63 protein-coding genes (2 of these 63 running past the window's edge) are annotated in these 54,414 nt (G+C 60.3%); 31 read left to right on the top strand and 32 right to left on the bottom strand.

Annotated elements, in window-relative coordinates:
* Both DSM14862_RS12730 and DSM14862_RS12725 read right to left on the bottom strand, forming a co-directional pair.
* Nucleotides 1-144, bottom strand: the 5' portion of a protein-coding gene (locus DSM14862_RS12730; RefSeq protein WP_007117664.1) for an NAD(P)/FAD-dependent oxidoreductase. 1,167 nt of this gene lie to the left of the window's left edge; only the first 144 of its 1,311 coding nucleotides appear in the window; its start codon is at nt 142-144; the stop codon falls past the left edge of the window.
* A complete protein-coding gene (locus DSM14862_RS12725; RefSeq protein WP_007117663.1) occupies nt 144-1,493 on the bottom strand; it encodes a glutamine synthetase family protein in 1,350 nt (449 codons plus the stop codon). The genes DSM14862_RS12730 and DSM14862_RS12725 overlap by 1 nt, the downstream gene beginning before the upstream one ends.
* 124 nt (nt 1,494-1,617) lie before the next feature.
* Between DSM14862_RS12725 and DSM14862_RS12720 the strand changes: the two genes are divergently transcribed.
* Nucleotides 1,618-2,361, top strand: a complete 744-nt coding sequence (locus tag DSM14862_RS12720) for a GntR family transcriptional regulator (protein ID WP_007117662.1) — start codon at nt 1,618-1,620, stop codon at nt 2,359-2,361.
* A 304-nt stretch (nt 2,362-2,665) separates the two neighbouring features.
* Entirely contained in the window at nt 2,666-3,583 is a 918-nt protein-coding gene (locus DSM14862_RS12715) for an MYG1 family protein (RefSeq protein ID WP_007117661.1), read from the top strand.
* A gap of 32 nt (nt 3,584-3,615) precedes the next feature.
* Here DSM14862_RS12715 and DSM14862_RS12710 read toward each other — a convergent pair whose 3' ends face one another.
* The 5 genes from DSM14862_RS12710 to motA all read right to left on the bottom strand — a co-directional run bounded on the left by DSM14862_RS12710 (nt 3,616) and on the right by motA (nt 5,976).
* A complete protein-coding gene (locus DSM14862_RS12710) occupies nt 3,616-3,951 on the bottom strand; it encodes a peptidoglycan-binding domain-containing protein (RefSeq protein WP_007117660.1) in 336 nt (111 codons plus the stop codon).
* 52 nt (nt 3,952-4,003) lie between these two features.
* Nucleotides 4,004-4,270 (bottom strand): hypothetical protein, encoded by a 267-nt coding sequence (locus DSM14862_RS12705; RefSeq protein WP_007117659.1) that lies wholly within the window; start codon nt 4,268-4,270, stop codon nt 4,004-4,006.
* Between the two features lie 163 nt (nt 4,271-4,433).
* On the bottom strand, nt 4,434-4,859 hold the full coding sequence (locus DSM14862_RS12700; RefSeq protein WP_007117658.1) for a hypothetical protein: 426 nt from the start codon (nt 4,857-4,859) through the stop codon (nt 4,434-4,436).
* Nucleotides 4,856-5,113, bottom strand: a complete 258-nt coding sequence (locus DSM14862_RS12695) for a hypothetical protein (RefSeq protein WP_007117657.1) — start codon at nt 5,111-5,113, stop codon at nt 4,856-4,858. The genes DSM14862_RS12700 and DSM14862_RS12695 overlap by 4 nt, the downstream gene beginning before the upstream one ends.
* The gene (motA, locus tag DSM14862_RS12690) at nt 5,110-5,976 is read right to left on the bottom strand and encodes a flagellar motor stator protein MotA (RefSeq protein WP_007117656.1); all 867 of its coding nucleotides are present in this window, start codon (nt 5,974-5,976) and stop codon (nt 5,110-5,112) included. The genes DSM14862_RS12695 and motA overlap by 4 nt, the downstream gene beginning before the upstream one ends.
* Nucleotides 5,977-6,069: 93 nt before the next feature.
* On the opposite strand from motA, the gene DSM14862_RS12685 reads away from it, so the two are divergent.
* From DSM14862_RS12685 to DSM14862_RS12660, 6 genes are all read left to right on the top strand, one after another.
* Nucleotides 6,070-7,170 carry a hypothetical protein gene (locus DSM14862_RS12685; RefSeq protein ID WP_007117655.1) on the top strand — a complete coding sequence of 367 codons (1,101 nt, stop codon included), beginning with the start codon at nt 6,070-6,072 and terminating at the stop codon, nt 7,168-7,170.
* Nucleotides 7,171-7,356: 186 nt separating this feature from the next.
* Nucleotides 7,357-7,824 (top strand): MucR family transcriptional regulator, encoded by a 468-nt coding sequence (locus DSM14862_RS12680; RefSeq protein ID WP_007117654.1) that lies wholly within the window; start codon nt 7,357-7,359, stop codon nt 7,822-7,824.
* Between the two features lie 42 nt (nt 7,825-7,866).
* Nucleotides 7,867-8,796, top strand: a complete 930-nt coding sequence (locus DSM14862_RS12675; RefSeq protein WP_007117653.1) for a flagellar motor protein MotB — start codon at nt 7,867-7,869, stop codon at nt 8,794-8,796.
* A 227-nt stretch (nt 8,797-9,023) separates the two neighbouring features.
* Complete coding sequence (locus tag DSM14862_RS12670; protein ID WP_243254261.1) at nt 9,024-9,704, top strand: hypothetical protein; 681 nt, start codon at nt 9,024-9,026, stop codon at nt 9,702-9,704.
* A gap of 43 nt (nt 9,705-9,747) precedes the next feature.
* The gene (locus DSM14862_RS12665; protein WP_007117651.1) at nt 9,748-11,073 is read left to right on the top strand and encodes a flagellar hook-length control protein FliK; all 1,326 of its coding nucleotides are present in this window, start codon (nt 9,748-9,750) and stop codon (nt 11,071-11,073) included.
* An 11-nt stretch (nt 11,074-11,084) separates the two neighbouring features.
* The gene (locus DSM14862_RS12660; RefSeq protein WP_007117650.1) at nt 11,085-11,753 is read left to right on the top strand and encodes a flagellar hook assembly protein FlgD; all 669 of its coding nucleotides are present in this window, start codon (nt 11,085-11,087) and stop codon (nt 11,751-11,753) included.
* Between the two features lie 18 nt (nt 11,754-11,771).
* Here DSM14862_RS12660 and DSM14862_RS12655 read toward each other — a convergent pair whose 3' ends face one another.
* From DSM14862_RS12655 to flgF, 5 genes are all read right to left on the bottom strand, one after another.
* On the bottom strand, nt 11,772-12,374 hold the full coding sequence (locus DSM14862_RS12655; protein ID WP_007117649.1) for a hypothetical protein: 603 nt from the start codon (nt 12,372-12,374) through the stop codon (nt 11,772-11,774).
* A gap of 80 nt (nt 12,375-12,454) precedes the next feature.
* On the bottom strand, nt 12,455-13,225 hold the full coding sequence (locus tag DSM14862_RS12650) for a flagellar basal body L-ring protein FlgH (protein ID WP_007117648.1): 771 nt from the start codon (nt 13,223-13,225) through the stop codon (nt 12,455-12,457).
* Nucleotides 13,222-13,881, bottom strand: a complete 660-nt coding sequence (gene flgA / locus DSM14862_RS12645; protein ID WP_007117647.1) for a flagellar basal body P-ring formation chaperone FlgA — start codon at nt 13,879-13,881, stop codon at nt 13,222-13,224. The genes DSM14862_RS12650 and flgA overlap by 4 nt, the downstream gene beginning before the upstream one ends.
* Nucleotides 13,881-14,666, bottom strand: a complete 786-nt coding sequence (flgG, locus tag DSM14862_RS12640; protein WP_007117646.1) for a flagellar basal-body rod protein FlgG — start codon at nt 14,664-14,666, stop codon at nt 13,881-13,883. The genes flgA and flgG overlap by 1 nt, the downstream gene beginning before the upstream one ends.
* Before the next feature lie 33 nt (nt 14,667-14,699).
* Nucleotides 14,700-15,443 carry a flagellar basal-body rod protein FlgF gene (gene flgF / locus DSM14862_RS12635; RefSeq protein WP_007117645.1) on the bottom strand — a complete coding sequence of 248 codons (744 nt, stop codon included), beginning with the start codon at nt 15,441-15,443 and terminating at the stop codon, nt 14,700-14,702.
* Between the two features lie 99 nt (nt 15,444-15,542).
* Here flgF and DSM14862_RS12630 point away from each other — a divergent pair, with 99 nt between their 5' ends.
* The 12 genes from DSM14862_RS12630 (at nt 15,543) to DSM14862_RS12575 (ending at nt 26,856) form a co-directional block, all read left to right on the top strand.
* On the top strand, nt 15,543-17,309 hold the full coding sequence (locus DSM14862_RS12630) for a hypothetical protein (protein WP_007117644.1): 1,767 nt from the start codon (nt 15,543-15,545) through the stop codon (nt 17,307-17,309).
* A gap of 98 nt (nt 17,310-17,407) precedes the next feature.
* Nucleotides 17,408-18,676, top strand: a complete 1,269-nt coding sequence (locus DSM14862_RS12625) for a flagellar hook protein FlgE (RefSeq protein WP_007117643.1) — start codon at nt 17,408-17,410, stop codon at nt 18,674-18,676.
* Between the two features lie 12 nt (nt 18,677-18,688).
* Nucleotides 18,689-20,095: a flagellar hook-associated protein FlgK gene (gene flgK / locus DSM14862_RS12620; protein ID WP_007117642.1), complete on the top strand. Its 1,407-nt coding sequence runs from the start codon at nt 18,689-18,691 to the stop codon at nt 20,093-20,095.
* 7 nt (nt 20,096-20,102) lie between these two features.
* Nucleotides 20,103-21,164: a flagellin gene (locus DSM14862_RS12615; protein ID WP_007117641.1), complete on the top strand. Its 1,062-nt coding sequence runs from the start codon at nt 20,103-20,105 to the stop codon at nt 21,162-21,164.
* A gap of 15 nt (nt 21,165-21,179) precedes the next feature.
* On the top strand, nt 21,180-22,280 hold the full coding sequence (locus DSM14862_RS12610) for a flagellar basal body P-ring protein FlgI (RefSeq protein ID WP_007117640.1): 1,101 nt from the start codon (nt 21,180-21,182) through the stop codon (nt 22,278-22,280).
* Between the two features lie 9 nt (nt 22,281-22,289).
* Entirely contained in the window at nt 22,290-22,592 is a 303-nt protein-coding gene (locus DSM14862_RS12605) for a rod-binding protein (protein WP_007117639.1), read from the top strand.
* Nucleotides 22,589-22,966 carry a hypothetical protein gene (locus DSM14862_RS12600; RefSeq protein WP_007117638.1) on the top strand — a complete coding sequence of 126 codons (378 nt, stop codon included), beginning with the start codon at nt 22,589-22,591 and terminating at the stop codon, nt 22,964-22,966. Before DSM14862_RS12605 ends, DSM14862_RS12600 begins: the two co-directional genes overlap by 4 nt.
* 108 nt (nt 22,967-23,074) lie before the next feature.
* Nucleotides 23,075-24,004: a flagellin N-terminal helical domain-containing protein gene (locus DSM14862_RS12595; protein ID WP_007117637.1), complete on the top strand. Its 930-nt coding sequence runs from the start codon at nt 23,075-23,077 to the stop codon at nt 24,002-24,004.
* Between the two features lie 121 nt (nt 24,005-24,125).
* Nucleotides 24,126-25,094 (top strand): flagellin N-terminal helical domain-containing protein, encoded by a 969-nt coding sequence (locus tag DSM14862_RS12590; RefSeq protein ID WP_007117635.1) that lies wholly within the window; start codon nt 24,126-24,128, stop codon nt 25,092-25,094.
* Between the two features lie 100 nt (nt 25,095-25,194).
* Nucleotides 25,195-25,599, top strand: a complete 405-nt coding sequence (gene flaF, locus DSM14862_RS12585) for a flagellar biosynthesis regulator FlaF (protein WP_007117634.1) — start codon at nt 25,195-25,197, stop codon at nt 25,597-25,599.
* Between the two features lies 1 nt (nt 25,600).
* Nucleotides 25,601-26,026, top strand: coding sequence for a flagellar biosynthesis repressor FlbT (locus DSM14862_RS12580; RefSeq protein WP_007117633.1), 426 nt, complete (start codon nt 25,601-25,603; stop codon nt 26,024-26,026).
* Entirely contained in the window at nt 26,023-26,856 is an 834-nt protein-coding gene (locus tag DSM14862_RS12575) for a DUF1217 domain-containing protein (RefSeq protein WP_007117632.1), read from the top strand. Before DSM14862_RS12580 ends, DSM14862_RS12575 begins: the two co-directional genes overlap by 4 nt.
* A gap of 6 nt (nt 26,857-26,862) precedes the next feature.
* On the opposite strand, the gene DSM14862_RS12570 is transcribed toward DSM14862_RS12575, so the two are convergent.
* From DSM14862_RS12570 to fliF, 5 genes are read right to left on the bottom strand one after another with little or no spacing between them, the layout of a single operon-like run.
* On the bottom strand, nt 26,863-27,912 hold the full coding sequence (locus DSM14862_RS12570) for a flagellar motor switch protein FliG (RefSeq protein ID WP_007117631.1): 1,050 nt from the start codon (nt 27,910-27,912) through the stop codon (nt 26,863-26,865).
* Nucleotides 27,913-27,934: 22 nt separating this feature from the next.
* On the bottom strand, nt 27,935-28,771 hold the full coding sequence (fliP, locus tag DSM14862_RS12565; RefSeq protein ID WP_007117630.1) for a flagellar type III secretion system pore protein FliP: 837 nt from the start codon (nt 28,769-28,771) through the stop codon (nt 27,935-27,937).
* Nucleotides 28,758-29,222, bottom strand: a complete 465-nt coding sequence (locus DSM14862_RS12560) for a FliM/FliN family flagellar motor switch protein (RefSeq protein WP_007117629.1) — start codon at nt 29,220-29,222, stop codon at nt 28,758-28,760. The genes fliP and DSM14862_RS12560 overlap by 14 nt, the downstream gene beginning before the upstream one ends.
* Entirely contained in the window at nt 29,215-29,871 is a 657-nt protein-coding gene (locus tag DSM14862_RS12555; protein WP_007117628.1) for a FliH/SctL family protein, read from the bottom strand. The genes DSM14862_RS12560 and DSM14862_RS12555 overlap by 8 nt, the downstream gene beginning before the upstream one ends.
* Nucleotides 29,868-31,571 carry a flagellar basal-body MS-ring/collar protein FliF gene (fliF, locus tag DSM14862_RS12550; protein ID WP_007117627.1) on the bottom strand — a complete coding sequence of 568 codons (1,704 nt, stop codon included), beginning with the start codon at nt 31,569-31,571 and terminating at the stop codon, nt 29,868-29,870. Before fliF ends, DSM14862_RS12555 begins: the two co-directional genes overlap by 4 nt.
* A gap of 182 nt (nt 31,572-31,753) precedes the next feature.
* Between fliF and DSM14862_RS12545 the strand changes: the two genes are divergently transcribed.
* The 4 genes from DSM14862_RS12545 to DSM14862_RS12530 are packed head-to-tail and all read left to right on the top strand — an operon-like array spanning nt 31,754 to nt 34,242.
* Nucleotides 31,754-32,287: a flagellar basal body-associated FliL family protein gene (locus tag DSM14862_RS12545; protein WP_007117626.1), complete on the top strand. Its 534-nt coding sequence runs from the start codon at nt 31,754-31,756 to the stop codon at nt 32,285-32,287.
* Nucleotides 32,284-33,231 (top strand): flagellar motor switch protein FliM, encoded by a 948-nt coding sequence (locus DSM14862_RS12540; protein ID WP_007117625.1) that lies wholly within the window; start codon nt 32,284-32,286, stop codon nt 33,229-33,231. Before DSM14862_RS12545 ends, DSM14862_RS12540 begins: the two co-directional genes overlap by 4 nt.
* Nucleotides 33,215-33,616 (top strand): hypothetical protein, encoded by a 402-nt coding sequence (locus DSM14862_RS12535; protein ID WP_007117624.1) that lies wholly within the window; start codon nt 33,215-33,217, stop codon nt 33,614-33,616. Before DSM14862_RS12540 ends, DSM14862_RS12535 begins: the two co-directional genes overlap by 17 nt.
* Nucleotides 33,613-34,242 (top strand): MotE family protein, encoded by a 630-nt coding sequence (locus DSM14862_RS12530; protein WP_007117623.1) that lies wholly within the window; start codon nt 33,613-33,615, stop codon nt 34,240-34,242. Before DSM14862_RS12535 ends, DSM14862_RS12530 begins: the two co-directional genes overlap by 4 nt.
* A gap of 12 nt (nt 34,243-34,254) precedes the next feature.
* Here the strand turns inward: DSM14862_RS12530 and flhB are convergent, their stop codons facing one another.
* From flhB to flgB, 8 genes are read right to left on the bottom strand one after another with little or no spacing between them, the layout of a single operon-like run.
* Nucleotides 34,255-35,373 carry a flagellar biosynthesis protein FlhB gene (gene flhB, locus DSM14862_RS12525; RefSeq protein WP_007117622.1) on the bottom strand — a complete coding sequence of 373 codons (1,119 nt, stop codon included), beginning with the start codon at nt 35,371-35,373 and terminating at the stop codon, nt 34,255-34,257.
* A gap of 3 nt (nt 35,374-35,376) precedes the next feature.
* Complete coding sequence (locus tag DSM14862_RS12520; protein WP_007117621.1) at nt 35,377-36,132, bottom strand: flagellar biosynthetic protein FliR; 756 nt, start codon at nt 36,130-36,132, stop codon at nt 35,377-35,379.
* A gap of 2 nt (nt 36,133-36,134) precedes the next feature.
* Complete coding sequence (gene flhA / locus DSM14862_RS12515) at nt 36,135-38,219, bottom strand: flagellar biosynthesis protein FlhA (protein WP_040700206.1); 2,085 nt, start codon at nt 38,217-38,219, stop codon at nt 36,135-36,137.
* A complete protein-coding gene (locus tag DSM14862_RS12510; protein WP_165481264.1) occupies nt 38,216-39,043 on the bottom strand; it encodes a lytic transglycosylase domain-containing protein in 828 nt (275 codons plus the stop codon). Before DSM14862_RS12510 ends, flhA begins: the two co-directional genes overlap by 4 nt.
* 2 nt (nt 39,044-39,045) lie before the next feature.
* Nucleotides 39,046-39,315, bottom strand: coding sequence for a flagellar biosynthesis protein FliQ (gene fliQ / locus DSM14862_RS12505; protein ID WP_007117618.1), 270 nt, complete (start codon nt 39,313-39,315; stop codon nt 39,046-39,048).
* Nucleotides 39,316-39,318: 3 nt separating this feature from the next.
* Nucleotides 39,319-39,651, bottom strand: a complete 333-nt coding sequence (locus DSM14862_RS12500) for a flagellar hook-basal body complex protein FliE (RefSeq protein WP_007117617.1) — start codon at nt 39,649-39,651, stop codon at nt 39,319-39,321.
* Between the two features lie 7 nt (nt 39,652-39,658).
* Nucleotides 39,659-40,069, bottom strand: a complete 411-nt coding sequence (flgC, locus tag DSM14862_RS12495; protein WP_007117616.1) for a flagellar basal body rod protein FlgC — start codon at nt 40,067-40,069, stop codon at nt 39,659-39,661.
* Nucleotides 40,070-40,078: 9 nt separating this feature from the next.
* The gene (gene flgB, locus DSM14862_RS12490) at nt 40,079-40,483 is read right to left on the bottom strand and encodes a flagellar basal body rod protein FlgB (protein ID WP_040700204.1); all 405 of its coding nucleotides are present in this window, start codon (nt 40,481-40,483) and stop codon (nt 40,079-40,081) included.
* 70 nt (nt 40,484-40,553) lie between these two features.
* Here flgB and DSM14862_RS12485 point away from each other — a divergent pair, with 70 nt between their 5' ends.
* The gene (locus tag DSM14862_RS12485) at nt 40,554-41,894 is read left to right on the top strand and encodes a FliI/YscN family ATPase (protein WP_007117614.1); all 1,341 of its coding nucleotides are present in this window, start codon (nt 40,554-40,556) and stop codon (nt 41,892-41,894) included.
* A 6-nt stretch (nt 41,895-41,900) separates the two neighbouring features.
* On the opposite strand, the gene DSM14862_RS12480 is transcribed toward DSM14862_RS12485, so the two are convergent.
* From DSM14862_RS12480 to DSM14862_RS12455, 6 genes are all read right to left on the bottom strand, one after another.
* Complete coding sequence (locus DSM14862_RS12480; protein ID WP_007117613.1) at nt 41,901-43,049, bottom strand: lytic murein transglycosylase; 1,149 nt, start codon at nt 43,047-43,049, stop codon at nt 41,901-41,903.
* Between the two features lie 117 nt (nt 43,050-43,166).
* A complete protein-coding gene (locus DSM14862_RS12475; protein ID WP_007117612.1) occupies nt 43,167-43,631 on the bottom strand; it encodes a CreA family protein in 465 nt (154 codons plus the stop codon).
* A gap of 67 nt (nt 43,632-43,698) precedes the next feature.
* On the bottom strand, nt 43,699-45,420 hold the full coding sequence (locus tag DSM14862_RS12470; protein WP_007117611.1) for a SulP family inorganic anion transporter: 1,722 nt from the start codon (nt 45,418-45,420) through the stop codon (nt 43,699-43,701).
* Nucleotides 45,421-45,476: 56 nt separating this feature from the next.
* Nucleotides 45,477-46,394: an MBL fold metallo-hydrolase gene (locus DSM14862_RS12465; RefSeq protein WP_007117610.1), complete on the bottom strand. Its 918-nt coding sequence runs from the start codon at nt 46,392-46,394 to the stop codon at nt 45,477-45,479.
* Nucleotides 46,394-46,834: a YeeE/YedE family protein gene (locus DSM14862_RS12460; RefSeq protein WP_007117609.1), complete on the bottom strand. Its 441-nt coding sequence runs from the start codon at nt 46,832-46,834 to the stop codon at nt 46,394-46,396. The genes DSM14862_RS12465 and DSM14862_RS12460 overlap by 1 nt, the downstream gene beginning before the upstream one ends.
* A gap of 1 nt (nt 46,835) precedes the next feature.
* A complete protein-coding gene (locus tag DSM14862_RS12455; protein WP_007117608.1) occupies nt 46,836-47,270 on the bottom strand; it encodes a YeeE/YedE family protein in 435 nt (144 codons plus the stop codon).
* A gap of 94 nt (nt 47,271-47,364) precedes the next feature.
* Here DSM14862_RS12455 and DSM14862_RS12450 point away from each other — a divergent pair, with 94 nt between their 5' ends.
* Nucleotides 47,365-47,670: an ArsR/SmtB family transcription factor gene (locus DSM14862_RS12450; protein ID WP_007117607.1), complete on the top strand. Its 306-nt coding sequence runs from the start codon at nt 47,365-47,367 to the stop codon at nt 47,668-47,670.
* A gap of 26 nt (nt 47,671-47,696) precedes the next feature.
* Here the strand turns inward: DSM14862_RS12450 and DSM14862_RS12445 are convergent, their stop codons facing one another.
* Entirely contained in the window at nt 47,697-48,155 is a 459-nt protein-coding gene (locus tag DSM14862_RS12445; RefSeq protein WP_007117606.1) for a beta-lactamase hydrolase domain-containing protein, read from the bottom strand.
* Between the two features lie 740 nt (nt 48,156-48,895).
* On the opposite strand from DSM14862_RS12445, the gene DSM14862_RS12440 reads away from it, so the two are divergent.
* The 5 genes from DSM14862_RS12440 to DSM14862_RS12420 all read left to right on the top strand — a co-directional run.
* Nucleotides 48,896-49,903, top strand: coding sequence for a BMP family protein (locus DSM14862_RS12440; protein ID WP_007117603.1), 1,008 nt, complete (start codon nt 48,896-48,898; stop codon nt 49,901-49,903).
* Nucleotides 49,904-51,451 (top strand): ABC transporter ATP-binding protein, encoded by a 1,548-nt coding sequence (locus DSM14862_RS12435; protein ID WP_007117602.1) that lies wholly within the window; start codon nt 49,904-49,906, stop codon nt 51,449-51,451. It begins immediately after the preceding gene.
* Entirely contained in the window at nt 51,441-52,490 is a 1,050-nt protein-coding gene (locus tag DSM14862_RS12430) for an ABC transporter permease (protein ID WP_007117601.1), read from the top strand. Before DSM14862_RS12435 ends, DSM14862_RS12430 begins: the two co-directional genes overlap by 11 nt.
* A complete protein-coding gene (locus tag DSM14862_RS12425) occupies nt 52,490-53,434 on the top strand; it encodes an ABC transporter permease (protein ID WP_007117600.1) in 945 nt (314 codons plus the stop codon). Before DSM14862_RS12430 ends, DSM14862_RS12425 begins: the two co-directional genes overlap by 1 nt.
* A 170-nt stretch (nt 53,435-53,604) precedes the next feature.
* Nucleotides 53,605-54,414, top strand: partial view of an amidohydrolase family protein gene (locus DSM14862_RS12420; RefSeq protein WP_007117599.1) — the 5' portion only. It continues 471 nt past the right edge of the window; 810 of the gene's 1,281 nt are visible here — the first part of the coding sequence; its start codon is at nt 53,605-53,607; its stop codon lies beyond the right edge, outside the window.

Genomic DNA, 54,414 nt, shown 5'->3' with positions numbered 1-54,414 from the left:
GCTGTAGCCCGCGCCAACAATGCAAACGTCGATCTCGTGATCGCCCTGCAATTCGGGGCGCTCGGGCGAGGGATTGGCGGAGGCCGCGTAGTAGCTTGTCGTATGGCTGCCGTCACCGGCGTAGGGGTGGCTTTGGCGAGACATCAGACGATCTCCAGATAGGTGTCGTATTCGAAATGGGTCACTTGCCGCGCGAATTTGCGCAGCTCTTGGGTCTTGCATTCAACCATCATGGTTTGCAAACGGGCGGAGAAGATGCCGGGCACATCCGGTCCTTTGCGGAAGGCGTCGATGGCCGTGGCCCAGTCGAGCGGTAGGTTGTCGAGCTTCATCGTATAGGCGTCACCGGTGATGGGGGCGACGGGCTGCATGTCTTGTTCGATCCCCAAAAGCGCGCCGCCCAGAATGCTGGTCAGCACCAGATAGGGGTTGGCATCGGCCCCGGCGACGCGGTGCTCGATGCGCCGTGCCTTGCCGTCGCCGCCGGGAATGCGGATCGCTGCAGTGCGGTTCTCATAGCCCCAAGCGACATTAGTCGGCGCATGGGCACCCGGCAGCAGGCGGCGGTAGGAGTTCTCATGTGGCGCGAAGGTCAGCGTGTTTTGCTGCATCGTTGCCAGCAGACCGGCCACGGCGTTGAGCATCAGGGGCGTGCCTTCATCCCCGCCATTGTCAAAGACGTTAACGCCGTTTTCATCCACGAGCGAGAAGTGCACGTGAAAGCCGCTGCCCGCCAGATCGCCATAGGGTTTGGCCATGAAGGTCGCGGCAAACCCATGTTTGCGCGCGATGCCGCGCACCAGCCGTTTGAACAGCACCGCGTCATCTGCCGCACGCAGGGGGTCATCGACATGGCGCATGTTGATCTCAAACTGGCCCGCGCCGTTTTCCGAAATCGCGGCATCAGCGGGGATGCCCTGCAATTCGCAAGCGTCATAGACTTCGTTCAGAAACTCATCGAAGTGCTGCAATTCATCCAGCGACAGCGCGCCATCGGAATCCAGCCGCTTACCGGTGACCGGAGAGCAGGGCGCCTGCGGGTGATCCTCGGTCGGGTCAACGAGATAGAACTCCAGCTCCGTGGCGACCACCGGGGTCAGCCCGCGCGCTTTGAACTTTGCGGCCACTTCGGCCAGCGCCCGGCGCGGATCGCCGGGGAAGGGAGCGCCGTTTTCCTGACGCATCCACAGCATCGCCAGCGCGGTCGGGCGCGAGGTCCATGTGATGGGCATTAGTGGACGGCCTGTGAAATCACACAGACCGTCGGAATCGCCGGTTTCAAAAACCAGCTCACTGTTCTCGACATCTTCGCCCCAGATATCCATGCCGACGATGGACAGGGGCATACGCAGCCCGCCCTCTACGACTTTGGAGACTTGATCGGCAGGCACCCGTTTGCCGCGCATGGTGCCGTTAAGGTCACAGACGCAAGCAAAGATCGATTCAATCTCTGGGTGTTGCGCCAGCCAGGCTTCTGCTTTGCTCTCAGACATGGGGTTCCTTTCGATATCTAAAACAACAATGTGATACCATTATAGAAAACGTCATACCACTATTCGCTTGTCTGTCAATCGCCCATCAGCTTATGGTTGGCCCCGAAAGATCAAAGGCGGCGAGATGATCGGCAAGGACAATGACGCGCTCAATATTCCCGAGATCCCTGAGATTTCGGGCGCGACGACGCAGGAGGTTGTCTATGAGCGGCTGCGCAATGCGATCATGTTGGGGGCCATCACGCCGGGCACCTCGCTCACCATGCGGGGCATCGCGGAGCGGCTCAATCACAGCCCGACACCTGTGCGCGAAGCGGTGCGGCGGCTGAGCTCAGAACACGCGATCCAGATCAAAGACAACCGCCGTTTGACGGTGCCGCTGATGACGCTGAACCGTTTCGAAGAACTTGTCGCCCTGCGCATTGCCGTAGAGACCCACGCCGCCCTGCGCGCCTTGCCCTATATCTCGGATATCGTGATCGCAAAATTGACAGAGATCGACGGCATCATGGACCGATATGTGGCCGAGCGGGACTCGGACCAACTTACGTTGATGAACCAAGCCTTTCACCGGATGCTCTATACGGTCAATCCAGCGCAGTCGTCTTTGCCGATGATCGAAAGCATCTGGCTGCAACTTGGGCCCTTTCAACGGCAGGTGATTACCGAGGTCGCGGAATACTATCAGATCGATCGACATAAAGAGGTGTTGGCTGCACTCACCGCGCGCGATGGCGATGCGCTAAGCGCGGCCATCGCCAATGACATCCGCGACGGCGTTTTGGACATAGGCCGCAAGTTGCTGGCGGCTGGGGAGGGCGGCGACACGGCCCTGCCAGAGGTTTGGGGCGCGCCCGGCCCATCCTGACGCGGTTGATGTCTTTTGCAGTCGGGTGACGCTTGCGCCGCGCAGTTCAGTTGGGCATGTGGGCGCGCGCACAGCATTCTTAGCACCCTTGCAGTGCGCGCTTCGGCGCACGCGACATCTTTCATAGACGGCTCAACGCGCGCGCCCGGTTGATCCCCAAGCGGGCCGGTATAGCCATCATCTTCGGTCGCGCGCATTGCAGCGGCCTTGGGGCGGTCTGCTTGCACTTCGCCCGCGCCCCGACGTATTGGGGCTCAAACAACCATCCCGATCCCGATATCCCCAGCCCGAGCGGAGCCAGCCCATGACCATTACCCATCTCGTCACCCATTCGGGTGGCTTTCACGCGGATGAGCTTTTGTCTTCCGTCATTCTGACCCGGCTTTATCCTGATGCGACATTGCTGCGCAGCCGTGATGCGGATTGGATCACACCCGGCGCGGGGCGGATCATCTATGATGTGGGCCGGGAGTATGATGCAGATGCGTTGATCTTTGATCATCACCAGCGCCCCAACCCCCTGCGCGAAGACGGCCAGCCTTTCAGTTCTTTCGGGCTGATCTGGCAGCACTATGGCCGGGATTATCTGCGCAGCTTTGATGTGCCTGAAGCGGATGTAGAAGATATCCACCGCAGTTTTGATCAGGGCTTTGTCCTGCCCGTTGATCTGATCGACAACGGCGCGTTGGAGCCGTCGGTCGCGGGCCCCTTGGCGGGGATGACCCTGCCGGTGCTGCTAGAGACGCTGAAACCCGTCTTCGATGAGCGTGGCGAGGATGCCGATGACCGCGCCTTTATGGCGGCCCTTCCCGTTGCGCGCGCCTTTGTTGAGGCGGCGATCAAGGGCAAAGCTGCCAAGCGGCGGGCCGAGGCGATGGTCATGCAGGCGATCGAAGCTGCGGGCAGCGGGCGTGTGCTGGAACTGCCCCGCGGCATGCCGTTCCGTTCGGCGGTGGAAAAGGCCGGGGCGGATCATCTGCTGTTTGTCGTGCATCCGCGCGGGGAGGATTGGGCGCTGACTACGATCCGCAAAAGCGGGGACAGTTTCGAGGCGCGCGCGGATCTGCCTGAGGCGTGGGCCGGGTTGACGGATGCCGATCTTGAGGCTGCAAGCGGCGTGCAGGGTGCGAAATTCTGTCACAACGCGCGCTTTATCGCCGTGGCCGCAAACCGAGAGGCTGCTTTGCGCATGGCCGACCTAGCGGTCCAAGACGTGGCGTAGGGCCGGGGCCCATAAGGGGCCCCGGTATTGGGTTACATATATGCGTCGCTGGTTAGGAAGAACATCGTTTCAATGACCTGAACCTCATACGCGAATGTCCAAGTGGAGGCGTGTCGCTGATAGCGCGCAGAGGCCATCAACGCGCGGAAGGCCGCATTGGTTCCCGGCCCCCATGCGCCGTCAATCGCGCCACTATAATAGCCTTCATGCCGAAGACTGTCCTGTACCATCCGCCGCGCGCCTAGGTCGCGGCTTTGAAACAGGTTTCGAACATCCGTAAGGGTGACGTCGGCCGATTGTGCATACAATGGACGGACGCTAAGTGACGCCGCGCCAACCGCAGCAGCGAAAAAACCTCGTCGCTTCATACAAATTCCTTTCACATAAAACCGGGGTCAGAAATACGACCCCGGCGCAGAGTTAGGCGGGGATGGACGGGGTCCGTTTGGACATCATCGCGGCGACCACGCCCCAAATGATAGACACCGGCCAAGTGATCAACGCGCCGAGGCCAAAGGTGACGACGCCGATGAGGATGGCCAAGATAATCAAAACAATACCACCGGCGACGGTGGCATAGAGAAGCCCGAGGGGGCCAAAAAGCAGCGTCAAAAAGAACGCCGCGACGACGCTTTTTTGCGGCTTCGCGTGAATGATAGTTGTGGTGTGGGTGGGGGCATCAGTCATGCAGTATTTCCTGTATAGTCTAAACAATTTGTTTCGGCGCCGGCAGAACGACGACAGATACAATGCGACTTTGATGTAAGAGAAATACGGCCTTTTCTGGACCTATATTCGCCAATAAAGGGAAATTTGAATTAATTTTCCCCTAGGCTTCTAAAGGGCTATTTTACTTCTGATCTTCCAGCCAGATGGATAGAAATCCTTCCGCTTGGGCGGCTGTTTCGGCCTTTTCGAGCGCTTGTCTGCGTGTCTCGGCGCGGCGGGTGCGGATCAGGTCGATGCGCTTGGCCTCAGCAAAGAGACCATTCAGCTTGTCATGGATGCCGGCACTGTCCGCGCGCAGGCGTTCGGCTTCGGCATCTTTGCGGTGAATCGTCTCCGACACGTTGCGGATAAAGGCGGAGACGACGCGCGTCGCCTCCACGGCATCGGGGTCACCTCGATCGTTCAGCTGTTCCATCAAGGTATGGCGCTCGTTCTCGATCAGGCTGAGGGCGCGGTTCACCTCAACCATTTCCAGGGCCACGTTCTCCATCTCAAAGCGTTTTAGGCGTGAAAGCACGGCCAAACCATCGCCGCGTCGGGGCTTCACTGTCGGGCGCCCTGCGACAGAACGATCAGCCGTTCGCGCATCCGTTCCAGTACTTGAGGATCAAGCAGCGGCAGCCCTTCCATCGGGGGAACATGACCGATTACCCCGTGGCGGCGCATAGAATTGGGAAGCTTCGCTTCTGTTTCGGCAGCCTTGTCGACCTTTTCCTCGCCCTCTTCTTTGGCTTTGCTCGCGGCGAGGCCCGGCCCTGCCAACAGCGCCACAAGAGCTATCAGCGGCAGGCGGACGATCATACCGCAGGCAGTTCGCGCTGCGAGGCTTCAACGGCGGAGAAGTTCGGCTGCTTCGTGGTGGGGATGTTACCGCGGCCCAGCTCGATGCAGATGCTGGGCGGATGGCCCGCGACGATGGCCACGATGACATCGCGGATCACCGTATACATGGCGCTGTCTTCTTCCTCGATCTGCTCAAGCCGGCCCGCGATGGGCTGCACCATGCAGTAGGCAAGGAAAACGCCAAGGAACGTGCCGACCAACGCGCCGCCGATCATCGCACCAAGGATCTCTGGCGGTTTGTCGATGGAGGACATTGTTTTGATAACGCCCAGAACCGCCGCAACAATGCCGATCGCGGGCAGGCCGTCGGCCATGCTTTGGATCGCACTGGCCGAAACCAGCGATTCATGGTGGTGCTTTTTAATCTTGCGGTTCATCACGTCTTCCATCTGGAAGCGGTCGTCGAACTGCATCGACATCATCCGAAAGCTGTCGGCGATAAGATCGGTGACGAAGTGATCCTTCATCAGCTTGGGGTAGCGTTGAAAGATCGGGCTGGCCTCAGGGTTTTCGATATGCTCGTCCATCGCGACGATGCCTTTGGTCTTATAAAGACGCGCCAGTTCAAACATGAGAGCCAGCAGATCGTTGTAATCCGCCGCTTTCCAGCGCGGCCCTTTGATGACCCGCACAACCCCGCCCAGCGATGATTTCACCACCGAGAATGAATTGGCGATGACAAAGGCACCCAGAGACGCGCCGCCGATCATCATGCCCTCATAGGGCAGGGCATGTAGGACGATGTCCATATTGCCGCCCGACAGCATAAAGCCGCCAAAGACCAGACCGAAGACCATTACAAGACCAAGCAAGAGTGTCATTGCTGCACACGCCTCCAAAAATAAACTATTCTTACTTTATCCTTGAGTGAATGCCTCTATACAAGTATTATCTAGGAAAGAACTTGGGTTTCTATGATGAATAGTGGTTTTTCGGTCAAAGAAGAGTTGAAGGATGATGTCGACGCTCTGCAAGAGCCCGATGCCTTCGCCTATTTCGTCGATCCTTCCGAGCTTTCGGTGCTCGTGCAGGGCTGGCCCAGCGAGATGCGGCTGCTGCTTTGCATGGATGCTGCCGGGCTTTGTGAGTTCGTGGTCTTCCATAATGACGAGGAACATGCGGTTTTCGACAGGGTTTCTGAGATACTTGATCGCCCGGTCGGCAGCTTTGCCGTGAGCCCTGAGGTCGAGGGCCATCCCTGCCGCAGGTTGCTGTTTTCCGAAGAAAACGCGCTGCTGAAAGCGATTCAGGAAAGCAAAGCCCTTGAGGAAACGGCGGCGGACTACCTCATCAACTACAACTTCGCGCGCGAAGAAGGGCTGGATTTCGATGAGCTGATGCGCCAGCGCCCAGAACTGGATCAATTCCAGCGGGTCAGCACCAACAAGATTTTCCCAGTCGGGTCGCGCAAGCGTCGCAAAACACGGTCCGGCCCACCGGAGGGCTATATGCCTTCCGCTGACGTACAGCCGGGAGAGTGTTTCTACATCAGCCTTGAGATGTGGCTTGCCGGAGGGCGGATGCGAATCGCGGCCACCCCCGATAAACCCTTGCCGATGGTGCCGACCTTGGTCCGTGACATCGCATTCCGTGATGATTTTGCATCGGTCTATATCCCGCGCGACACGCTCGCAGCGGAATGGCGGCCCAAGGATAACATGGTAATCGACATTCCCGCCGAGCTTTTTCCAGCGGGCTTTAGCGACAGCTGTGAGCGGCGCAAGGTGAAGGTCTCGGTCATGCCGAGGGGCATCTTTGTCGAGTTTGGTGCGCCGATTGATGTGCCCGACCTGCCAGAGCCTGAACTGCTGGATCCCGCGACGCTTATGCCGCAGTTGCCCGCGCCGCGCAAAAGCCTGTGGAAGTCGCTGCATATACCCTTGATCGCGGTTGCCGGGCTGGGTGTGACAGGGCTGTTTAGCACGATCATCGCGCAGACAACCGGCAACGACGTGGCTTCAGAGCCAGCGCCAAAAAGCGCCATCTTTAAAACAGTCGCGCAAATGCAGCCATGACATATTTTCCACAATGTGGCGGAAAAGTGCTTGTCAATGCTTGTGCGGGTTCCAAATATAACTCGAATCGTGATAAGAATAAAATGCGAAGAATAATTTATCTTTGCTGCGCCACTTGCGAGACCCTCTCTCGGGATTTCGCGAACCTTGCAGAAGGCAAGATTAACTTAACAAGGAAGTTGCTTCATGCCTAATGTCACCCCCAAGCAGAACCTGAGCGATACCGCGATTGCGACCATCGTTTCTGGGTTCGCGAGCCGCAGCGATGTAACAATCGACGATATCTTAACCTTGGTTGAGCGTTTGCGCGCGTCCCCGGCTGAAAGCGCCGTCACCGCGCTGGCCAATATCCCCGCAACCGTGACCCCCATCGCGCCCAAAGCGTCGGGGATGTCTGCAGCCCCCGGCGAGCAGCCGATGACCGACGACACGATCTTTTGCCTGTGCTGCGGCAAAGGGTTCAAGATGCTTAAGCGTCATTTGGGTGCCGAGCACGGCCTGACCGAAGCGGAATATCGCGTGATGTTCAATCTGGCTGCGGACGCACCGTTGGTCGCCCCAAGTTATTCCAAGCGCAAAGCGGAATACGCCAAGCGCGCCGGTCTCGGCAAATACAGCCGCGACAAGTCGGACAACAACGCAGAGCTTTCCTGATCTGGCCATCGGCCCGATCTCGCGTAGTCGAGAGGCCCTGTAATGGCTGACAAAAAGAACGAATTGATCATCATCAAGCGCTACGACGCGGAGGGCGGCCACGCCCACCACGGCGGCGGGTGGAAGGTGGCCTACGCGGACTTTATGACCGCGATGATGGCGTTTTTCCTGCTGCTGTGGATCCTCGCGGCCTCGGATGAGGAAAAGCTGCGCGGCCTGGCGAACTATTTTACCCCAACTATTTCCGATGGCGGGTCGTCCTCGGATGCGGCGGCTGATCTGCGCCCGCTGATGGCCGCAGGCGTGATGACCGGCGCGGTCGACAATACCGGCAACGTAAAAAAGCCGACTTTTGGCCGCGACAATCCGATGATGGTCTTCGACAGCCGTCTGCGCGACAAACCGTCAGAGGTGGTTGTCGAATATGCCGACGCCCCTGAGCCTGCTGCAGCCGCTGATCCGGCCACAGTTGCCGCCGTTGAAGAGGCAGAGCGTCGTAAGTCTGAAATTGACCGGATGGCCGAGGATATCGCTGAGCGGATCACTTCGGATGGCGAGCTGAGTGATCTGGCGCGCAATGTCCGGTTGGAGAAATCCAACGGCGCGTTGACGGTGCAGGTTCTTGATCAAGACGAACGCTCGCTCTTTACCCGGGGCAGTGCCGAAGTGACCCCCAAAACCCGTGAACTGCTTTTGGCCATTGGCGATGTGATTGCAGAGCAAAACCAGCCGGTCGAGATTATTGGCCATACTGATGCTGCCACTTTTGGCGCGAACAACGGCTACACCAATTGGGAATTGTCGGCGGATCGCGCCAATGCGACACGCCGCACGTTGATGGCTGCGGGCATCAACGGTGCCCGGTTCATGCGCGTCTCTGGTGTGGCAGACACCCAGCCGATCAACACGATCGACCCTTTGGCCGCAGAAAATCGTCGCATCTCGATTCGTCTGGTCTATCAAGCCGAGTAAGCCTTGTTTACAAGGCGCTATCGGCGCAATTTTGCCGATCAAAGGTGCGGCAAAAAGTGCGACATCCCTGCCGCTGATCCCCAAAAACAAATTCCTGCCAAGTAAAATTGTTGACGGTCAAGGTCTTGCGATCTAGACCTAATGCAATAAACGAGCACCAGGCACCTAAAAAACTATTAAAAATAGCCTGGATAAACCATGGACAGAATGTCCTGAACGAGGCGGAAATGCAGGTAAACTCACTTATCGGTGGCATCTGGAAGGGTGCCTGCCACATGGATTCATCGGCCGATGGCCGTCATTTCAATATGCTGATCCGGGCGCTGATCCCGGTTCAAGCTTCGGTTTTCGAGATGCAGGATTGGGCCGGTCATCCGGTTGCAATGCCAGATTGCATCGAGCCGATCCCGGGCATTTGCCTTGGCGATATTCTGGCCGAAGAACTTGACGCTGACGTGCCTTATGGCTCGCTCGTCGTTATTCGCAAAAGCAATAATTTCACAAACATCTCCCAAGCTGCCGGTGCGCTGGTGGGCGAAGTCTTGATCGGTATCATTGGGCGCGGCCTGTTCCCGATGATGGACGAAGACAGCGTTCTGCATGCTTTGGGCCAGACTTACTATCAAGCGGCAGAAGCGGATGAACTGCTGAAGCTGGGGCTAGAGCCTGCGGCTTTCCGTATGGGGCTGAGTGCGGTGCTGGGCCAATACTGGGGCCGTCCGGTCGACAGTCATTCGTTTTTTGCCACTGAACAGGCAGGAGGCGCACAGCTTTCGCTCCGGGCGCTCACCGGGACAGAGTCACCCGTGACGCTTAATCAGTGGACCCTTCGACTGAAGGCTCTGGTAGAGGGCCACAGCGCGCGTCGCGCGTTTGAAGGTCAGCGCGGGAACGTGCGGATCTCCTGATCCAATCAGAGAGCCTTCGGAATCCCAAGGTGGAGGACGTTAGATGATAGCTCAACTTCAGGCCACGTCTGCGGCATCCGGTGCCGCCGTTGCCGGGCAACCGCCGAAGAATGGCGCGGTCGAAGGCTTTACCGCGTTGATGCAGGGCGTGGCGAAGCAAGAGACCGCGCCGCAGCCACAGATCAAGACCCCGAAAACCGCCGCGCCCGAAACAGATGGCGCGGCTGACACATTGCCCGAAGGGATTGATCCAGAAACCGCAGAAGGGCTGTTGGCCCTAATGGATCACACGATTGCCGAACTGGAAGAAACCAACGGCAAGGTGACGCCCAAAGCCGCACTCGCGGCCTTTGCCGAATCTCTGGGAGAGGCGCCCCCTGATGGGGTCGGCGCATTGGAGGCGGTGGGGCAGTTGGCAGACCCGACCCTAGAAGCCGCGCTTGAGGAAAAGATTGCCGGTGCCTTGCGGATCCCGACGCCGAGCAGCCAACTTAGTATCGCGTCGGCGGTGATCCCGGCGATTGCACGCGGGTCGATGGGCTCGGTACAAGAACAGCAAGTCCCAAACATGCTTAAGGCCGAGGGGGTCGGTTTTGCCCAGATTGCTTCAGGGACCCCGAAAATGCCAACAGCCGGTGTGGCTATGGTTGGCGACGCTCAGATGTCACGGCTCAGCACCGACGCTAAAATCGATGCCAGCACGACCGTCGCCAAGTCTATTGATGCAAGCGCAGGGATTACAGACCCCCGCATGGCCGCTGCCGATCAATTTAGCGCAGCTGTTGAGTACAGCAAAGCCCCGCAGCCTGGTGTGAACGCCCCCGCAGCCGAGGCGGCTTTGCGTGAGGTTGCAGCGCTGACCGCACCGCAGGCGCCACAGTCAGAGACGCTTCGCCTGAGCCCGCCGCAGCCAACGCCCGCGCCGGCGCCGAACCCCGCCGCCGCCTCGGAAGAGCAGTTGCGCCAGCACGTCGCCCAGCAGATCCGCGGTCTCGACACAGGCGACAACAAGTTGCGTTTCTCCCTCTCGCCCTATGGTATGGGCGAGATCGAGATTGAAGTCGTGCGAAGTGAGGCGGGGCGACTGCAGATCGCCATGACAACCGAAAGTGCTTCGGTCTTGAACATGCTGCGCCAAGACCGTGATCAGCTGCTAGATGCGCTGCAATCGCGCGGCATCAGTGCCGATAATGCCGACCTTGATTTCCAGACCTTTGGCGAACGGGGCCGTAATGGCGGGCAGCAGGACGGACCAGAGTTTACAACGAATTTGTCGCAGGCCGATGATCCGCAGGGCAGCGAAGCCCAGCCGTTGGCCCCGACACCCAGCCCGAGCTTGATCGCCGGGCAGTTGGATATCCTCACCTGAAAGGCGAGACTATGATCGACGCGACAACAGCCAGCACCCTGAGCACCACCAGCACATCGGCGGCGGCGACCTCCTCTGCCGAGCTTCAAGAAAGCTACAACAGCTTCCTCACCCTGCTGACGGCCCAGATTTCGAACCAAGACCCGCTGAACCCGGTGGATTCGACGCAGTTCGTCTCGCAATTGGCGCAGTTGACCCAAGTTGAGCAAAGCATCGCGACCAACGCGAGCCTTGAGCAGATCAGCACAATGCTGTCCACCGTGGGCGCGATGTCGGACCTGCAGTTGATCGGGCGCGATGTCTTGGTGCCGTCGTCCCAAGTGCGCATGACCGAGGACGAATTTCCGCTCAGCTACCAACTCAACGCCGGGGCGGAGGATGTGACCATCCGCATCTATTCCGAAGACGGCACGCTGGTCCGCGAGATGCCCGGCCCCTCGACCGCGGAAGGGAAGGTGATCGACGTGGATTGGAACCGGCTAGATTCAGTGGGTCTGCCCGTGCCGCCAGATACCTTCCGGGTTGAGATCACGGCGACGGACGTCAGCGGCAACGACGTGGGCGTAACCCCACTGACCCGCGCTGAGGTGACGCGGGTGAACTTCACCGGACAAGGGGCAGAGCTGGAGCTTGATAACGGAGAGCAGGTGCTTTCTCATACGGTGCGCTCGGTTCTATAAACGGTCACGCGGCGCGGGTTAAAGCCGCGCTACGTCTTGCTTGTAAAGTGAGACAAACATCACATCGTCAACGCCCTGATGCTCTTTGCTGATCAGATCACGTAGCAGTTGCGACAGCGCCTCGCTGTCGATTGCCACGCCGCGCAATACGGCGCTTTCGGCAGCAAGGTTCATCGCTTGCAGAAGTGAATCGCGCATCCGCGTTGCATCTTCGACGCGGCGATAGCGTTCCGCCAATTCCAGCGATCCCATCTTCAGCGCGAAATCCGCTACCACATAAGACACGCTGTTGGTCTTCTCGACAGGGATGGTCATCTGTCCAAGCCGCACCACCGTGCGGTCTTTGGCCAACTCATAGCTGTCCATCGGCTCTTCGTTTTCGCCATGAACGGTGTCGCCGTCCTCGCCATGCGCGTCGCCGTCTTCGCCATGCGCCCCGGCGTCCTTTTCTGGCGCATGGGCGGCGTCTTTTACCGTGTCATCTACGCCGTGGGAGGCGTTCTCATCTAACTCCGTTCCCGCCGCTTCGGCTGGGGCAGGGGCAAGGGCCATACCGGCGCCATAGCCTGCACCCATGCAAAGCAAGGGGAGTGCTACGAATGCGATTGCTGCCTTTTTCATGTTCGACCTTTCCTGAGCTTTCGTCAGGTTTAACGGTCGATTGCGACGGCAATGGTCTCAGATTGTGACGAAGTCAGGAATTAATAGGGCAGGATCACATCCATCGCGTCTTCGCCATAACTGCGCTCTTGCGCGCGCGAAAGCGTGCCACGGCCCCCATAGGCGATGCGGGCCTCTGCGATCTTGTCATAAGAGATCGTGTTGTCGTCGCGGATGTCGGCAGGGCGCACGATCCCAGCCATACGCAGCTCACGCAACTCTTGATTCACCATGATTTCTTGGCGTCCGGCAACCACAACCGTGCCGTTGGGAAGTTTGTCGATGACCAAAGCGGCGACTTTGAGTTCGATCCGTTCGTTGCGTGAAATGGCGCCAGAGCCGCTTGCCTCGGACGCCGAGCCGATTTCGACGACATCGCCGCTCGGCAGATCGGCTGCGCTGATTCCGGGCAAAATTGCGGCAATTTTCGCGCCATAGCCAAAGAATGTCGGGAAACCGATCGAGCTTGCGCCTTCGCGCTCGCGGTCTGTCGAGTTGCGCAATTGTGCGCGGTCGTCGATAGAGATCACGACCGTGACGATATCACCGATATCATCGGCACGCTGGTCCGCAAACAACGCCTCGCTGCGGGCCGAGAACAGCGACGCTTTGGCGCTGCCCCTGCGTGGCGGCTCCAACGCCACGGCGGGCATTGGCACCTGCACACGGGCGACCTCGGGAATGGTTTCACCGCTGACCACAATCGGAGAGGGCTGCGGATCACGGTCAAAATGCGGAGAGGTGTCGCAGCCGGTCAAGGCCAGGGCCGCGCCGAACATCAAGACAGAGGGGCGCGCGAAAGCGGTGGTCATCGAAAGATCTCCACGGTCCCTTCGCCGGTGGCGATGCCGGTGACCGTTTTGTTGCTGACAAGGTTAACGATACGGATTTCCTGCCCCTCATGCGCGTCATCAAGTGCGCGCCCCGGAGAGGAGAGGGCGAGAAGCCCGTCGCTGAAATAGATATCCACCCGCTCGCCCCGGTTGATGACCAGCGGGTGGATGATGGATTGCGTTTGGATCGGGCGGCCCGGCGTCAGGACGCGGCGCACCTGCTTGCCGATGACCTCTTCGGCGTCGGTTATCACATAGGCACCAATCCGGCCCACGGGCAGACGCATGATGGCCAAATCGTCTTCCATGATGATGTCATCCGGCAGCAGGCGGGTTACCGGAACGGGCACGGGCATGGTCACAAGGGCAAAGCCGCCGATGCGCTGCACCTCACCTGTGTCTAGCACCGCATTGGCCAGAAACTTGCCGCTGCGCGGGTCCATCCAGAACTCGGCGAGGGTGAGCACCTCGTCGGCGGGGGCGTCCTTGACCGTGATCTCAAACTCGCCGTCTTGGGGCAGGCTGTCGGCGTAATCTGCGCGCGCGCGTTCTTCGATCAGCACGCCGATGGGGGCCGACAGGGCAGGGCCCGTCAGCACCATCAGGCTGAGAAAGAGTGCCGCGAGCCGTTGCATTAACGGATTTGGTTCGCAGCCGAGAGCATCTGGTCTGCGGTCTCAATGGATTTGGAGTTCATCTCATAAGCGCGCTGCGCTGAGATCAGATCGGTGATCTGCTGGATGACATTCACGTTGGACGCCTCCAGATAACCCTGACGGATCATCCCCGCGCCCGGATCGCCGGGGTTCACCACCTGCGCTTCGCCCGAAGCTTCGGTCGCGAGCAGAAAGTTGTTGCCGACGGGGCGCATTCCCGGCTCGTTCACGAATGTGGTCAGGCTGAACTGGCCCAACTCCACCGGTTCGGGGTCATTCTCAACATAGGCCATGACGACGCCCTGTTCGTTGATTTCTACCGCTGTGGTGTTTTCCGGCACGACCAGCCCCGGCTCAACCCGGTAACCTTGCATGGTCACGATCTCCCCCTCGGGGGACAGTTGGAAAGACCCGTCGCGGGTGAAAGCCTGGTTGCCGTCCGGCAGTGTGACTGAGAAGTAGCCACGCCCGTCGATGGCGACGTTCAACTGGTTCTCGGTGGCGACCATGCCGCCTTGGGTGTTCAGCCGCACGGTGCCAGCGGTTTGCACGCCCATACCGATGTCGATGCCCACGGGCCGGGTCGATCCCGCCTCAGAGGTCAGCGCGCCTTCGCGTTGCATGGATTGATAGATAAGATCCTGAAAGGCAGCCCGGCTGGCTTTGAACCCGGTGGTATTGGCGTTGGCGATGTTGTTTGAGATCACATCGACATTGGTTTGCTGCGCCATCATGCCGGTCGCGGCGATGCTAAGTGCCTTCATTGTCTCGTTCCTTCCGTTTCACGGATGTCGGGGTCAGACCGCCTGCGCGATCCGTTTGAGCGAGTCGCGGCGCAGGTCGTCCGCATTGCCCATCATTGTATTTGTACGCTCATAGGCGCGCTGCACGTCGATCAGCCGGGTCATCTCGCGCACCGGATTGACGTTGCTCAGCTCTAGTGTGCCTTGGCGCACCTGTACGCTTTCGGCCACGGCAGGTTTGGCAGCACCCTCGGGGGCCACCAACATGCCTGCGCCAAGGCGTTTATAGCTCTGAATTTCCGGGACGTCGAAAACACCGATACGGCCCAGCGGGCCTGTCTCACTGCCCGAAATGGTGCCGTCTTCGGAAATATTGATATCGCCCAAGCCTTCGGTCGGCAGTTGGATCGGCGCACCGCCTGCATCCAGTACCTTGGCCCCTGACAAAAGTGTCAGATTGCCCTGTGTGTCGAGTGTGAAGCTGCCATCGCGGCCATAGGCCTGCTGCCCGTCTGCCGTTTCATAGCTGAACCAGCCCTCGCCGTGCAGCGCCACATCCAGCGGGTTGCCGGTTTGCGATAGGGCACCGGGGCGGGTGTCGATGTAGGAGCCTGTGTCGCTGACAAAAGCTGCCTGATCGTCGCCCATCGCGGTGTTGTTCTGCAACAGCGCCTCGAACACTACATGCTCGCCTTTGTAGCCCGCAGTGCTGGCGTTGGCGATGTTGTTGGCGGTGATGTCAAGCTGGCGCTGCAAAGAAGTCGCCAGCGACATGCTGATATGGCTGGATTCCGTCATGGCGGGCCTCAGTTTGGGCAAGGATGGCGTGACTTTATTGAAGATCAGTGTGAAATAAAGAATGGATCTTTACAAGAATAAAGTGCATCTATTCATAGAATGAAGCATCTGCACAACATTGTTCTTGGTCTCTCTTTGATTTTGGCCGCGCCTGTGGCGGGGCAGGAGGGGTCTGTCTTTGCGCCTTTGGTCTTGGCAGATCACGGAGAACGGGATTTTCTTGCAGCGCGTGAAACGTTGATGGAGACGCTTTTGGCGTCGACCGGCAAGGATGATCCGGCGCGTACTCATGCACTGCTAGACCTTTCGGAATTGCACCTTGCGTGGATGATGCGCCCGGAGGCGGCTGGATTTCTAGACGCGCTTGATGCTGAAACTCTGTCAGATGATACAGAGCGGCGGCATCGGACGCTTGCCCTTGCGCTTGCCCTACTTGACAGTGACACGGCAGAGGACGGCGAGCTGGGGCAGGCAGTGTCGTGGTCGGTTGGCTGGGCGCAGGGAGAAGCCTTGCGCGCGGCGGCCTTCGCGCGGCTTGGTGCGACAGATGAAGCCGCGCGGCTTATGCCTCGTACAGTAGAAAGCCTCGCCACACTGTCCCCCGCCATGCAGGCGGCAATATTGCCCGATCTGCTTGAAGCCGCTTTGGCCGCCGAAGATTGGGAAGTGGCGCAGGCGCTGGCGGCGGAGTTCCCCGAGCATCCAGAGTTGCGAGACGGCCCGGCCTATCGTTTCCTGCTGGCGCGCGCGTCAGAACTTTCGGGCGATCTAATGATGGCATTCGAAGGTTATGCCCTAGCCGCGCAGGGGCGCGATGCCTATGCACAACGGGCGCGTCTGGCCTTGGTACGGATGGGGCGTGCAGCCGATGTCTTGCCCCTTGAGGACGCATTGTCGTTGCTGAAAGCCGCACGCTGGATGTGGAGTGGCGATGCCATCGCGCGCAATGGTGTGACGCTTTTGGCGGATATGGCAGCTGAGCAGGGCGAAACCGATACTGCCTTGTGGGCTTTGCATAACCTGCAGCGCGATGCTTCGAAGGAAGAGGCCGAAGCGCTGCTTAGGCGGGCCCGTGCGATCTATGGTGCCTTTTATACGGCTGGGGCGGCCGGTGGGCTGGACCTCGGGAGCTTCCTTGAGGGGCATGCACGCATCGGCACCCGCTGGCGCTTTGATCCGGGTTTTGTCGGCCATGCTGTCGCTGTCCCGCAGCGCTTGCTGGATACGGGCATGACCGCCCTTGCCGCGCGAGAGTTCCGCGCCCTGCGAGAGCTGGCTGAGGCCTTGGAGGGTGTCGGAACGAATGTTCCCGATGCGACCCTCATCGCTAAGCTGCGCCGCGGTGAAGCGCGCGCGCTTTTGGCGGGCGGACAGGCGGATGCAGCCGTTGATCTGCTGAGCGGCTATGCTGACGATCAAGGGGCAGAGGCCGAGGCGTTGTTGGTCGAAGCTTTGGCGCAGGCAGGCCGCTCGGATGAGCTGGCGGCTCTGCGCCTGCGCGCTCAGGATATGGACCTGCGCCGCAGCCGCGCCGTGGCGCTGTATGAGACCGGCAAATGGGGCTCGGCCCGGCAAGCGTTCCTCGAGATGTGGGAGGCGCATCCCCAGCAGTTCGCCTTTGCCGATGCCACCCGGCTTACCCTTGCCGCCTATCAATCAGGCGACAGCGAGACCGTGGCGCGCACGGCAACAGAGTTTCCGTCCCTCGCAGAACTGCCCGGCTGGGCAGAGATTGCAGGCGGGCTGGGTGCGCGCCCCGTTGAAGAAGGGCCGCTGGGATCAGACGTGATGCGGCTGAGCATGGAAAGCGCTGATCGTATCCTTGATGCCGTTATAAAGGTGACGGATGTCAAGGAAAGTCAGTGACATAAATATCAAATGAAATTTTTATTCTTGCTTTGCTCATGAAGAATCGGCTTTGTCATGTATAACCCAAGAATAACAAGAACGAGCAGGATCAAGTCATGAGCATTACAAGCGCCCTTCAAATTGGGGTCAGCGGGTTGCAGGCCAACTCCTCCCGCGTGCAGAACATCTCTAGCAACATCGCAAACGCCAATACGGTCGGCTATCGGCGGACCTTTTCGGAATTCGTGACCCAAAACACCGGGTCGACCCAAGCGGGCGTGTTGACGGATGTGCGGGCTAATATCTCTACCAATGGCAATATCGTGGGCACCAACAGCACCACCGATCTGGCGGTGCAGGGCGATGGCTTTTTCGTGGTGTCGCGCAATGCCAATGATCCTATTGAATCGAACTACTACCTGACCCGCGCGGGATCGTTTACCCCGGATCAGAATGGCGACCTCCGCAACTCTGCCGGCTATTTCCTATCCGGCTTTCCTACCGATGCGGCAGGGAACACCGGCAGCGTCAGCAGCACCAGCTATAATGACCTGAGCACTGTGAATATCGCGAGCTATCAGGTGCAAGGCACGCCAAGCTCTAGCGTGGGTGTGTCGGGCAATGTGCCGGCCCAAGAAACCGGCCCCGGCACCACGGGCACGGCATTTGAATCCACATTGCGCTACGTCAACCAACTGGGCGGCAGCGATGCGTTGACCCTGTCGTGGACACCGGGGGCGGTTGACAACGAATGGACCGTCAGCATCACCGATGAGGCGGGCACCAACTATGGCGATGCGACCGTGAATTTCACCGACAGCGGCGCAGATGCGGGCAGCCCCGCAAGCTACACCCCCGGCACCTTGCCGATTGACCCCGCGACGGGCGTGGTCACGCTGTCGATCACCAATGGCGGCACACCGCAGGCCTTGGAAATCGACTTTGGCGCGCCCGGAACATTCGGCGGGATGACCCAGTTCTCTGGCGACTACACGCCCCCGGCCTTCACCGATGATGGGACCGAAACCGGCAGCCTAGAGCGCGCCGAGATGAGCGATTCCGGCGTTCTCTTTGGGGTGTTTGACAATGGTCAGCGTCGTGCGCTTTTCCAAGTGCCGCTCGCCAATGTCGCCAACCCAGACCAAATGCGCTCGGTCGATGGCAACGCTTACGTCGCCACGCGCGATTCAGGCGCTGTCAGCCTCGGCAATCCGATGCTGAACGGGTTGGGCAGCATCAACAGCAATGCGCTGGAAGGCTCCAACGTGGATATTGCGCAGGAATTGACTGATCTGATCCAAACGCAACGGGCCTATTCCTCAAGCGCCAAGATCATCACCACCAGCGACGAAATGCTGAGTGAAACCCTGAATATTAAACGCTAATCCGGTGCATAAATGAGCATCTCCTCTGCCTTTAACATCGCACGCAGCGGTCTAAGCACGACGGAAGGTCGCGCCAGCCTTGTCGCGGGCAACATCGCGAATGCGCAGACCGAAGGTTACGCGCGTCGCGAAGCCGTACAGGTGACCGGGAATAATACGGTTGATTTGCGCGTGGCACGGCAGGTGGATGAGCGCCTGGCAGGGATGACGCGCGGCGCTTCGGCGCAGTTGGGCGCGGCCTCCGTTACCGGAGAGGTGCTTGGCAGCTACCTGCTTACCTTAGGCGAGCCGGGGGACGAGGTCTCTCCCGCCGCGCGGCTGGCTGAGTTTCAGGCGGGGTTAGACCTGTTGGCGAACAACCCGTCGGATCCGGCGGCGCAAAATGACCTTCTGTCGCGCAGTGAAACGTTGGTGAACAGCGTCAATCAAGCCGCCGTCGCGCTTGAGGCCAGCCGCGTCCAGGCCGGGGACAGCTTTGTTCAAAGTGTCTCCGAGGTGAATGAGGCGCTGGCCGACATAGCCGAGCTGAACGAACGCCTGCGTCTGGTCGGGGGGGACGGCACAGGCAAAGCCGGGTTGATGGACGAGATGAACCGCCGCCTTGATGCCTTGGGCAGCCAGATGGATTTTCAAAGCCGCTGGGAATCTGACGGATCACTGACGTTGCACACGACCGGCGGCACCGAACTGGTCCATGGCGACAAAGCCGTGCGGCTGACCGCAAACCGTGAAACCGGCACGCTGATGGCCGGAAACATCGACATCACACCAGGGCGCGCCACGGCGCGGGGGTCTGATAGCGGGCGTCTTGCTGGACTGTCTGGATTGATCGCGAATGATCTACCTCAAATGAAGCTTCAGCTGGACGAATTCGCGCGCGGGCTGGTGCAGAGTTTTGAGGCCGCTGATGCCTCTGTCGGGGCAGGACAGCCCGGGCTTTTCACCGACGCGGGCGGCGCCTTTGACGCGACAGCGCTAGACGGGCTGGCGGGGCGGCTTTCGATTAACAACAGCGTACATCCCGATAAAGGAGGCGCGCTTTGGCGACTGCGTGACGGCGCCGGGGCCACCATTCAAGGGGAGCCGGGCGACACGACCCAACTTAACGCATTTGTCGATGTACTTGAGACTGGCATAACCTTTGACGCCGCGACAGGCCTCAGCACCACTGCGCGTCTGGGCGATTTCGGCGCTGATATGGTGAGCCAGCAGAATGTTCTGCGCGTCGGTGCCGACGCCCAAGCCGAAACTGCGCGTGTGCGGCTTGTCACCTTTGAGGATAATCGCAGCAGCATCGAGGGCGTCAACATCGACACCGAACTGCAAAAGCTATTGGAAATCGAGCAGGCCTACGGTGCCAATGCCCAAGTTCTGAGCAGCCTGACCGATATGCTCGATACCCTTCTGGCCAGCGTGTGAGGCTGAGATGACCGAAATTTCCCGCACCATTTCTACCGCCTTGCAAAGCCTGCGCCAGCGCGAGCAAACCAGCCGCCTTGCGGCGGAGATTTCGGATGTCTCCAAAGAGGTGACAACCGGCATCAAGGCCAACCCCTATGACGATTTGGGCCACCGTTCCGCCGATGCCATTGCCATCCGGATGCAGATCACCCGCAATGATGGCTTCCTGACCTCGAACGCGTTATTGGATCGCCGCTTTCTAGCGGTGGAAACGTCGCTTGGGGCAATGCGCGATGTCGGCCAATCCGTGCTAGAGCAGGCCTTTTCGTCGGACAGCGCAGGCGGGCTGTCGACAACGTACCTGCAACAAGCGGCGCGCACGGCCTTGGATCAGGTGTTAGAGCGCGCAGCGGTGAGCGACAGTTCCGGTTTTCTCATGTCTGGCACGCGCAGTGACACGAACCCGTTGCAAACATGGGACGTACAAAACCCCAACAGCGGCGTTTCCCCAGCCAATGCGGTGGCGAATGTGATCGGGGGCGTGCCTGCAACGCTGGCAGACGTCCAGACGGCGATCGACGGGCTGAAAGCAGCCTTTAGCGATACCGCCGCCGATCCGGCCAACAATTTTGAGAACACCTTTTACAACGGTGCGCCAACGGGCAATCCCCCGTTAACCTCGCGCACATCTGAAACTCAAACCCTGACCCAAACCGCCCAAGCCAACGATCCCGCGATGCGCGATCTGATGCGCGGTCTGGCAATGCTCAGCGCGTTTAACCCCAGCGATATCCCTGATGAGGCCGCCCGCGACGCCTGGCTGAGCGAGGCCCGCAGCGCCATCGGTGCCGGGCTCGAAGGGTTGACCGATCTCGAAACCCAGACCGGCCTGAAGCGCGGACAACTGGCCGATTCAATCTCGGCCCAAGAAAGCCGGGCGCTGTTTCTGAATGGGGAAGTGATGAACCTTGAAGGCGTCGATCAATATGATGCCGCCACCCGTTTGACCCAATTACAGAACCAGCTTGAGTCCAGCTATGCCGTCACCGCGCGCCTTTCGCGCTTATCCTTTTTGAACTACCTTTAATCGGAACCGCCGACCATGAACGCCATTGTTAAACTGCTGCTGATTGGCCTCACCTTCGCGCTTGCCGCGCCGGCGGCAGCGCAGGTGCGGATCAAGGATATCGTTACCGTCGAAGGCGTGCGGTCGAACCAATTGGTTGGCTACGGTTTGGTTGTGGGTCTGAACGGCACGGGCGACAGCCTGCGCAACGCGCCTTTCACCGAACGCGCGATTGAGGGCATGTTGGAGCGGCTTGGCATCGGCAACCTGACCGAAGACCAGATGCGCACGGCCAATACCGCCGCCGTCATGGTCACCGCGTCTTTGCCGCCTTTCGCGCGCATGGGCAGCACCATCGACGTGGTCGTGTCGTCGCTGGGCGATGCCTCATCCTTGCGCGGTGGCACCTTGATCGTTACCCCGCTGACGGCGGCCGATGGTGAGATCTACGCCGTCGCTCAGGGCCCGATTGCTGTGGCCGGTTTCGCAGCCCAAGGGCTGAACGCATCGATCGTCGAAGGCGTGCCGACAGGCGCGCGGATCGACAATGGCGCCATCGTCGAGCGCGAGGTTGATTTTGACTTCAGCGAGATGACAAGCATCAAACTGGCCCTGCGCAACGCCGATTTCGTGACCGCGCAGCGGGTTGAGGCGGCAATTAACCAAGCCATGGGCCCGGTCGCCACCGCCATCGATTCGCGGACCATCACGGTTTCCGCCTACGGCAAAGGATCGTTGATGGAGACGATGGCCTTGATCGAGCCGCTGCAAGTTCAGCCGGATCAGATCGCCAAAGTTGTCATCGACGCCCGCTCTGGCACCATTGTCATCGGCGCGAATGTTCGCATCGACCGGGTCGCGGTCAGCCAAGGCGGCCTGACCGTTACGGTGCGCGATGACTTTAACGTCAGCCAACCCGAATCGCTGTCGATCGGCGGAACCACGGTGGTGGTGCCGAATTCGTCGGTTGGCGTCGAAGAGAAAGACGCGAAATTTGCCGTCATCGACGGATCGGTGAGCCTGCAACGTCTGGTCGACGGGCTGAACGCCATCGGCGTCGGCGCGACCGAGACGATTTCCATTCTTCAAGCCATCAAGGCGGCGGGTGCTTTGCACGCTGACCTTGAGATTATTTAAGGGCAGGTCATGGAATTTCCGTCTTTCCCAATCCCCGCGCCAACCCCGTCGGCCAAGCCCGCGCCCACACAGGTGGATGCCGTCACAGCCGAATCGGCGAAAGAATTTGAGGCGATGTTCCTCGGTCAGATGGTCGATGAAATGCTGTCGACCGTCGACATCGGCAGCTTTGGCGGGGGCCATGCGGAAGAGACATGGCGCAGCTTTTTGTCCAACGCGATTGGCGAAAGCATTGCCGAGCAGAACACCACCGGAATCGCGCGCAGCATTGAGACCGCGATGCAGCGCTATCAAACGGGGGCAGACCGATGAGCGATCCGCGCAAAGCACTCGCCGCCGTTGACGCATTGGGCAATCTGCTGCGCCGCGAAATCGCCGCGGTTGAGGGCGGAGCGTTCAACCAGTTGGTCGAATTTGCCAGCGAAAAGGCCCGACTCACCGCCGTGTTGGAAGAACAGCTCAGCCACGACCCCGAAGCGGTCAGCAAAGATAAATTGCGCGATCTAAAAGATCTGATTGCGCGCGATCATCACCACCTGCAATTGGCCCGCCAAGCCACGTCAGACATGATCGCACAGGTTTCCCAAGTCCGGGAAAAGCACAGCATTGCAGGTATTTACGGCCGAAGCGGTGCTAAACGTGACAACCGCGCAACACTGATGACAAGCGTGGACAAAAGTTTTTAATTTGCCTCAATGTTGCCAGTTTTTGGCGTAAAAAGTTAACCAAGCGGGATCACCTCGCAGTTGTCAGAAAGACGACATAACGAACTAAGAATAGTCTGGAATAAGAATATGTCTTCGATCAATACCAACAACTCCGCAATGAACGCTCTGGCCACTCTTCGTGGTGTTAACTCGAGCTTGAATGAAACTCAGAACCGCATCTCGACCGGTCTGAAAGTTTCCTCCGGTAAGGACAATGCGGCGTATTTCGCGATCTCGGAAACGATGAAGGGCGACAGCGGCATGACTAAGGCCGTGAACGAAAGCCTGACATTGACCAAGAACTCGGTTGCAACCGCGCGTCTTGGTGCTGAGCAGTTCTCTGATCTGGCGACTGAATTCCGCGACAAGGTCGCGTTCGCACAAGAAAACCAGGGCGGTCTTGACGAAATCGAAGCCGACCTGACACGTCTTGTGGCGGACATGACCGCGATCATGGAGCAGTCCACCTTTAACGGCGATGATCTGGTCAACGCAGGTGGCGGCGGGGCATCCGGCGACAGCGCCTTTGCAGCCGACGGCACATACACTGCCGAGACCACACCGAGCGCCGCAGCAGCTGACCGCAGTGTCATCACCGGCATCAGCCGTGACACCGCAGGCACTTTGCAGACCACAACGATCACGGTTTCGCCTGTGGACCTAAACGCTCAGCGTGAAATGTTCGACGCAATCGCGACGGGCTTTGCTGCCAAGGCAGGCTCGGCAACTGGCGACACTTACCTGTCAACAGTTCTGGCCGCTTCCGATACCGCGGCACAGGCCACCGTTGATGCCGCAACTTCGCTGGGTCAGTCCGAGAAGTCCATTGAGCGTCAGCAAGAGTTCCTGACCAAGCTGTCGGACAACCTCGACGCCGGTGTTGGCGCCATGGTTGACGCCAACATGGAAGAAGAAGCGGCCCGCTTGCAGGCGCTTCAGGTTCAGCAGCAGCTGGCATCGCAGTCCTTGTCGATCGCCAATCAGGCTCCGCAGAACATCCTTAGCCTCTTCCGTTAATAAAAAAGGGTCAGGCGCAATGCCGCCTGACCCTGACGAAATCGAACGATTTTCGGGCGTTCGCGCGCCCCGTCGTCAGAATGACGACATGATGAATTACTAGAAAGTATTGGACACTATCATGTCTTCGATCAACACAAACAACTCCGCAATGAATGCCCTGTCCACGCTGCGCAGCGTGAACCAAGGTCTTAATGAAACCCAGAACCGCATCTCTACCGGTCTGAAAGTCTCTTCGGGCAAAGACAACGCGGCCTACTTCGCGATCTCTGAGACCATGAAGGGCGACAGCGGTATGACCAAAGCCGTGAACGAAAGCCTGACACTGACCAAGAACTCGGTTGCGACCGCACGTCTTGGCGCAGAGCAGTTCTCTGATCTGGCAACTGAATTCCGTGACAAAGTCGCATTTGCTCAGGAAAACAAGGGCGGCCTTGACGAGATCGAGTCTGACCTGACGCGTCTTGTTGCGGATATGGCAGCGATCATGTCGCAGTCGACGTTCAACGGCGACGATCTGGTCAACGCCGGTAAAAAAGGCGCGGCTGGGGCCAATGCGGTTGCCGGTACGATGGATGCCTACGGTGCCGTCACCGCAGGTGCCACACCAAGTGCGGCACAGGCCGACCGTTCGATCATCACCGGTATCAGCCGCGATACGGCGGGCGCTCTGCAAACCACGACCATCACCGTGTCGCCTGTCGATCTCAACGCACAGCTTGAGACCTTCACCCTGATCGCGGATAGCTTTGCCAGCCGCGCGGGCGCCACAACAGATGTGAACGCATCGGGCGGCATTGATGGTGACGAATATCTGGGTAACGTGCTGGCTCTGGCCGACACAGCAACGCAGGCTACTGTCGATGCAGCAACTTCCTTGGGTCAGTCCGAGAAGTCCATTGAGCGTCAGCAGGAATTCCTGACCAAGCTGTCGGACAACCTCGACTCCGGTGTGGGCGCCATGGTTGACGCCAACATGGAAGAAGAAGCGGCCCGTTTGCAGGCTCTGCAGGTTCAGCAGCAGCTGGCATCGCAGTCGCTGTCGATCGCCAATCAGGCACCGCAAAACATCTTGAGCCTGTTCCGTTAAGGGCAGGTGATGGGGCCGGGGCGTCATGCTCCGGCCCCGTACCGACCACGTTAGAATGCGTGGCGGAAAAGGTTAAAACAAAGAATAAGGAAGAATTCCTATGGGGCTGGCAGCATACAAAAGAACAATTCGCGAAAGCGAAACCCCGCGGCAGATCGAGCGCCGCATCCTATCGCGTGTCACGCATGACCTTGCCGAAAAAGGCCAAGGTTTTGATGCGACCGAAGACAAAAGCGAGCGGTTGAACATCCTTTCGACTGGTCTGCGCGATGCACTCTACGAAAATCAACGGTTCTGGTCGGCGCTTCGCTACGACTTGGCCGAACCGGGCAACACCATGCCCGACGCACTTAAAGCGTCGCTCATTTCCATCGCTCTTTGGGTGGAACGTCACAGCACCGCGCTGATGGCAGGCGAAGGTCGCCTTGCAGGGCTGGTGGAAATCAATGGCAACATCGCAGCGGGCCTTGCCGGTCAAGCGGCGCCAGTCATGCGGGAGGTGTAAGATGCTGAAGCTTACCCTCCGCCCGCGTGAACGTGTGGTCGTGAACGGCTGTGTCATCCGCAACGGTGACCGTCGTCAGGCGCTGACAGTCGAGAACCGCGCCGACATCGTGCGCGAATCTGATTTGCTGAAGCCGGATGCGGAATCCACGCCCGTTTCCAAGGTCTATTTCTTGGTGCAAACGGCGCTGATCCGCCCCGACACCCGCGATCAGATCATGCCGATGATCCAACAGGGCTTGGCCGATCTGGCCTGTTGCTTTGGCGCTGAGATGCGCACTCGGATCATGGAAGCAGCAAACTTTGTAAGCATGTCCGATTTCTACAAGGCAATGAGCGAATTGCGCGCGGTCCTGAAATACGAGACCGAGCTGATGCAACTGCGTCCCATCGCCCCGACGCACAGCCATGAGGCCGCGCACGCATGATCTCGCTGGGTGGCATGAGCACACAGGTGGCGGTCAAACTGTTTGACGCAACGCGCGACAAACAGCTCGACCTCGTCGCCAACGATGCTTTGAACGCCCGGCAGATTGAAGCCTTTAAAGAACGGATCGGCGACATCAAATCCGCCAAGGAATTTGTCGCCGATACTGAAGTCTATACCTTCGTCATGCGCGCCTTTGATCTCGAAGATCAAATTTTTGGCAAGGCGATGATCCGTAAGGTGCTTGAAAGCAATTCCGATGAGCCCTCGGCCCTCGTGAACCGCCTTAGCAATCCTAAGATCAAAGAGATGTACGACACTTTGGGCTTTGCCCCCGGTGGCGGGCGGAGCTTTAACTTCAACAGAACCGGCTGGCAGGACGAGGTTATTGACCGTTTCAAAGAACGGATCGTGCTCAATTCTGCCGGCGAAGAGAACGAGGGTGCCCGCATCGCCCTGGAGTTCAAGTCAAAGGCCGGAGAAATCAACAGCTGGCTCGATGTTTTGAAAGACGCCGATTTGGGCAGTTTCATGCGCCGTGCGCTTGGGGTCCCGAATGAGGCGATTGGGGTCGATCTTGACCGTCAGATCGCGCTGTTTGAGCAAAAGTTCGACATTGAAAAGCTGAAAGATCCTGCCGAGGTCGACAAACTCGTCTCGCGGTTCTCGGCGATTTACGACGCTGTCGAGGGTGTCTCATCCGCCTCGAACACAGTTCTTTCCCTGATGCAGGGGGCCGTTTCAATCGGGCAGGGCAGCAGCTTTACAGCCGCCACAATCAACATCCCCACGATCACCGGCGGCTACAGCGCCTCCAGCATTTACCGCTGATCCACCTTATTCGATGAATTCGTCGTCCTCGGCTGCCGAGGGCAACTCAATGGTGCCTTCATCAGCTAGGCTCTTGGCATATTCCACCATCGCAGCCTGCGCGGCGCGCACATCGCGGCCACGGACCGGGCCGGTGGCGGCCATTTCGTCCATCAGCATCTGCCGCGAGCGTTGCGGCAGGCATTCCATCAGGTGATCGCGCTGCTCTTTCTTGGCGCCGCGCATGGCCATGGGCAGGGTCGCCCCGTCCAGCCCGCGCATCACCTGCGCCAAATCCTGCATCGGCAATTTGAACAGATCGTCAAAGACGAACATGCGCTGTTTGATCGCTTGGAAGGCGTCGGGAATACGCGCGTCCAGCGCACCCGATAGTTCTTCGAAGGCCTGCACGTCCAACTGGTTGAACAGGTCCGCCATGCGCTGATGCGTTTCGACCGAACTGGTGTGCATCGTGTTCGACAGGATGTCTTGCTTCAGCGTTTCTTCGATCTGCTGCATCATATGCAGTGGCACCGCCTCCATGGCGATCATACGCTCTGCGATGTCCTGCATGCGCTCTGGCCCCAGCAGGGGCAACACCTTGGCTGCGACTGAGGTCTCAACGTTGTTAAGGATCGCCGCCGCCGTCTGGTCATGTTCGCCTTTGAGGTAATTGGCAATCACCGTCTCATTCAACGCGCCAAAGCCGCGCCACATCGCGTTCTCGCGCTCGCTGTTTTTGAGCCCCTCAAGAATGCTCGTTACCTGCTCTTCGGGCATAAACTTGCGCAGCATTGATCCCGCGGAGGAGATCGATCCTACAACCGACCCGGTGCCGCTGACGACCTTCTGGGTGAATTCTCTGAGCACATGTTCAACCACCTCAGCCGGGATCGGGCCAAGGCGGCTCATGGCACTGGTGATGCGCTCAATCTCGGCAGTGCCGAGCTTTTGCATGAGTTCCGAGCCGGTCTGCTCGCCCAGGCACAGGAACGTGATGGCGGCCTTGGTCGGACCATTCAGATCCTCCACAGTGAGGGGCTTTCTGCGGTTTTTGGAAAGGGCATTGGTCGACATAGAGAAATCCTTTCAGAGCAGGTCAGCCACCGGCAAGCGGCACATAGCTTTCAATCAGCGATCCGGCCAGCATGTACCAGCCATCAATCAGCACAAAGAAGATCACTTTGAACGGCAAAGAGATCAGCACTGGCGGCAGCATCATCATGCCCGCGCTCATCAGCACCGATGCGATGATCAGGTCGATGGCAACGAAAGGCAGGTAGATCAGAAAACCGATGGTAAAGGCACGGCGCAGTTCAGATATCATAAAGGCAGGGACAAGATGGCGGAAGGTGGCCTCCTCCGCCGAGGCGGGCAGGGGGGTCTCTTCGGCTTCTTCGTCCGCCGGGGCGATGCGCAGGAACAGCGCGTAATCCTCGGGGCGGGTGTTGACGTACATGAAGCTTTTGAAGGGGGCTGCGATCCGTTCTAATGCCTGTTCTTCGGCGATGGCGTTTTCCAGCAGCGGCTGCACGCCAGCCTCATACGCGTCCTCAAACACGGGCTGCATGACAAAGAAGGTCATGAACAGCGCCAGCGAGGTGAGCACGATATTGGGCGGGGTCTGGTTCAGGCCGAGGGCCGAGCGCAGCATCGACAGGACGATCACAAAGCGCGTGAAGCTGGTCATGACAACCAAAAGCCCCGGCGCGATGCTGAGCACGGTCATCAGCGCGATAAACTGAACGATCCGGCCCGAAAGATTGGCGTTCTCATCACTGCCCGGCGCGGAATCCCCGATCACATCTGACAGCGTCCCCAAAAATCCCCCGTCTTGGGCCATAGCCATGCCGCTGCTGGCGAGAAGCACCAGCAGGGCAAGGCCCAAACGGCCCGGCGCATAGGCGCGCGGGGAGGGGAGGTCAGTCAGGGACATAATCCTTGACGATTTGGGTGAGGGAGACGCCAAGCCGGTCTTCGCCGACCTTCACAAGATCACCGCGTGCCACCAGACGATCAGAGACCATCAGGTCGACCGGCGCGCCGATTTTGCGGTTCAATTCCACGATGGAGCCGCGGGTCAATTCCAGCAGGCGCGAGATCGGCATGCGCGCTTGGCCCAGCACAATCTGCACATCAAGGCCGACATTCAGCATCGCGTTGATGCCTGCGCCACCAGCTTCGGGGCGGGGGGCAAGCGCGTTGCGCGAATCCTCAGTATCGAGCTGCGGGAAGACCCCGGCATCATCGCCGCCTAGGCTGGCTGTATTGCCGAATGCATCAGCGCGTGGCTGGTCCTGTTCAGTGGTCTTTGGCGTCGCCTCAGACGCTTTGCCCTCTGTGGAGGTGTCGTCGTCTTTGGGCGATTGCAGGTCAGGCTTATCCATGTCCGTCCGTCTCCTTTTGTGCTTTCAGTGACCGCGCATGGGTGTCGCGCAACTCGGCGAGCAGGCGGTCGCATATCTTTTTAAAGCCGTAATCAAGGCTTCCGTGGTCCCATTCCATCCGGGCGTCACCGTCAGGCAGGTCGGCGTCGGCGCGCACATCTAGCACGCCGTCGCATTTGTAATAGACTGCGCGTTGACGCAGTTCTGGGCCGATCTGCTCCAGCGTCGCGGGCGACAGGCGCACTTTGATATGGCTCGATCCGATGGCCATTTTCAGCGATTGGGTCACGGTCTTTTTCACCCGCGCGGTCGAGAGGCGCTCGATCACCTCGGGCAAGACGATCTCGCAGGTTTGCAGGGTAAAGCCGACGATCTGCGCCACCAGCGCCTCTTGATGGGCCTGCATTGCTTGAGACAACCGCGCCAATTCCTGCGCCAGCTTTTCGGCCATCACGGCATGTTCGGCCTGCATGGTTTGGTGCATCTCCGCCCGGCCCGCGTCAGCCCCAGTAAGGTAGCCTTCGATATGGCCCTGTTTATGGGCCTTCTTAATCTTCGCCTCGATCTCTTCGGGCGTGGGCATTGCTGGATCTTGCGGCTTGCTTTTGCCGTCCTCGTCGAAATTTTGCAGCTTCAGGGTGGTGATCACAGCTCATCCCCTTCTGCCAACCAATCGCCCAGCACGCGCAGGGCATCTTCAGCGTTGTCCTCAGCCAGTTCGGCGACAGCGCGCAGCTTACTGTGGTGGACCGCGCCCTCAACGGAGGCAAGCTGCACCATATCGCGCGGCATTTCGTCCATAGGGCCAAGCACTGCCCCTGTTTGGGCGCCTGCCGGGGTGGGCAGGCGGTTTTGTGGGGGCTCATTTTGGGTGCCGCCGGTCAACGCTTTGGGGGCGCTATCCTCTTCAGGGCCACCGAGCAGGGCCGCGTCTGCGCCAGCACCGGCCAGCGCAGGCTGGGGCAGGGTAGCATCCAGCACCATCCGCAAGGGGCGCGCGCCCAGCAGCATGATGATCGCGACCAGCGCTAAGGCAAAGAGCGAGCGTAGGATGGTCATCGCATTGTCGGCCAGTACCGCGCCCAACCCACGGCCGCCGGGATTGCTGAATTCAGAGTCGAAATCAAGGAACTGGAGGCTGTCGACCTGCACCTGATCGCCCCGGTTCTGATCAAAGCCGATGGCGGTGCTGACCAATTGGCTCAGGCGCTGCATCTCTTCTTCGCTGCGCTCGATATAGCCCTCGGAGCCGTCGGGCAGGGTGCCATAGCTGCCGTTCACCAGAACCGCGACCGAGATACGCTCGATATCGCCCGGCTCGCGTACCATTTCGCTTTGGACCGAACCGATCTCGTAGTTGATGATCTCGTCATTCTCAGAGCGGGTGGATTGGCCCGCGCCGCCGCCCGCATCGTCGCGCAGCTCATCGGGGATGTTGTTGGCCACATCGACTGTGCCCGTCGCCGGGTCGGTTTCGTTGGAGTTGCGCACGCGGGTCTCAATGGAGCGGGCGACCTGCTGGGCGGGATCAAACGTGCGGGAGACGCGCACTTCACGCTCGGTCGTCAGATCAACGCTGACGCGCACGCGGGCATTGCCGGGCCCGACGCGGGCATTCAGGATTGATTCAACCTTTTGCGCCAGTTGCTCTTCGATCATGCTGCGCTGACCCTGAAGCGAGAAGTCAGAGCTGCCGCCGTCGTCTTTGGCGAGAATCGTCTCGCCTGATGCCGATAGGACGGTCACGTTCTGCGCTTCCAAATCCGCCACGGCAGAGGCCACCAGCGCTTGGATCGCCTGCGCTTGGCTGCGGGTCATGCTGGCATTGGCTTGCGAGCGCACAATGACCGAGCCGCTGGCCTCGGCCCGGCTGCGCGAAAAGGCGGCGCGTTCGGGCAGCACCAGATGCACCCGGGCGGCCTTGATGCCACTGATGGTTTGGATCGACCGGGCCAGCTCGCCTTCGAGCGCGCGCAACCGGTTCACCTTTTGCATGAAGGAGTTCATCCCCATGCCGGACATATTGTCGAAAATCTCCCAACCCGGCACACCTTCGCCCGGCAGTCCCGCATCGGCCAATGCCATGCGGGCGCGGGCGATGTCGTTTTCCGCAACCGAGATTGTATCGCCGTTGCGCGACAGATCGACCGTCAGGCCTGCTTGCTCGAGCGTCTGCATCATCTGCGATGCGGTGCCGGGGCTTAGCTGGCTGTAAACCGGAACATAGGTGGGGGCGAGGATGGTCCGCGCGCCGATAAAAACCGCCGCAGTGATTGCCAGGCCGATGCCGCCCAGAAGTGCCAGCCGCTTTGGACCTAAATCCTTAAGGTTTTCAACGATCTGATTCACGGGCCCTCACTCAGTTGGATAGTCCGAGCATTCTCCGCTCAGTCGTCACTATGCAAGCATATATCGATTTATACTTGTGAGAACCGAAAAATAAACAGGTTTCTGTTGCAATAAAGCTTGATTGGGGATGTATTTGTTCTTGCATATGGCGCTCAGCGCAGGATCCAACTAAGAGTTAAAGAATGAAAAAGCCGCTCGCTATCCTTGCTGTTGTCCTGCTCTGCCTTCTTGCTGGCGTGGGCGGGGTGACGCTGGCCATTGGCCCTTCTGGTCTGCTGAAAATGGCCGGGCTGGGTGGGGATGAGGCCGCCGAGGAAACTGTTGAGACTGCCGACAACGCCCATGGTGAAGAAGCGGCGGACGACGGTCACGGAGACAAGCCTAAGGCCGAAGTTAAAATGCCGGTCATGCCGTTCCCCGAGATCATCGTGAACGTCACCGACACCGGACCACAGGGCGGGCAGACCAGCCGGTTTCTCAAGCTCAACATGCTGATGGTCTATGATGAGACCGTCGAAGGGGCCGACCGTTTGGTCGCGCGTGAAATTTACCTGCGCGACAGTTTCCAAGACTTCCTGCGTCAGTTGCATGTCAGCGACCTGAATGGCAGCTATGGGTTGGCGATGCTGAAGACCGAACTGCTGCGCCGGGCGCGGGCGGTGGGGCACACTGACGCGCCGCATGAAATACTGATTGCCGATATGGTGGTGCAATGACGACAGCGGATTCCTCCGAAGCGCTAAGCCTCGAAGAGACGATGATCCGTCAGGCGCGCGAAAGCTTCCAGCGCCTGCCCACGCTTGAGATCATCATCGACCGTCTGCTGCTGGCGCTGGTGCCCGACCTGAAATCCTATTGCACGATCGCGCCAGAGATCGAACTCACCTCGCTGGAATATATGCCCTATGAGGACGCGATGGAGAGCATCCAGTCGCCCTCGCTTATCGCCATCGCCAATGCGGAAGGCTGGGGCAGTCAGATCGCCTGTGTGGTGGAACCGGATCTGCTGTTTTCGGTGTTGGAGATCATGCTGGGCGGGCGTCGTGCCACGACCCAAGAATGGAAACCGCGTGGGTTAACCGCGATTGAGCAGAAACTGGGCCGCAGACTGGCGGAACTGTCGCTCAAGGGTTTGGCGCAGTGTTTGCAGGATGTCAGCCCGGTGCAATTCGACATCCAGTCACTGGAATCCAACCCCCGGTCGGTCATGCTGGCCGCCCCGCGTACCGCGACGGTGCTGGTGCGTATGCACATGCAATTCGAAGACCGCAGCGGGCATATGGCGCTGGTGCTGCCCTACGGCACATTGGATGAGGTCAGCGCGCAATTGGCGCAGCCGTTCCTTGGCGGGCGCTCGCCCACCGACAGCAACGCGCGCAAGGATATGAACAACCAGATTTCCAGCACCACGGTGACCATCACTGGTGTCTTGCAAGAGGTGACGATCCCCCTGCATGAAGTGCTGGAATGGAAAACCGGCCAAGTGATCGATCTGGGGATGACGGTAGACACGCCCGTGGTCGGTATGGTCAATGCCCAGCCGATGTTCCAAGCGGCCTTTGGTCAACGCAGCAACGGCGCGTTGGCACTGCGGGTGATCCAATCCCTGCTGCCCAAAGAGACGAAGGAGGAGAGCGACGACGATGACGGCCTTGATTGATATCATCATTATCGTGCTGCTCATCGGCACGCTGGTTTACGCTTTTATCCTTGATCGCCGGGTGCGCACTTTGATGGCGACCCTGAGGGAGATGGAGCCGATGGTCGGTGCCTTTTCCAATGCAGTCGATCAATCCGCCAAATCGGTCGAAGACCTGCGCGACCTCAGCGCCAAGACGCAGCGCGCAGAGCCGCCAGTTCAGCGCGCAGCGCCGCCCGCCCGTCAAACAGCGACAGAGCCTGCTTCCTCAGCGGGTCAAAGCCCGGCACAAATGCGCGCCGCACGCCTTAAAGGGCGCAGCCAAGTACGCGGCCAGGCGGCGGTACAGGGCAAATCCGAACTGGTCCGCACCTTTTTCGACATCACCAAGGAGCGTAAGGAATGAGCCGTATCTCGCTGCCAAAGATCGCGCTTTTAGGCCTCGGCGTCGCTGGCGTGCTCAAGCTCACAGTTGAGTTTATGCCGATGATGGCCATTGCTGAGACGCCCGGTGACACGCCCCCGGTCCCGGTTGAGCTTGCCGCTGCCCCCGCGCCGCCCAGCTATGACGCCAGCGCGCCGGGTGAAAGCGGCATGTGCGAACCAAGCCACCTGATCGCCGAAGCCATCGCCGAAGAACGTGCGCTGCTTAAAGATCAACGCGACACGATTGCCGACCGCGAAGCCAAACTGGCGCTGGCCGAGCAGAGCCTCAAGGCCGAGCAAACCCGGCTCGCCAGTCTGCGCGATGAGATCGGCGCGCAGTTGAAGGTGATCGAAGAGGCCAACAACCAAGATATGACCAAATTGGTCGAGCTTTACCGCAACATGAAGCCGCAGGTTGCTGCTGGCATCATGGATGAAATCGACGTGGAAACAGCCGTGCAGGTGATCGGTGCCATGCCGGAACGGGACGCGGCGCAGATCATGGGCTCCTTCAGCCTTGTTCGGGCGCGACTGATCACCAAAATCTTGCTGGAGCAATCCAAACTTCCCGCCGACCGCAACCTTGAGGGGCTGCGCCTGCGCTAAGCGGGGCGGGGGTCACTCCTCGCGAATGGACGATCCCGCTGGCGGTTTGCGGCGCACGTTGCGGCGCAGGTCCATGACAAAGCCGATGATCTCGGCCACGGCCTGCCAATGTTCCATCGGGATGCGATCATCCACCTCAACCGCCGCATGAAGCGCGCGGGCCAGCGGGCGGTTTTCGATCATCGGGATGTCGTGTTCTTTGGCCAGTTCGCGGATGCGCTGCGCCATCACATCGGCACCTTTGGCCACGCAGACCGGCACGTCATCAACACCCTGTTCATACTTCAGCGCCACGGCGTAATGGGTCGGGTTTGTCAGGACCACGCTGGCGCCCGGGATCGCCTGCGCGATGCGCTGGCGCGCGCGGGCGCGGCGCAATTCGGCGCGACGGCCCTTGATCTGCGGATCGCCCTCGCTGTCTTTATGCTCATCGCGGATTTCCTTGAGGCTCATCATCTGTTTCTTCTTCCACTGCGCGCGCTTCCAAATGATGTCGGCAATGGCGATGGGCACAAGGAAAGTGGCCGTTACAAGGAAGATCCAGCGCACTTTTTGCAGCGTGGCGGCCAGCAGGGTTTCGGGCACGAAGGCTTGGGTCTGGCCCAGCGATTGCGCTATGTCGCGCACGGCCCAGACGGTGATGAAACCGATCACCAGCACCTTGACCGTATTCTTGGCAAACTCGACAAAAGCCTCGGCTGAGAAGAGCCGCTTGAACCCCGACAGCGGGTTCAGTTTCGATATTTTTGGCTTGATGCGCTCGGCTGAGACCACGGTCTCCCCTTGGATCAGCACCCCAAAAAGCGCCGCCAGCACCATGATCCCGACCACCGGCATCATCGCCAGCCCCAGCGTAAAGCCCAGCGATTTCAGCACACTGCCAGCCTCAACCAATCCTGTGCCGCCGGTGCCGATGGCGGTGACACCTGCCTCCAGCAGTGGGGCTTGCAGCGCCTCGACAATGCCACCAACCGAACTTGGCAGCACGAAAACAAGGATCATCAGCAGCGCGAAAACCAGCATCGCCGTGCCGGTCTCACGCGATTGGGGCACGTCGCCTTTCTTGCGCGCGTCGCGGAGCTTTTTCTCCGTCGGCTCTTCGGTCTTACTGCTCTTGTCTTCGTCCGACATGGCCTAGAACTCGTAGGTGGTAAGCCACTCCGCGAATGGCTCAAGAAACCCGCGCATCATGGTCGGAACCGCCAGCACCATCAAGGCCAGCCCGGCGGCAATCAGCAACGGCTGCGCGATAAAGAAGACCTGAAGGCTCGCCATCATGCGGTTGGCCAAGCCCATGCCAACGTTCAGCACCAGCCCCGCCACGTAGAAGGGGGCGGCGATCGACAGGCCAAGGTAGAGGCTGACTTGCGTGGCGCGGGCAAACTGATCGGTCAGATCGGCCAGCATGAAAGTGCCGGGGATAAAGACCTGATAAGACATCAGCAACGACTCGATAATGAGGTGGTGCAGGTCTGTGACAAAGATCAACGCCGTGGCCCCAATCAGCAACATCGCCGCCATGCTCGTAGCCCCCTCAAACGCGCCAATGTTGGGGGCCAAGGCATTCGCCAGCCCCGACATCAGCGCCATCTGATAGCCCGCAAATTGCAGCGCCGACAGCAGGGTGCGGGCGACCAGCCCGATCCAGAGGCCAACCGTGATCTCAGAACCAAAAATTAACAGCAAGGCACCGGGGCGGTCTTCGGCCACGGGGCCAAGTCCGGTCACGGGATAGAGCGTGGCACTCAGGATCAGGCCAAAGAACAGCCGATGCCGCGTCGGGACAGAGGTTTCAGCAAAGCCCGGCATGAACAACAACGCGCTGCCGATGCGGGCGAAGACCACGAAATACCCCATCAGCGCGTCGGTCAGGAGGGCGGACAGGTCCATCCCTAGCCCCCGATGGTGGCGACGGTCCGCAGCGACACTTTGCGATGAATTTCGGCGTTAGAGATCACCGGCGTCATCGGGCTGACCCGCTCCAGCATGGAGCGCACATAAGACCGCGCCTCGGGGTTCACCATCAGCGCGGGCCAGCTGTCTTCAGAGGCGAAGCGCTGGATCTGCTGGCGGGCCTGTAGCACGAACTCCTGCACCCGTTTAGGGGACATGACGAATGTGCGGTCATCGCCGACCATTTTGACCGCGTCAATGAACTCGGCCTCCCATGACGGCGACAGGGTGATGACGGGCACAAACCCCTGCCCATCGGACAGACCTTGGCAAATCTGGCTCGACAAACGGCGGCGCACGTTTTCAAGCACCAGCGCGGGCTTGCTGGTCTGGCGTGTTGCTTCGGCCATCGCCTCGACGATCAGCGGCAGGTTGCGGATTGAGACACGCTCGAGCAGCAGTTCCTGCAAGACCTGCTGCACCAGAATGGCGGGGGAGGGGACGGGCAGATCGTTGACCAGTTTTTGGTAGTTCCGGTCCAGCCCCTCAATCGCCTCTTTCGCCGAACCATAGGTGAGCAGCTCAGACATGTTCTCTTTCACCACTTCGGTCAGATGCGTGGTGATGACACTTTCGGGATCGACGACAGTATAGCCCTGCGCCTCGGCTTGATCGGCGACCTTGCTGTCGACCCAAAGCGCATCGAGCCCGAACGTCGGCTCGCGCGTTGCCTCACCCGGCAGTTGCAGCGGTGCGCCTTCGGGATTGATCACCATCATCTGATTGGCGCGGATGTCGCCTTTGGCTACATCAACGCCGTGGATTTGGAACGAGTAGCTGTTGATCGGCAGGCTCACGTCATCCTTGATCCGCACCGACGGCATGGGGAAACCGAACTCTTCAGCGAAATGTTTGCGCAGCGATTTGATCTTGCTTGGCAGCACCGCGTCGGGACGGTTGGCCAGCGCCACCAGCCCTTCACCCAGTACCAGCCGCAACTCGTCGAGGTGCATGGGGTTGCTGTCGACCTCAGGCATGTCTTGTTTTTTCTGCGCCTCAACATCGGCTTGCGCCTTGGCCTCCGCCGCCTCTGCCGCGCCGCGTTGGATCACCACGCCCAAGCCCACCATGGCAGCGGCCAGCAGCGCAAAGACCAGCAGCGGAAAGCCCGGCAGAAGGCCGATGCCGAACAACAGGATCGCCGCCATATAAAGCGCCTTGGGGAAGTTCGACAGCTGGTCAAAGACCGCCTCGTTCGCCGCACCCCGTGTGCCGCCCTTGGTCACGATAAGACCGGCCGCCAGCGACACCACCAGCGCCGGAATTTGGCTGACCAGCCCGTCGCCGATGGTCAGCGAGGTGAAGACGTTAAAGGCATCGCCCACGCCCATGCCGCGCTGCACAACGCCGATCAGAATGCCGCCGATGACGTTGATCAGCGTGATGATCAGCCCCGCCACCGCGTCGCCGCGCACGAATTTCGAGGCACCGTCCATGGCACCAAAAAACGCGCTTTCGTCTTCCAACTCTTTACGGCGACGACGCGCTTCGTCTTCGTCGATCAGCCCGGCACCCATGTCAGCATCAATCGCCATCTGTTTGCCCGGCATCGCATCCAGCGAGAACCGCGCAGCAACCTCGGCGATACGGGTCGAACCCTTTGTAATTACGACAAAGTTGATGATGACGAGAATGGCAAAGATCACCACGCCGATAACGAAATTGCCTGCCACGATGAATTTGGAGAAGCCCTGGATCACATCGCCCGCGGCGTGCAGACCCGCATGGCCTTCGCTGAGGATTAGTCGGGTTGAGGCCACGTTCAGCGACAGGCGCAGCATGGTGGTGACCAACAACAGCGTCGGGAAAGAGTTGAACTGCAACGGCGAGGGGATCCACAGCGCCACCATGAAGATCAGCACGCTGAGCGACAGCGACAGCGCCAGCCCAAAGTCCAACAAGATCGGTGGCAGCGGCAGGAACAGAACCGCCAGCACCAGCGACATGCCGACGGCAAAGCTGACGTCCTTATTGGCGCCAAACATGCGCCATTGCGGCATTATGGAATTCGGTTTCGTGCTCATCCCGCATCCTCCGCGTGGACGGTGGTGAACTGTGGCAGCACCGGCTGCATCTCATGCGCGGAATAGAGCGAGCGGCGGGCGTTTTCAGCGCCGCCAATCCGCGCGCCCCATGTGGCTTTGGCCGCCAGCCTGTCGTAGCTGCCGGATGATTTCGCCACAGGTTTCCGCTTACGCACGGCAACAGGGCTGGCACTGGCCAGCGCCTGAAACTCCGGCAGCCGCGCATTGGCCGCGGAGATGTTCTTTTGCAGCCGGTCGAGGTAAACGTCGCGGTATTCCGGCTCGAAGGAATGATAGGATCCGGCGGCCTGCATCCAACTGCCCGTGCGCCGGTGCAACCGTTTGAGGAAGCGCGCGGCGTAATCGACATTCACCCGCGGATCAAAACCTTCGGCCACGTTGGCAAAGGCATCCGGGTGCCAGCGCATGTTAATTTGCATACAGCCCACGTCGATAGAGCGGATGCCGCTCGCCTGACGCTCGGCCACCCAATCAAGCGCGGCGTTGCGGCTGTCAAACAGCCGGCCTTCGCCCGCCGCGTTCACCGCATAGGGCCAGACCGTGAAATGGCCATTGCGCCGCGTACCCGCCTCTTGAAGGCCGATCGCCAAGAGCAAGTTGTCAGGAATGCCATGTCGGGTCTGTGCTGCGAGGATTTCGCGGATGCAGACGCCTTCGGGCCCGCCCTTGGCCGCCAGCGTCCGCGCCGTCTTGGTCACGGCGTTTTTCTGCGACGGCTCATAGAATGATCCCCAGCCTTGGGCGAGGGCAGGGGCGCTCAGCACAACCCCCAGTACCGCCGCGCGGGCGATATGCCAAAACACCCTCACAGCCCACCGTTTTGCACGAGGTCAAAGACCGTATCCGACAGGTTTTTGAGCGTGGCATACATAAATGGCGTCGCGACCAGCAGGGTGACAAAGATCATCACGATCTTGGGCACGAAGGTCAGCGTCATTTCCTGAATTTGCGTCAGTGCTTGGAAAAACGCGATCACCAAACCAATGCCCAATGCCACCCCCAGCACCGGACCAGAGGCCAAAAGCACGGCCCAGACGGTGTCAGAGATGATGTCATAGGTCTGGGTTTCGGTCATGGCCTAGATCGGCATCCGCAGGATTTCCTGATAGGCTTCGACAAAGCGATCGCGCACCGACACGGCCACTTTCACGGTGCTTTCCATCGCCAACATCGCCTCAACCACCTGCTGAGTATCCGCCTCGCCGCGCAGCCCGGCTTGGGCCACGGCCTCGCCCCCGCGCACCGTTTCCAGCGCGCTTTCCGAGGCCTGCTGCACCAGATTGGTGAAACTATTGGCGCTGGCACCGGCTTCTTCGGCGATGCCTTCACCCTTTTGGCCCGTCAGCGATTGCGAGGTGCGGTAGGCACCCCGGACGGCGGCGGTAGAGATTAAGGAAGCAGGATCGCTCATGTCAGCCTCACTTCAGCAGGTCGAGCATTTGGCTGCGCATCCGGCGGCCGGACTCGAACATGTTCATGTTTGCCTCATAATTGCGCGATGCTTCGCGCATGTTGGCCATTTCAATGATCGGGTCGACATTGGGCCGGTTGACATAGCCAGTCTCATCCGCTGCCGGATGCGCCGGATCATAGTCGCGCCGGAAGGGCGATTGATCGCGCCCAATACGGTCAACCTCAACCAGTGATCCGCCGCCGTTACGGTCAATCAACTCGGAAAAGCTGATGGTCTTGCGGCGGAAAGGGTCAGCGCCCGGCGTGGTGCCTGTTGAATCGGCGTTGGCCACGTTTTCCGAAATCACCCGCAGACGCGCGGTCTGCGCGGTCATCCCGCTGGCGGCGATTTTGGCGATAGACTGAAGCGGATCCATGCGTTTTCCTTACCTGTTTCCGGTGACGGCCATGGTGAGCATGTCATAGCTCTTGCGATAAAGCTGTGCGGCCAACCTGTAATGATCGTCGATCTCGGCGGCCTTCACTGCCTGTTCTTCTAGGTTGACGGTATTGCCGTCCAGCGTTGTGCCGATGACGCTACGATCCGTCACCTCACGCACGCCGGGTGTGCCTTGGGCCACGCCGGTGAAATGCTTGTCATGGGTGGTTACCAACCCATTATCGCGCGAAAGCTCTCCGCTCAGCATTGAGGCGAAGGACGACACGTCACGCGCCTTGAAGTTCGGCGTCGCCACATTGGCCACGTTTTCAGACACGACCTTTTGCCGGGCCGAAAGCCACTGCATCCGGTCCGAAGCGAGCCCAAGAATAGAAAGATTAGACAAGTTCATTTTTTTGCCTATAGCCTGTTTAATCCTTGTATAGTAAATAATAGCTTGGTCTCCTAGAGGAAATTTATCCATGCAGACACTCTTTTCCGAGCTGACAAGCTTTGCCCGCGAGGCTGGCGAGGCCGAGATCACCGGCGAAGTGCGTGCAATCACCGGCATCACGCTGACCGCTGTGGGGCTTGAACGGGTGCTGGGCATCGGTGAGCGCTGCATCGTGCATGGATCTGATGGTCCGGTCCATGCCGAGGTCGTGGGGCTAGGTACGCATGGCACAGAATTGCTCCCCTTCGGGTCGTGGCGCGGGGTCGCCGCGGGTGATCGGGTTGAGGTCGCGATTGGCCGCGATGTGATCCGCCCGGATGAAAGTTGGAAGGGGCGGGTGATCAGCGCCTCGGCAGCACCGCTCGACGGGAAGGGGCATTTGCCCGAAGGTAATCAGCCCCGCCCGCTGCGCGCCGCCCCGCCGGGTGCGTTCGACCGCAAACGCATCGGCCCGAAACTCGCGACCCATGTGCGCGCGCTCGATGTGTTCACGCCGCTTTGCCAAGGCCAGCGCTTGGGTATCTTTGCAGGCTCGGGCGTCGGTAAATCGACGCTTATGGCCATGCTGGCACGCTATACGGACTGCGATGTGGTGGTTATGGCGCTGGTTGGCGAACGGGGCCGCGAGGTGCAGGATTTCATTTCATCCGACCTTGGCCCCGAGGGGATGGAGAAGGCGGTTCTCGTTGTCGCGACGGGCGACGAGCCGCCGCTCACCCGCCGCCAAGCCGCTTGGACAGCTATGGCCGTGGCCGAGCATTTCCGCGATCAGGGGCAGCACGTGCTGCTGCTGATGGACAGCGTGACCCGCTTTGCCATGGCGCAGCGCGAAATTGGTCTTGCGTCACGCGAACCCCCCACCGCCAAAGGCTACCCGCCGACAGTGTTTTCCGAGCTTCCGCAGATGCTGGAGCGGGCAGGGCCGGGGCCGGTGGGCAAGGGCGATATCACCGCGATTTTCACCGTTCTGGTGGATGGTGATGACATGAATGACCCCATCGCCGACGCCGTGCGCGGGATCACGGATGGGCATATCGTGTTGGACCGTAAGATCGCCGAAAAAGGGCGTTATCCGGCGATTGACCTGCTGGCCAGCGTCTCGCGGACGTTGCCGGATTGTCACAGTGATGCGGAGTATACGCTGCTGACCGCCGCTCATAAGGCGCTGGCGGCCCATGCCGATATGGAAGAGTTGATCCGCATCGGCGCTTACCGCAGCGGCAGCAATCCCGAGTTGGACCGCGCCATCGCATTCGCCGGGCCGTGTGAGGCGTTCCTTAGCCAGCGCAAGGCCGAGCACACCCCGCCGCAAGCCTCTTTCGCTGAGGTGGCAGGGATGCTCGACCGTGCTGGTATCAGCCCCGGCTAGGCCTGCCTATTGCAGGCGGCGCAGCAGGTCCATCGAAGGCTCGCCGGTCGCAGGCAGGCCGATGCTTTGCTGGTATGCGCTGATTGCTTTGCGGCTGTTCGGCCCGATCACACCGTCGGTGCCATCGGTGTCAAACCCTCGCGCCGTCAGCCGCTGTTGCAGCGCCATCCGGTCGTCTTTGGTCAACCCATTGGCATCGGGTGGGAAGCTGCCGCGCAGCGGTCCGCCCCCGGCGATGCGGTCGGCCAGATGGCCCACGCCGATGGCATAGCTGTCGGAGTTGTTGTAGCGCTTCAGCGCCCGGAAATTGCTGGTCACGACAAACTGCGGCCCACCTGCCTGCGGCTGGATCACCGAGCCGGCGCTGGCGGGGATGCTGCCCAACTCACCACCCCATTTGATACCGCGCGTCCAACCGTTGCGCGAAAGATAAGCGGCGGTCGACGCCAGCGCATCGCTGGGATCCTCAGACCAGATATCGCGCCGCCCGTCGCCGGTGAAATCCACGGCAAAGGCTTGATAGGACGTGGGAATGAACTGCGTATGCCCCATGGCGCCCGCCCAAGACCCGGTGAGGCGGTCCGCGCTGATGTCGCCGTTTTGCAAGATTTTCAGCGCCGCGATCAGCTGCTTTTCAAAGAATGCGCCGCGCCGCCCATCATAGGCCAATGTGGAAGTAGCTGAGACCACAGGCACATTGCCGCGCCGCTCGCCAAAGAAACTCTCAAGCCCCCAAATCGCCGCGACGATCTCGGCGGCGACGCCGTAGCGGCTTTCGATAGCGCTCAGCGTGCTGCGATGCCGCGCAAAGGCCGCGCGACCTTTGGAAACCCGGTCATCGGAGGCCGCGATGGCGAGGTAGTCCTCTAAGCTCCTGCTAAATTCAGTCTGGTTACGGTCCCGCTTCACCACACCGGGCAGGTAGCCCGCGCCGCTAAACCCTTGGGCCAAGGTGCTGGCAGAAATCCCTTGCGCCGAAGCGCGGCCTTTAAACGACGCGACCCAAGCATCGTACCCTGCATTGGCCACGGGCCGCAGATCGTCCGGCACCCCAGCCGCCGCTGCGGGCCCGAGTGCGCCGCCGCCGTTCGAGCAGGCCGATGTCAGCCCCAGTGCGGCGAGCCCGAATGCGAATGTTCTGCGTGAATGTCTCATAAAACCTGCCTGTCGCTGCATTGTTGCGTTTTGCGCAGCATATCGCAGGCAGGTCGCCCGACAAGCCGCCTTCGCTAAGATGGCAAGGCTTTGCCGAGGAAATCTTAGCCCTTCGGCTTATTGTCCGGACTGGTAAAGCGGCACAGTCGACATCGACATCTTGGCCGATCCGTCCTGCACCTGCTGGCTGTGGCTGATGTAGATCAGCGTGTTATTCTCTTCGTCGAAAATGCGCTTCACCCGCAGTGTTTTGAAGATGATCGATCGGCGTTCGCTAAAGACATTCTCGCCCTCGTCATCCATCTCGATATCACCCACTTCAATCGGGCCGGTCTGGCGGCAAGAGATGGAAGAGTTCGACGGGTCTTCGAACCAGTTGCCCTTTTGCAGCCGGTCGATCAAACCGCGCTCGAAGTAGGCCAGATGGCAGGTCACGCCCTTAACCTTAGGGTCGGCCACCGCTTCGACGATGATGTCATTGCCGAGCCAGTCCACGTCGACATTCCCCACCTGTTCGGCGGAGGCAGCAGTGGCAAAAAGGCAGGCGGAAAGGGCGGCGGCGCGCGCAAATATCTTGTTCATGGCAGGCCAACGCGCGACGGGCCGGGCGGTTCCCGTGGGGGTACCGAATTATCGAATGTCGTTTTCTCTAGTGCTGCTTAGCTAAGGCGCAAACAGCTTCATGCTGGCTGAGAAACACTTCGCCCGTCAGATCATCCAAGAAGTGGCTGCGTTGAAGGCGGTCCATGACCGGGCCTTTCACCTCGCTTAGATGCAGCCGGATATCGGCATCCCGCAGCCGTGTGTTGATCGCCTCAAGCGATTCCAGTGCCGAAAGGTCGATCTCATTTACCGCCGGGAACATCAGGACCACATCCGTCAGCTCGGGCTTTTCGGCGGCATAGCGTGCAAGTTGGTCCTCTAGGTAGCGCGCGTTGGGGAAGTAGAGGCTCTCATCCACCCGCAGCGACAGCACATGCGGTTGTGTCTCGACCTCATGGCGCAGAACATTGCGGAAATGCTCGGTGCCCGGCACGCGGCCCACCACAGCCATATGCGGGCGCGAGGTCTTATAAAGATGGACCAGGATCGAGGTGATGACCCCCGCGCTCACCCCCGCTTCAACGCCGAAAATCAGCGTGAGCAGGATCGTTACGCTCACGGCTGCGAAGTCGGCATGGCTAAAAGCCCACGCGCGTTTGAGGATCGAGAAATCTACGAGGCTCAGTACCGCGACGATGATCGTGGCGGCCAGCGTCGCCTTGGGCAGGAAGAAAATTAGCGGCGTGAGAAACAGCGCCGCGAGCGCCAGCCCAACGGCGGTGAAGGCGCCGGCGGCGGGCGTCTCGGCCCCCGCGTCAAAGTTTACCACCGAGCGTGAAAATCCCCCCGTGACCGGGAAGCCCCCGGTGAACGCCGCCCCGAGGTTGGCGCTGCCGAGACCGATCAGTTCCTGATCTGGGTCAATCCGTTGACGCTTCTTGGCGGCCAATGTCTGCGCCACACTGATGCTTTCCACAAAGCCGATGATCGAAATCAGCAGCGCGGGGACGAAGAGCTGTGACAGTAGGTCAGGCGAGAAGGAAGGCAGAGTGAGCGGCGGCAGGCTTTGCGGCACGTCGCCCACGATGGCCACGCCGCGGCTGCCCAGATCAAAGGCCCAAACCGCCAGCGTGGTGCCGACAATCGCCAGCACTGGCCCTGTCTTCGCCCCAATATCGGCCATGCGCGGCCCCAGCCCCACACGCAAGAGCAAAGGCTTCAGCCCGCCCCGGACCCAGAAAAGAAACGCCGTCGCGGTTACACCCAGCAGTACGGTGATCGGGTTCACCTCACCCAGATGCGCCCAAAGGCTGGCAAGGATCTCGACCAGTGTATGGCCCTCGCCTTGGATCCCCAGAATATGCCGCAACTGACTTGCCGCAATCAGGATGCCCGACGCGGTGATGAACCCCGCAATCACCGGGTGCGATAGGAAATTTGCCAAAAACCCCAGCCGGAACAGCCCAAGCGCCAGCAGCATCGCGCCCGACAGAAACGCCAGCGTCAGCGCCGCGGTGACATAGCCGGCCGTGCCGGCTTCGGCGATATTGCCCACCGCCGCCGCTGTCATCAGCGACACCACCGCCACTGGCCCCACTGCCAGCGCCCGGCTGGTTCCGAAAATCGCATAGAGCACAATCGGCGCGATGGAGGCATAGATACCCGCCTCGGGCGGCATCCCCGCAAGCAGCGCATAGGCCAGCGATTGCGGGATCAACATGATAGTGACGATCACCGCCGCCACCATATCCCCGGTGAACTGGCTACGATCATAGCGCCGCCCCCAGTCGAGGATCGGCAGATATTGCGCAAGCGGCGGCAGGGTCATGTTGGGCTATCCGTCAAGGGGGAGGGGGGCCGCCCCGAAGGGCAGCCCGGTCTGGCTCAGTCGAAACGGTTCACTGGCAGTTTGAGGTAGTGGTTGCCGTCATCCTCTGCCGGGGGCAGCCGCCCGCCGCGCAGGTTGATCTGCAAGGCGGCAAGGATGCGGTTCGGCAGCGACAGGGTCGCGTCTCGCTTTTGGCGGCGCTCGATGTAGTCCTCGCGCTTGGTGCCGTCTTTGACATGGATGTTGTTGGCTTTGTGCTCATCAACCGTGGCTTCCCACGTCGGTTCCTTGCGGTCTTCGGTGCCGTAGTCATGGCCGATGTAAAGCCGCGTGTCGCCGGGCAGGGCGAGGATATCTTGGATCGAGTCCCAAAGCTCCGCCGTCTTGCCGCCGGGGAAGTCCGACCGTGAAGTGCCCGCATCAGGCTGCATCAATGTATCATGCACGAAGGCGGCATCGCCACAAACGTAAGTGATCGACCCCAGCGTATGGCCGGGCGAAAGCATCACTTTCGCCTCTAGTTCACCGATCTTAAAGGTCTCGCCTTCTTCAAACAGATGGTCAAAGTCGCGGTCGGGGTCAAAAGCCTCTGGCAGATTATAAAGGTCCGCCCAAATCTTTGCGATCTCAGGCACCAGTGCACCGATGGCATTGGGCGCGCCGGTCCGTTCTTTCAGATGGGCGGAGGCCATGACGTGGTCGGCATGGGGATGCGTATCAAGCACCCATTCCACGCTCAGTCCGTGCTCTTTCACAAGGTCCAAGACCTGATCCATGCTCTCGGTCGTGAACTTGTAATTCTTCGGGTCAAAGTTCCACACCACATCAATCAGCGCGGCCTTTTTGGTCGCCGGATCGGCGCAGATGTATTGGATCGAGCCGGTGTCGGGCTCGTAAATGCCCCAGACATCGGGGCTGCCCGCACCGTTTGAGGGGGAATGGCGCACAATGGGAGAGTTAAGAGGGTCGCTCATCAGGCAGTTCCTTCCTTAGTTTTTGGAGTCAAATCAGGGGTGTGGCGGGCGATCCACATGCCGCCCAGCATGAAGGGGACAAAGATCAACGTGCCACTGGCCGCCAAGGGCAGGGCGGTCAACGCAGGGCCGGGGCAGAAGCCGCCCAAGCCCCAACCGATGCCAAAGATCGCAGCACCAGTCAGCAGTTTCGGCTCAAGATCGTTGCGGGTGGGGACGCGGAATGTGTTGTCGAAATAGGGGGTTTGACGGCTGCGGAACAGCCATGCAAAGCCCGGTGCTGTCACAGCGATGGCACCGCCCATGACAAAGGCAAGGCTGGGATCCCAAGTGCCAAAGACATCGAGAAAGTTGAGCACCTTGGCGGGGTCTGCCATGCCAGAGACGATAAGGCCAATGCCAAAGATAAGGCCGGAGAGGAGGGCAAAAATCTGTTTCATATCACGCTCCCAACACATGCCGCATGACAAACACGGTCACGAATGCCGTCGCCATGAAAGTCACAGTGGCCACAATCGACCGTGCCGACCCTCGGCTGATCCCGCAGACCCCATGGCCCGAGGTGCAGCCATTGCCATAGGTCGCGCCAAAGCCGACGAGCAGCCCAGCCACGGCCATCAACAGCGGGTTCGACGGCACCCATTGCTGGGGCCAATTGCCGGAAACGATTAGCCAAAGCGGTGCTGCCAGCAAAAGCCCCAGAACGAAGAAGAATGAAACGCCCCGCGCTTCGCCGTCACTGCTGCGCGCAAATAGACGCGAGGTAAGGCCGCTGATGCCCGCGATACGCCCGTTCGTCGCCATCAGCAGCACCGCCGAGGCTCCGATCATGGCGCCACCGCCGAGCGACAGCCAAGGTGTGAATTCAGTTTCCATGTCTTAACTCCCTAAGCGCCGACCGTGGCGGCTGGCTTGTATCAGACTGCTATTCACTATATATTACCATTTCATAATATTCAATGATGCTAATATGAAAAACGTGAACGACTTCTTAGACGGTGATATTGCCGGGGCTGCGGCGCTCATGACGATGCTTGCGTCTGAGGCGCGGTTGCAGATCCTGTGCCGTTTGCTGGGCGGCGAACGCTCGGTCGGGGATTTGGCGCAGGTCTGCGGCCTGTCGCAATCCACCATGTCCCAGCAGCTTAAGAAGCTGAAAGAAGCGGGTCTTGTCGACAGCCGCCGCGCGGGGCAGACGATTTACTATTGCGTGAAGGGGCAGGAGGCCGTGGCGATTTTGGAAACGCTGCACGGCCTTTACTGCGCGCAAAAGTAAACGCCCAGCAAACCCGGGCGCCTTCTTCACGCTTTGCGATCCGCATAAGATTTCACGAACTGGCCGATCTTCTCTTCGGTCAGATCGATGCCGCGCGTTTTGCCCTCTTGCAGGGCCGTGTCGCCGTCCCATCCCTTATCTGCCGCAAGGGCCATCAAGGTCATCGCCCCCGCACGTTTGCCTGAGGCGCAGTGCAGAAATACCGGCTGCGGCAGGTCATCCAATGAGCGGCGGAATTCATCCACCGTCTCGGGGCCAAGCGTATCGGGCGTGACCGGATGGTGCAGGTAATTCAGCCCCAGCTTCTCGGCTACCAAACGCTCCTCGTCGGGGGAAAGGCCGCCTTTCTCATCCGCGGCGCGAAAATTAATCACTGTTTTCATCCCGGCCGAAGCCGCCTGCTCCAGCGCTTTGGCGTCTGGCGTGAACAGGGCCACGTTATGCGTAGGGTCGATGGTCGCGATCTTCTGGCTGTCGTCGGTCATTCTGGCCTCCTTCTCTGCGCGGGCCGTGTTGCCACGCGCGATGGTTTCAGCAGCACAACACCAATCCGCCGCAACTGTTCCCTGCGGAAATGGCGGGCAGGGCGAGGCCTGCTTAGCCTGAATATTCAAGTCAGCACTATCACCGCCCGTTATGCTAGGCACCACAGAGAGGTTCCGTCTGGCGCATCACTGCTGCAAGCTGATCTTCCTCATCACGAACGAACCTCCCGCGCCCTTGGCCAACGCGGTCTATAAAACCGTGCTGTCTGAACGCGAAGGCACATTAAACCGGCTGACGTTTTTCGACTTCGAGGAGTTGCACGTAGGCCGCCAGTGCCCTGCAGGGTAGGGAGGGGAAAAAGGCTCAAATGGTTTGAGGCAAGCTGGTTCAATTGCACGAATAGATACCTAACGTTGGTCCGCATGGCCAAGCCAGAGGTCCGACCCAGCCGACCAGCCAAGGGCGGCTAGGTGACGCTTCCCCTTGTCATCAATGAAGAAATTTCCTTGCCCACGCACGATCACAGGTTGCGCGGCGCGCAGATTGCGGTGCAATACATATGGTATGCAGAATCCGATCCTTGGGATCGACCCTATTGACCGCTTCGCTCGCTGACCGCCAAATTAATCAGCACATCGCGAGAATTCGGAAAAGCTTGGGCTGACCTAGGGTCAGGATAAGCTTGACAGGTAAAATATTTTATCAAACGGTAAAATGAATAACCAACGGGGGATACCACATGACACAACGCAATCTCACACGCCGCTTCCTATTGGGCACGGCCGCCATGCTGGCCGGGGCCAGCCTTTTGCCGCAGGGCGCGCTTGCCGCTGAGCCGCTGAAAGTCGCGGGCGTCTATACCGTTCCGGTCGAGCAGCAGTGGGTCAGCCGCATCCATAAAGCCGCTGAGACGGCACAGGAACGCGGCGACATCGAGTATACCTTCACCGAGAATGTCTCCAACACCGACTACGCCCGCGTGCTGCGCGAATATGCAGAGGCCGGCAACCAGTTGATCGTGGGCGAGGTCTTTGGCGCCGAAGCTGAGGCGCGCGAAGTTGCCGCCGATTACCCCGAGGTTGCCTTCCTCATGGGCTCCAGCTTCAAGCAAGACGACGCGCTGCCCAACTTCGCGGTCTTTGACAACTACATCCAAGACGCGGCGTATCTGTCGGGCATCATCGCAGGGTCCATGACTGAGAGCGGCAACATCGGCATGGTCGGCGGCTTCCCGATTCCCGAAGTGAACCGCCTGATGCATGCCTTCATGGCGGGCGCAGCCGAGATGAACCCTGACATCAAGTTCCAGGTCAGCTTTATCGGCTCTTGGTTCGATCCGCCCAAAGCCAAGGAAACCGCCTTTGCCATGGTCGAGCAGGGGGCGGACGTGCTCTATGCCGAGCGTTTCGGCGTCTCTGACGCGGCGCAGGAAAAGGGCGTTCTGGCCATCGGCAACGTGATCGACACCCAAGCCGAATACCCCGAGACAGTCGTCGCCTCGGCCCTGTGGCATTTCGAGCCAACGCTCGACGCCGCCATCGCCGCCGTCAAAGCGGGCGAGTTCAAAGCCGACGACTATGGCCGCTATTCCTTCATGTCCGAGGGCGGCTCCTCGCTCGCCCCGCTGGGCACCTTCGAGGGCAAAGTCCCGCAAGAGGCGCTGGATATGGTTAAGGAACGCGAGCAGGCGATCAAGGACGGCTCTTTCACCGTCGATATCAACGACGAAGAGCCGAAGTCCTCCTAAATGACCGATCCAAAATCCGAGGCGCAGGTTGTCCTGCGCCTCGACAACATTACCAAGCGATTTGGCAAGCTCACCGCCAATGACGCGATCAGCTTTGATCTGCGGCAGGGCGAAGTCATTGCCCTGCTGGGCGAAAACGGCGCGGGCAAGACCACGCTGATGAATATCCTGTTCGGCCATTACACGCCGGACGAAGGATTTGTCGAAGTCTTCGGCCAGCGTTTGCCTGCCGGAAACCCGCGTGCTGCGCTGGCCGCGGGCGTGGGCATGGTGCACCAGCACTTCACGCTGGCCGACAATATGACCGTGCTGGAAAACATCGTGCTCGGCACCCGCTCGCTCTGGCGGCCCGGCTTTGGGCGCGCGCAGGCGCGGCAGCGGATTGTCACGCTGATGGACGACTACGGTCTGCGGGTGGATCCGGACGCGCAGGTCGGCAGCCTCAGCGTTGGTGAGCGCCAGCGGGTCGAAATCCTCAAGGCGCTCTACCGCGAGGCGCGTATCCTCATTTTGGACGAGCCGACCGCCGTTCTCACCCCGCAAGAGACCGACGACCTTTTTGCCACCATGCGCAAGGCCGTGGCGCTTGGCCTCTCGGTGATCTTCATCTCGCACAAGCTGCATGAGGTCATGGCGATCTCGTCCCGCGTCGTCGTGCTGCGCCACGGCAAGCTGGTGGCTGAGGCCAAGACTGCCGAGACCGACCGCGCCGCGATGGCGCAGATGATGGTCGGATCGGAGGTCGCCGCTCCGATCGTGCGCCGCGCCGATCCGGGTGCCGCGCTGGTCACGCTCGCAGGCGTCTCCACGCCCGACATCGGCTCTGCTCCGGGGTTGAAAAACGTGGACCTCGAACTGCGCGCAGGCCAGATCACCGGGCTGGCCGGGGTCTCCGGCAATGGCCAAACCGCCCTTGCCGACCTCATCGGCGGGCTGCTGCGCCCGGCTTCCGGTACGTTTCACGTGAAAGGCGACGCGCCCCGCGGCTGGTCGCCCCATGCCGCGATCAGCGCAGGCATCGCCCGCATCCCCGAAGACCGCCACAAAACCGGCACCATCGCCGATTTCGACCTCACCGAAAACGCGGTGCTCGAACTCTATTCCCGCCCCGGTTTCTCCCGCCACGGCTGGATGAACTGGCGCGCCGCCAGGGATTTCGCCGCCAAGATCATCAAGGGTTACGACGTGCGCTGCCCCGGTCCCGAAACGCGCATCCGCCTTCTGTCCGGCGGGAACATGCAAAAGCTGATCCTTGGTCGCGTGCTGGAGACCGCGCCCGCCGTGGTGCTGGCCAATCAGCCCGTGCGCGGCCTCGACATCGGCGCGCTGACCTACGTCCACGAACAACTGCTCGCCGCCCGCGATCGGGGGGCGGCGGTGCTGCTGATCTCTGAAGACCTTGACGAGGTCACGGCGCTGTCGGATGTAATCCATGTGATCTCCGAAGGCCGCCTCTCGCCCCCCTTCGCCCGTGGCGCGCTGACGCCCGCCGAGCTTGGCGTATGGATGGCAGGCGACGGATTTGAGGAGGCCCCCCATGCGGCTTGAACCCATCGCCAACCCCACATGGACCCGCTCGCTGGGCCTGCCAGCGCTGGCGCTTTTCGCCACGGTGGTCGTCGCCTCACTGCTGGCCATGGTCGCCGGCGCACAGCCGTTTTCGGTGCTGGGGCTGATCGTCAAAGGCGCCTTTGGCTCGAAATTCGCCACGTTGGAAACCCTCAACCGCGCCACACCGCTGATCTTCACCGGCCTCGCCGTCGCCGTCGCCTTCCGCGCCAAACTTTGGAACATCGGGGCCGAAGCGCAGCTTTACATGGGCGCAGTGGTGACTGTGGTGCTGGGCACTGGCGCGCTGGCATGGCCCGCCTTTGCGCTGCTGCCCACCATTGCCGTGGCTGCCATGCTCGGCGGCGCGCTGGTGCTGCTGGTGCCGACCTTTCTGAAAACCCGTTTCGGCGTGGATGAAGTTGTCACCACACTGCTTCTGAATTTTGTCGTGCTGCTCTGGGTCTCGATGCTGCTCGAAGGGTCACTGAAAGACCCGATGGGCCTCGGCTGGCCTAAATCCGCGCGGCTGATCGGGGAAGCGCGCCTGCCGCGCATGATCGACGGGCTGCGGCTGCATTGGGGCTTCGGCCTCGCGCTGATCTCGGCCATTGTCGTTTGGGTGATCCAGCGCCGCACCACCTTGGGCTACGAGATGCGCGCCGTGGGGCTGAACCCGGCGGCGGCGCGGTTTGCGGGCATTCCAGTGAACCGGGTGCTGATTAAAACCGCGCTCCTTTCCGGTGGACTTGCCGCCCTCGCAGGCTTTTCCGAGGTCGCGGGGCTGAAAGGCAGCCTCACATTGGATATCTCCCCCGGCTTTGGCTACACCGGCATCATCGTCGCCATGCTGGCGCTGTTGAACCCGCTGGGCGTGGTGGTGGCCGCCCTCTTTGTCGCGGGCATTTTTGTCGGCGCAGACAGCATGAGCCGCGCCGCCGGGGTGCCGACCTATCTCGCCGACATCATGCTGGCACTGGCGCTCTTGGCGATGGTGCTGGCGATCATGCTCACGAAATTCCGGGTGAGGCGCGACTGATGGATATTCTCGACATTCTCCTACAGGCGAGCTTCTGGACCGCCGCCATCCGCATCGCGTCGCCGCTGATATTTGCCGCTTTGGGCGAGTTGATCTGCGAGCGGGCAGGGGTGCTGAACCTCGGCATCGAAGGCATCATGGTCGTCGGCGCTTTCGCGGGCTGGCTCACCGTTTACCTCGGTGGCGGTCTGTGGTTCGGGGTTGCGGTGGCGATGCTCTCGGGCATGGCATTCGGCTTGGTGCATGGCGTGCTGACGGTGCCCTTCGGCCTCAGCCAACATGTCGTCGGCCTCGGCATCACGCTGCTGGCGACCTCGCTGACCTACTACTGCTACCGCCTCGCGCTGCCCGAGGTCACCTCGCCGCCCAAGATCGAGGCCTTCCAGCCGTTCGAAATCCCGCTGCTCTCCGACATCCCGGTCATTGGCCCCGCACTGTTTAACCAGACTCCACTCACATATCTCGCCTTCGTGCTGGTCGTCGCCGTAACACTGGTGCTCTACCGCACGCCGCTCGGCCTCGCCCTGCGTGCGGCGGGCGAGAACCCAGCGGCGGTGGAGGCACAGGGCCTCAGCGTGTCGGCCATCCGTATCGGTGCGGTCATGGTTGGCAGCGGGTTTATGGCCGTGGGCGGGGCGTTTTTGACTATGAGCGCCTTCAACTCGTTCTTTTTTGAGATGGTCAACGGGCGCGGCTGGATCTGCATCGCGTTGGTGGTTTTCGGCTCGTGGAAACCGGGCAAGACCCTGCTGGGCGCGGTGCTCTTTGCTGCCTTTGATGCGCTGCAAATTCGTGTGCAGCAAACGCCGCTTGGGGCGGATATTCCCTATCAGATATTCCTGATGGCGCCGTATATTCTGTCGATCCTAGCGCTTGTAGTTATGTCGCGTCGCGCGCAGGTACCCGCTGCCTTAATGGTGCCTTTCAACAAAGGTGAGCGCTGAACAAAGCGCTCCCTCTCAAACCTTCAGTCCGGCCGCAGGGCCGGACAGCCCCCGACCGCCCCCGTTTTGCCAATGGCAAACCTTCGGTGTGACGGCGGGGGCTTCACCCCCACCCGCGGTCGGGAGCTGTCCTTCGTGGTTTTCAGCCCCGCAGTCATAAGGACCACACCATGTTCGACATTATCATCAAAGGCGGCACACTCCCCGACGGCCGCACCACCGACATCGGCATCAAGGGCGACAAGATCACCGCCATCGAAGACCTCTCCACCACTGAGGCCCGCGAAACCATCGACGCCAGCGGAGACCTCGTCAGCCCGCCCTTCGTCGACCCGCATTTCCACATGGACGCCACGCTCAGCTACGGCACCCCGCGCATCAATGCGTCAGGCACCCTCCTTGAAGGCATCGGCCTCTGGGGCGAGCTCAAAGAGGTCATGACCCAAGAAGAGGTCAAAGCCCGCGCGCTGGAATACTGCGACTGGGCCGCCTCGCTCGGCCTTCTGGCGATCCGCAGCCATGTCGACACCTGCGACGACCGCTTGCTTGGCGTCGAAGCCCTCCTCGACGTGCGCGAAACCGTCAAGGACTACATCGACTTGCAACTTGTCGCCTTCCCCCAAGACGGCCTCTACCGCGACCCCACGGCGCATGAGAACACCATCCGCGCCCTCGATATGGGCGTCGACGTGGTCGGCGGCATTCCGCATTTCGAGCGCACCATGGCGGACGGCGCCCGTTCCGTCACCGCACTCTGCGAACTCGCCGCCGAACGCGGTCTGATGGTTGACCTGCATTGCGATGAAACCGACGACCCTCATTCGCGTCATATTGAAACGTTGGCCTATGAAACGCAGCGGCTCGGCCTTCAGGGCCGGGTGGCTGGCTCGCACCTCACGTCGATGCATTCGATGGACAACTACTACGTCTCGAAACTGCTGCCGCTGATGGCCGAAGCTGAGGTCGCCGCGATCCCCAAC

The organism is Sulfitobacter indolifex (assembly GCF_022788655.1).
Lineage (GTDB): Bacteria > Pseudomonadota > Alphaproteobacteria > Rhodobacterales > Rhodobacteraceae > Sulfitobacter > Sulfitobacter indolifex.
This window is presented reverse-complemented; position numbering and strand designations above follow the sequence as displayed.

Bases quoted from the DNA above. Each gene is read 5' to 3' on its own strand.
- DSM14862_RS12725 (WP_007117663.1), bottom strand. From the start codon at position 1,493: ATGTCTGAGAGCAAAGCAGAAGCCTGGCTGGCGCAACACCCAGAGATT.
- DSM14862_RS12720 (WP_007117662.1), top strand. From the start codon at position 1,618: ATGATCGGCAAGGACAATGACGCGCTCAATATTCCCGAGATCCCTGAG.
- DSM14862_RS12715 (WP_007117661.1), top strand. From the start codon at position 2,666: ATGACCATTACCCATCTCGTCACCCATTCGGGTGGCTTTCACGCGGAT.
- DSM14862_RS12710 (WP_007117660.1), bottom strand. From the start codon at position 3,951: ATGAAGCGACGAGGTTTTTTCGCTGCTGCGGTTGGCGCGGCGTCACTT.
- DSM14862_RS12705 (WP_007117659.1), bottom strand. From the start codon at position 4,270: ATGACTGATGCCCCCACCCACACCACAACTATCATTCACGCGAAGCCG.
- DSM14862_RS12695 (WP_007117657.1), bottom strand. From the start codon at position 5,113: ATGATCGTCCGCCTGCCGCTGATAGCTCTTGTGGCGCTGTTGGCAGGG.
- motA (WP_007117656.1), bottom strand. From the start codon at position 5,976: ATGACACTCTTGCTTGGTCTTGTAATGGTCTTCGGTCTGGTCTTTGGC.
- DSM14862_RS12685 (WP_007117655.1), top strand. From the start codon at position 6,070: ATGATGAATAGTGGTTTTTCGGTCAAAGAAGAGTTGAAGGATGATGTC.
- DSM14862_RS12680 (WP_007117654.1), top strand. From the start codon at position 7,357: ATGCCTAATGTCACCCCCAAGCAGAACCTGAGCGATACCGCGATTGCG.
- DSM14862_RS12675 (WP_007117653.1), top strand. From the start codon at position 7,867: ATGGCTGACAAAAAGAACGAATTGATCATCATCAAGCGCTACGACGCG.
- DSM14862_RS12670 (WP_243254261.1), top strand. From the start codon at position 9,024: ATGCAGGTAAACTCACTTATCGGTGGCATCTGGAAGGGTGCCTGCCAC.
- DSM14862_RS12665 (WP_007117651.1), top strand. From the start codon at position 9,748: ATGATAGCTCAACTTCAGGCCACGTCTGCGGCATCCGGTGCCGCCGTT.
- DSM14862_RS12660 (WP_007117650.1), top strand. From the start codon at position 11,085: ATGATCGACGCGACAACAGCCAGCACCCTGAGCACCACCAGCACATCG.
- DSM14862_RS12655 (WP_007117649.1), bottom strand. From the start codon at position 12,374: ATGAAAAAGGCAGCAATCGCATTCGTAGCACTCCCCTTGCTTTGCATG.
- DSM14862_RS12650 (WP_007117648.1), bottom strand. From the start codon at position 13,225: ATGACCACCGCTTTCGCGCGCCCCTCTGTCTTGATGTTCGGCGCGGCC.
- flgA (WP_007117647.1), bottom strand. From the start codon at position 13,881: ATGCAACGGCTCGCGGCACTCTTTCTCAGCCTGATGGTGCTGACGGGC.
- flgG (WP_007117646.1), bottom strand. From the start codon at position 14,666: ATGAAGGCACTTAGCATCGCCGCGACCGGCATGATGGCGCAGCAAACC.
- flgF (WP_007117645.1), bottom strand. From the start codon at position 15,443: ATGACGGAATCCAGCCATATCAGCATGTCGCTGGCGACTTCTTTGCAG.
- DSM14862_RS12630 (WP_007117644.1), top strand. From the start codon at position 15,543: ATGAAGCATCTGCACAACATTGTTCTTGGTCTCTCTTTGATTTTGGCC.
- DSM14862_RS12625 (WP_007117643.1), top strand. From the start codon at position 17,408: ATGAGCATTACAAGCGCCCTTCAAATTGGGGTCAGCGGGTTGCAGGCC.
- flgK (WP_007117642.1), top strand. From the start codon at position 18,689: ATGAGCATCTCCTCTGCCTTTAACATCGCACGCAGCGGTCTAAGCACG.
- DSM14862_RS12615 (WP_007117641.1), top strand. From the start codon at position 20,103: ATGACCGAAATTTCCCGCACCATTTCTACCGCCTTGCAAAGCCTGCGC.
- DSM14862_RS12610 (WP_007117640.1), top strand. From the start codon at position 21,180: ATGAACGCCATTGTTAAACTGCTGCTGATTGGCCTCACCTTCGCGCTT.
- DSM14862_RS12605 (WP_007117639.1), top strand. From the start codon at position 22,290: ATGGAATTTCCGTCTTTCCCAATCCCCGCGCCAACCCCGTCGGCCAAG.
- DSM14862_RS12600 (WP_007117638.1), top strand. From the start codon at position 22,589: ATGAGCGATCCGCGCAAAGCACTCGCCGCCGTTGACGCATTGGGCAAT.
- DSM14862_RS12595 (WP_007117637.1), top strand. From the start codon at position 23,075: ATGTCTTCGATCAATACCAACAACTCCGCAATGAACGCTCTGGCCACT.
- DSM14862_RS12590 (WP_007117635.1), top strand. From the start codon at position 24,126: ATGTCTTCGATCAACACAAACAACTCCGCAATGAATGCCCTGTCCACG.
- flaF (WP_007117634.1), top strand. From the start codon at position 25,195: ATGGGGCTGGCAGCATACAAAAGAACAATTCGCGAAAGCGAAACCCCG.
- DSM14862_RS12580 (WP_007117633.1), top strand. From the start codon at position 25,601: ATGCTGAAGCTTACCCTCCGCCCGCGTGAACGTGTGGTCGTGAACGGC.
- DSM14862_RS12575 (WP_007117632.1), top strand. From the start codon at position 26,023: ATGATCTCGCTGGGTGGCATGAGCACACAGGTGGCGGTCAAACTGTTT.
- DSM14862_RS12570 (WP_007117631.1), bottom strand. From the start codon at position 27,912: ATGTCGACCAATGCCCTTTCCAAAAACCGCAGAAAGCCCCTCACTGTG.
- fliP (WP_007117630.1), bottom strand. From the start codon at position 28,771: ATGTCCCTGACTGACCTCCCCTCCCCGCGCGCCTATGCGCCGGGCCGT.
- DSM14862_RS12560 (WP_007117629.1), bottom strand. From the start codon at position 29,222: ATGGATAAGCCTGACCTGCAATCGCCCAAAGACGACGACACCTCCACA.
- DSM14862_RS12545 (WP_007117626.1), top strand. From the start codon at position 31,754: ATGAAAAAGCCGCTCGCTATCCTTGCTGTTGTCCTGCTCTGCCTTCTT.
- DSM14862_RS12540 (WP_007117625.1), top strand. From the start codon at position 32,284: ATGACGACAGCGGATTCCTCCGAAGCGCTAAGCCTCGAAGAGACGATG.
- DSM14862_RS12535 (WP_007117624.1), top strand. From the start codon at position 33,215: ATGACGGCCTTGATTGATATCATCATTATCGTGCTGCTCATCGGCACG.
- DSM14862_RS12530 (WP_007117623.1), top strand. From the start codon at position 33,613: ATGAGCCGTATCTCGCTGCCAAAGATCGCGCTTTTAGGCCTCGGCGTC.
- flhB (WP_007117622.1), bottom strand. From the start codon at position 35,373: ATGTCGGACGAAGACAAGAGCAGTAAGACCGAAGAGCCGACGGAGAAA.
- DSM14862_RS12520 (WP_007117621.1), bottom strand. From the start codon at position 36,132: ATGGACCTGTCCGCCCTCCTGACCGACGCGCTGATGGGGTATTTCGTG.
- flhA (WP_040700206.1), bottom strand. From the start codon at position 38,219: ATGAGCACGAAACCGAATTCCATAATGCCGCAATGGCGCATGTTTGGC.
- fliQ (WP_007117618.1), bottom strand. From the start codon at position 39,315: ATGACCGAAACCCAGACCTATGACATCATCTCTGACACCGTCTGGGCC.
- DSM14862_RS12500 (WP_007117617.1), bottom strand. From the start codon at position 39,651: ATGAGCGATCCTGCTTCCTTAATCTCTACCGCCGCCGTCCGGGGTGCC.
- flgC (WP_007117616.1), bottom strand. From the start codon at position 40,069: ATGGATCCGCTTCAGTCTATCGCCAAAATCGCCGCCAGCGGGATGACC.
- flgB (WP_040700204.1), bottom strand. From the start codon at position 40,483: ATGAACTTGTCTAATCTTTCTATTCTTGGGCTCGCTTCGGACCGGATG.
- DSM14862_RS12485 (WP_007117614.1), top strand. From the start codon at position 40,554: ATGCAGACACTCTTTTCCGAGCTGACAAGCTTTGCCCGCGAGGCTGGC.
- DSM14862_RS12480 (WP_007117613.1), bottom strand. From the start codon at position 43,049: ATGAGACATTCACGCAGAACATTCGCATTCGGGCTCGCCGCACTGGGG.
- DSM14862_RS12475 (WP_007117612.1), bottom strand. From the start codon at position 43,631: ATGAACAAGATATTTGCGCGCGCCGCCGCCCTTTCCGCCTGCCTTTTT.
- DSM14862_RS12470 (WP_007117611.1), bottom strand. From the start codon at position 45,420: ATGACCCTGCCGCCGCTTGCGCAATATCTGCCGATCCTCGACTGGGGG.
- DSM14862_RS12465 (WP_007117610.1), bottom strand. From the start codon at position 46,394: ATGAGCGACCCTCTTAACTCTCCCATTGTGCGCCATTCCCCCTCAAAC.
- DSM14862_RS12460 (WP_007117609.1), bottom strand. From the start codon at position 46,834: ATGAAACAGATTTTTGCCCTCCTCTCCGGCCTTATCTTTGGCATTGGC.
- DSM14862_RS12455 (WP_007117608.1), bottom strand. From the start codon at position 47,270: ATGGAAACTGAATTCACACCTTGGCTGTCGCTCGGCGGTGGCGCCATG.
- DSM14862_RS12450 (WP_007117607.1), top strand. From the start codon at position 47,365: ATGAAAAACGTGAACGACTTCTTAGACGGTGATATTGCCGGGGCTGCG.
- DSM14862_RS12445 (WP_007117606.1), bottom strand. From the start codon at position 48,155: ATGACCGACGACAGCCAGAAGATCGCGACCATCGACCCTACGCATAAC.
- DSM14862_RS12440 (WP_007117603.1), top strand. From the start codon at position 48,896: ATGACACAACGCAATCTCACACGCCGCTTCCTATTGGGCACGGCCGCC.
- DSM14862_RS12435 (WP_007117602.1), top strand. From the start codon at position 49,904: ATGACCGATCCAAAATCCGAGGCGCAGGTTGTCCTGCGCCTCGACAAC.
- DSM14862_RS12430 (WP_007117601.1), top strand. From the start codon at position 51,441: ATGCGGCTTGAACCCATCGCCAACCCCACATGGACCCGCTCGCTGGGC.
- DSM14862_RS12425 (WP_007117600.1), top strand. From the start codon at position 52,490: ATGGATATTCTCGACATTCTCCTACAGGCGAGCTTCTGGACCGCCGCC.